The following is a 56744-nucleotide window of genomic DNA, read 5'->3' as shown; positions in this document are numbered from 1 at the left end:
GCCCATGGCGCTGGCGCTTGGCTGATGGTCTGCATGTCCGCGTTGCGCCATGTCCGCCCCTTGCAGACGCTACTGCACCTCAAGGCTTGATGCCCCTGCTCTTACTCCAGCGGCTATCGTCGCGCATGCTTTAGCCGTAGCTACAGGCACACTCGGCCAGCGCTACAGGGAGACCCGGCACGGGGGCATTGGCGCGCGGGAGTACACGTATATCCCCCTACACAAAAATCTGTCGGAAATTCCTGCCAGACCAGCGCGGGCTATTCAGTGTCTGCCAGTCTCGCTTCGATCACCTCAATGCGCTGCCGCAGATCAGCATTCTCTTGCATTATCATCTCATACCGCGATGCGACATCACGTAGGATTGCCAGCGAGACACCCTCCCCGGCAATAGGACTTCCATCAGTACGAGTGGCACTTCCGGCACTCACCTTCCTATCAAGTGAGGACGTGTATGCGGACAGGCGATCAATCGCCTCGGCATGAATGTTCAGACTAGTGACCTGTTCATTGTGAAGGCACAGCAGATAATCAATGCTGGCATTCACGGCGTCTTCAAAACGGGTAATCAGGCGACCATTGGTCTCAGAGCAGTAAGCAGACGCTAGGGTAGGTGATAGCAAAAGCCATATTGCCAGTGTGCAGCCGCTCCACTTCCGCATTCATCGCCCCAACCATTTTTCCAATCAGTCCAGCATAGGCTTAAGCGCGTGAGAGGCAACGGCAATCCAGTGCGAGTTAGGCGAATACAGTTGCACACTGAGACGGCAGGTGCGACACAAGAGGGCGACACAGGACTTCACACCACACTTGATTATCTTTGCGTATCAATGGCTTGAAAATGTGGTGGGGTGCCCGCGTGGCTCCACCAAATAAAACTTTGAATGACAACGAAAACCGCAGATCGCAAGATCGGCGGTTTCGTCGTTTTGCATCTGGGGTGATCGGGGCTTGACTGGAAAGCGGCGCGCGTGCCCCCTGCGGCAGATGTGCAGTTGGGCTGGCGGGGTTCCGGCAACAATGGGCTTGGCGATCCCGGGAGGACTCGAACCCCCGACCCGCTGCTTAGAAGGCAGCTGCTCTATCCGGCTGAGCTACGGGACCGACGCGCCCTTTTTGCGCCAAGCGGGCGCGTTAGACAAGGCTGCGTGTCATGAAAACCGAATTGGGATCGTCGGTATAGCCTTCGAACGGCGGGCAGTCAGTGAAGCCCGCATTTGAATACAGCGCGCGCGCGGGGACAAAGGTGGGCTGCACCCCGGTTTCCAGCGACAGGCGGGTAAATCCCTCAGCCCTCGCGGCGTCGACGAGATGCTCCAGCATCCGGCGCGACAGGCCCCTGCCCCGCACCTCGGCCAGCACATGCATCGACTTGATTTCGGCATGGGTCGCGTCAATCCGCTTGAACGCGCCCATGCCGATCGGCTCGCCTTCTTCGCGCATCACGAAAAACCAGATACCGGGGCCCGCCAGTTGGGCAGCATCCATCATATGAATGCTCTCAGGCGGGGTGTCGGCGTGCATTTCGGCGGTATGACGCTGCATCAGCAGGGCAAGGTCCGGGCCTAGCGGCGATTCCAGCGCGATTGTGGGGATCATATGGGGTACTCGGTTCAAGCTTCGCGCCTACAGAGACCGAATTCCCCAACACAATCAATATATCTTCGGTGCAGTTTTGAACTTTCCCGGAAAAGCCGGCACAGTCAGTCGATTCGCGACAGATCTTCCAGCAAACGCGCCACCGCTTCAGCGCCCGGATCGTTATATCCAGCCAGCTTGTCGGCAGACAAATAGCTGGATCGTCCGGCCTTGGCGCGGGTCATGCTGGCGGTGCCATCGGCGCCCTGCCGGGCCGCTGTGGCGGCGGCGACGACCCCTTGCGGCAAAGCCGCCAGAGCGGGAGCCAGGGCGTCGATCATCGTGCGGTCACCCGGATGGGCGCCGCCGACCTGCTGCACCCGGTCCAGTCCGGCAGTCAGGGCGCCGATCCAGTTCCGGCCACCCGCAGACGCATCGCCAGCTGCGGTGAAAAAGATTGCCAGCAGCACGCCGGATGAGCCGCCCATGGTCTGGCTCAGCTCGGTCCCGATGGCGCGGAACAGCTGGGTGGTATCTGCAAGCGGCATCCGGTCCAACGCGCCCGCCAGCGCCCGCGCAGCCCCCGCAAGAGTCGATCCGGTGTCTCCATCGCCCGATTTGGCATCCAGCGCGTTCAGGTCCGCCTCGGCCGCGATCAGCGCGGCGCAGCACTGCGCGATCAAGGCCGCGCGCTGCGGATGGGCCGAGGGTTCGGGCTGGATCGGGGTCAGCCCGTCGGGCAACGGGTGCAGGCCAACCGGGCCCAGCCGGTGCAACCCCGGCCATGCAGCAGGGGCCACCGGGGCGGCAAGCGCCTGTTCCTGCTCCGCTGTCACCGGCAGCAGCGACACCGAAAACCCGTGCATGTCGAGCGAGGTCATCAACGGTGCCGGGCCGATGATCCATTTCACCCGGTCGGCCAGTGCCGAGCGCCCCAACTCTTCGGCCAGCACGCTCATCTCCAGCGGCGTGGTGCCGCCCAGATTGTTCACAAGCGCGACGTAATCGCCGTGCCCCAGATGCGGCATCAGCCGGTCAACCACCATGGCCATCGCCGATTTCGCGCCGGTAAAGGCCACCTGCTCTGCCCCGGCCTCGCCATGAATGCCCAGCCCAAGCTCCGCTTTGCCCGCGCCGATCCGGTCCTCCTTCGGGCTGCCCGGCACGGTGCAGGTGTCCAGCGACATGCCGATGGAAACCGCCCCCCGGATCACCACCCGTGCCGCCTCGGCGATGGTGTCCAAATCGGCGCCAGCCTCGGCCATCGCTCCGGCAATCTTGTGGACAAACAACGTGCCCGCCACCCCGCGCGCCTGTGGCAGATCGGGCAGCGCCACATCGTCATCAACGATTACCATTTCGACCTTCAGCCCGAACGCCCGCGCCCGTTCGGCGGCAAGGCCAAAGTTCAACCGGTCGCCGGTGTAGTTCTTGACGATCAGCAGACAGCCCGCCGCGCCGGTTACCGCCAGAATCCCCGCCAGCACCGCATCGACCGACGGGCTGGCAAACACATCGCCACACACCGCCGCCGTCAGCATCCCCTGCCCCACAAACCCGGCATGGCTCGGCTCATGCCCCGAGCCGCCACCCGAGACCAGCGCGACCTTTGATCTGTCCCAGTCGCTGCGCAGCACCACTTTGATATGCGGGTAGCCATCCAGCCGCACCAAGGCCCCGCCCGAGGCCCGCACCACGCCGTCAACCGCCTCGGTGATCAGGGTTTCCTTGACATTCATGAACTGTTTCATGCGGTTGCTCCTCAGATTCGGTTGCCGCCCGCGTCAAACCACAGCGGGTTTTGCGGGCAGATGGCGATGGTATCCCCGGTGCCAAGCAGCGTGTGGGGATCGGCAAGGGTGACAATCTCATGCGGGCCAAAGGCCAGATGCAATCGGGTCTGATCCCCCAGCCGCTCCACCCGTCGCACGGTGGCGGGCTGGCCCTCGCCGATCAGGATATGTTCGGGACGCAGCCCCATCTGCACCGCCCCTGCTGGCGCACCATGGCCAAAGCTGCCCGCTGGCAGCAAAGTAATCCGGGGCTGACCCAGTCGGCTGGCGACATAGCTGCTGACCGGGTCTTCATAGATCTGGCGCGGGGTGCCGAACTGCACCAGCCGGCCCTGATCCAGCACGCCGACATGGGTGGCCATGGTCATCGCCTCGATCTGGTCATGGGTGACATACAGGAACGTCGCCCCCAGCTCGGCATGAATGCGTTTCAACTCCACCCGCAGATCGGCGCGGAGCTTGGCATCAAGGCTGCTGAGCGGCTCGTCCATCAGATAGATACGCGGTTGCCGCACCAGCGCGCGCCCGATCGACACCCGCTGCATCTCGCCCCCCGACAGGGCGGTGGCCTTGTTGTCAAGCTTGTGGCCGATGCGCAACGCCTCTGCCACCGCCTGCACCCGCCGGGTGATCTCAGGCTCGGGCATGTTGATCACCGGGCTGCGCAGCGGAAACGCCAGATTGTCGCGCACCGACAGATGCGGATAAAGCGAGTATTGCTGGAACACCATCGCCACATCGCGCTGCGCCGGGGTGTCGTTCACAACCGACTCACCGTCGATCACGATGTCACCGCCGTCGGGCCGCTCCAGCCCGGCAATCAGCCGCAGCGTGGTGGTCTTGCCCGCGCCGGTGGGGCCAAGCAGCACCACGAACGCCCCGTCGGGAATGGTAAGCGTGACATCCAGCAGCGCCTGCGTCGCGCCAAAGCCCTTGGACACATGGGACAGACTGACCTCAGCCATGAAACACCCCCGCATTGGCCGCCGTGCGGAACGCCTGACCCGAGCCTGCATCAAACAGCGCCAACGTGCTGGCGCGGAACGACAGCCCCACCGTGTCACCGGTGCGCACCGCCTGACCCGACGGCGCGCGCGCCTTGACCATGCCATGTGCGCAGTCCAGCGTGATGATCTGCGACGTGCCCAGATATTCGCTGGCCAGAATGCGCCCGCGATAGGCGGCAGCGTCGCTCAGCACCACATGCTCCGGTCGCACCCCCAGCACCAGATCGCGCGGGCTGGCCTCTTGCTGCAGTTCGGGCGTGGCAATCGTCACCCCGCCAAGCTGCACCGAGGCATCGCCCCCCTGCACCGCACCCCGAAACCGCAGGAAATTCATCGACGGGCTGCCGATGAAATCGGCGACAAACAGCGTGGCGGGATGGTCGTAAATCTCTTGCGGGGTGCCAAACTGCTCGACCACGCCATGGTTCATCACCACGATCTTGTCGCCCATCTGCATCGCCTCCAGCTGATCGTGGGTAACATAGACCGTGGTCGCCCCCATCCGGTCATGCAGGGCGCGCAGCTCTTCCGCCATATGCTCGCGGAACTCGGCATCCAGAGCCCCCAGCGGCTCATCCATCATGAACGCCTTGGGATTGCGCACAATGGCGCGTCCCAGCGCCACCCGCTGCCGGTCGCCGCCCGACAGCCCGCCCACCGGCTTGTCGAGAATATCGGTGATGCCCAAGATCCGCGCCACCTCCGCCACCTTGGCCTGCACCTGCGCCCGCGGCACCCCCTGGCTCACCAGCGGATAGCTGATGTTGCGGCGCACGTTCATGTGCGGGTACAGCGCGAACATCTGGAACACCATGGCAATGTCCCGCTGGGACGCCGGGCGCTGCGACACATCCTCGCCATCCATCAGGATCTCGCCGCTGGTCGGCAGCTCCAGCCCGGCGATCATCCGCAGCGTTGTGGTCTTGCCGCAGCCAGACGGCCCCAGCAGCATGAAAAACTCGCCGTCGCGCACGGTGAAAGACGAGCCCTGCACGGCGGTAAATGCCCCGAACTCCTTGCGCAGATTGCGGATCACGATTTCAGCCAAAGCGCACTACTCCGGGAAATGGCTGGTGATGATGAACATCACCGTGCCAACAAGGGTCACGATAAAGCTGTAGGTAAACGCCCACAGAAAGAACGGCTGCATCAGCATCACCACCCCCAGCGCGATCAGAACCGTCGAGAGGTTCTCCCACGGCCCGCGCCGGAACTGCAGAAGTCCGGCTACAAAACTGCTCATACCGCTGCCTCATTTTCTGTCTCTAAATATCCCCGCCGGAGGCTCCCCCGGCAGGCGGCAGGAGCCTCCGGCGGGGATATTTTCCGACAGAAAATGCCATGCGCGCTCATTTGCGCACCGCGCCAAAGGTGATCCCGCGCAAGAGATGCTTGCGCAACAGGATGGTAAAGATCATCACCGGCAACAGGAACAGCGTGGCGCCAGCCGCCACAGCGGGCCAGTCCTGCCCGCCGACACCGATGATGGTCGGGATGAACGGCGGCGCGGTCTGGGCATTGCCCGAGGTCAGCAGCACCGCAAAGGCGTATTCGTTCCAGGCAAAGATCAGGCAAAAGATCGCGGTGCTGGCGATGCCGGTCGCCGCCTGCGGCAGCACCACCTTGCGAAAGGCCTGAAACCGGGTGTAGCCGTCAATCAGCGCCGCCTCTTCATATTCGCGCGGGATCTCGTCGATGAACCCCTTCAGCAGCCAGACCGCGAGGCTGATGTTCACCGCCGTATAAAGCAGGATCATGCCCAGATGCGTGTCCGACAGGCCAAGCTCGCGGTACATCAGGTAAATCGGGATGGCGACGGCGATCGGCGGCATCATCCGGGTCGACAGGATGAAGAACAACAGATCATCCTTGAGCGGCACCTTGAAGCGCGAAAACGCATAAGCCGCCAGGGTGCCCAGAAAGATCGACAGCGCGGTGGAGCCAAAGCCGATGATCACCGAATTCATGAAGCGCTCGCCAAACCGCGACTGCCCGGCAATCACGGTGCCGCTCTGGCGCACAATCTTGTCATACCAGGTCTCCGGCGGCGGCAGGGCCGCGAACTGCTCGGCCCCGATCCGGGTGCGGGTTGTGAACAGGTTCACGTAACCCTCCAGGCTCGGCTCGAACAGCACGCGTGGCGGGTAGCTGATGCTGTCGGGCCCGGATTTGAAGCCGGTGGAGATGATCCACAACAGCGGAAGCAGGGTGATGATGGCATAGACCACGACCAGCACAGCGGCGATGGATTTTGACGCGCGCGAGGGTTCGGTAACGGAATAGGCGCTCATATGCGGCCCCCGGTTCTGCTGGCGGAGTGCAGCCCCCCCACCCCGGCCCTCCCCCACAAGGGGGGAGGGAGGCGTTTGCTGCAGGCGCTGGTCTTTGACGGATCAGTGCAGCGCTGGCCCTGCGCGGCCCCCTCCCCCTTGTGGGGAGGGATGGGGTGGGGGGCGGTTGGCACGGGGGGTGGCGCGGGTCTCATCACCGCTCCTTCACTTTGTTCAGGGCTTTGACATAGATGGAAGCAAGGCCAAAGACGGTGACAAACAGGATGATGGCATAAGCGCTGGAATAGCCCGTACGCCATTTCTCGAACGCCTCGCGCTTGAGGTCGATACTGGCGAGCAACGTCTCATTGCCCGGCCCGCCGCCGGTCAGCAGCACCACCATGTCGAACATCTTGAAATTCTCGATGCCCCGGAACAGCACCGCCAGCATCAGGAACGGCAGCACCATCGGCACGGTGATGGTCCAGAACTGCCGCCATTTGCTGGCGCGGTCCACCTCTGCCGCCTCATAGATGTAATCGGGGATCGAGCGCAGGCCGGCGAGGCAGATCAGCATGACAAACGGCGTCCACATCCAGGTGTCAACGATGATGATCGACCATTTCGCCAGCCCCCCCGCGCCCAGCATCGAAAACGAGCTGGCAGGCGTGCCGGTCAGCAGTTCGACCATATAATTGAACAGCCCGATCTGCGGTTGATAGAGAAAGGTCCAGAAATTGCCGACCACCGCAGGTGACAGCATCATCGGCAGCACGATCAGCGTGGTCAACAGGTCGTTGCCCTTGAACTTGCGGTTGATCAGCCAGGCCAGGGTAAAGCCGATCACCACTTGCAACGTGATGGTCCAGATCAGGAAATGCGCCGTGGTCTGCATGTTCGACCAGATGCCGTCACTGGTCAGGATACGTTCATAATTGCGCAGGCCGACCCATTCCACCTCGCGCCCCGGCCGGTTGGCGGCGAAATTGGTGAACGACAGCCGCACGGTCCAGATCAGCGGAAAGATGTTGATCGCCAGCAACAAAAAGATGGTGGGCGCCACGAACAGCCAGGCGATGGCGCGGTCCGACAATCCGCGCACACGGCGGGCGACAGAGCGCGGCGTGGCGCGTGTCATTCGGTCGATCGGCGTATCTGTCATAGGAACGGTCCTGCAAGGACATGAGGGGGTGGGTGCGCCGATGGACCCGGCGCACCCGCAAAGGCGGCTTACAGCTTGCCTTCGTCTTCGAACACTTCGGTCCAGTCGGCGATCAGACCGTCCAGTGCCTCTTGTGCGGTGCCCTGATCGGCCACCACATAATTGTGCAACCGGTCCTGCATCGCCAGCAGCAAGGACGCATAGGCCGGTTCCTGCCAGAAGTCATAGACGTTATCCATCGCCGCCAGGAAGTCCGCGGCAAAGGGCGCGCTGTCCTTGAAGCCGGGGTCGTTCAGCACCGCGACATGGCAGGAATAGCCGCCCATCGACCACCATTTCTGCTGCACATCGGGCTGGGCGAACCATTTGATGTATTGCAGCGCGCCATCGACATTGTCGGAATAGCTGACCACCGAAATCCCCTGTCCGCCAAGGGTCGAGGCGGGCTGGTTCTGGGCCGGGTTCACGAAAAAGTCGATCTTGTCGCCACCCACGGTCGGATCGGCAGCCAGGCCGGGGAAGAAGGCGAACCAGTTCATCGCCATCGCCACCTGACCGGATTTGAACGCATCCAGCGACTGTTCCATATAAGCGTTGTCATAGCCGGGGGGCGTCGCGGTCTTGTAGAGCTCCTTGTAGAACTCCAACGCCTCCACCGCAGCCGGAGAGTTTACCGCGCCCTCCATGTCATAGGCACCGGGGGTGTTCTCATACTTGAAGCCCCAGGCATAGAGCGCGCCGGTGGCGCCCATGGTGATGCCTTCCGACCCGCGCTCGGTAAAGATTGACGCGCCATAGACGGTCTGGCCATCAATCTCGCGGCCCTGGAAGAATTGCGCGATCTGCAGCAGCTCTTTCTGGCTTTCGGGTTCCCGAAGATCCTGGCCGGTGGCTTCCTTGTATGCGGCCTTGATGTCTTCACGCTCGAACCAGTCCTTGCGGTAGAACCAGCCATTGGCGTCGCCCATGGCGGGCAGAGCGTAATAGTTCGGCTCGCCCTTGGGCCAGGTCGAATAGGCGTAAACGGTGGCCGGGGCGAAATCGTCCATGCTGATCGACTCGGCCGCAAAGAAATCATTCAGCTTGATGTAATGGCCGTTTTCTGCGCCGCCGCCGATCCACTGGCTGTCACCGATCAGCAGGTCGCACAGCTGGCCGCCGGAGTTCAATTCGTTCAGCATCCGGTCGGCAAAATTGGGCCATGGCACGAATTCGAATTTCATTTTGATGCCGGACTGTGCCTCGAAATCCTTGGACAGTTCGACAAGCGCGTTGGCCGGATCCCAGGCCGCCCAGCACAAGGTCAGTTCATTAGATTGGGCCGAGGCGACGTTGGCAGTCAGCACGGCGACGGACAACACAGCGCCGACCGCGGTTGCGGTCAAAAGTCTTGCCTTCATTGATGTTCCTCCCTGAGTGCAAACGCACAAGGACGCCCCTCCTCCGGCCGCCATCGTGATTGCTGTGGTGACGATAGGCAGGGAAATCGGGCCTGTCCATCATTTTTGAGGTACGCACATCATTTGGGCTTGTGCGACAATTCAAACCGCTTTGACCAATGCATCAAAGGCTGGGAGGCAGGTTTTCGCGCAGGATAATTTCCAGCCGCAGGCGTTCTTGTGATTCGTTGATCGGCTGCTGATCGGCCTTTGCCTGCAAGACGCGCAGGGTGCTGCGGGCAATATGGCCGACATTCTGCGCGATCACCGCATCCATCCAACCCGCCTCCAGCGCCGCAATCGTGTGCGGGGTCAGCTCGTGCCCGATGGTCACCACCCGGCCCAGCAATCCCAGTTCGGACAGCACCTGCGCCAAGGCCCGGTGGCCGCTGCCCAACAGGTAAATCCCCCCGACCGGCCCGCTGGCGGCAAGCGACACCGCCATCACCTGCTGCAAGGTTTCGGTCGCGCCGTGGGTTTCCAGCGTCTGACCCACCTCGATGCCGGGAAAATCGCGCTGCATGACGGCATCAAAGCCGCGACGCCGCTCGATACTGTCCCGCAGCAGCATGGATTGGGCAATCACCATCACCCGCGGCGTCTTGCCGCCCAGAAACCGCCCCATTAGCACGCCCGCAGTCCGCCCGGCAGCATGGCTGTCAATGCCGACAAAATGGGTGGCACCAGAGTTCGGCAGATCAGAGACCATTGCCACCACCGGCACACCAGCCGCGTGCAGCGCCCGCAGCGCGTCGCGCACCACCGGCGTTTCCGGCGCCATCAGCGCCACGCCCGAAATGCCGCCTGCCGCCAGATCCGCCAGCATCATGGCAAGGCTGTGCATATCCTTTGCCGGAAAGCGCAACAGCTCCACCTGCATCCGGGCGGAAGAGGCAAGGGTCGCGGCCTGTTGCAGCGCATCCTGCAACGTCTGCAGGAACTGGCTCTCGGTATCGGGCAACAGAATGGCCACACGAAGGATGCGCCCGCGCGCCAGATTGGCCGCCGCCATGTCGCGCACGTAGCCCAGCCGCGCCACCGCTTCATTGACCGCCGCGATGGTTTTGTCGCGCACACCGGGGCGCGCATTCAGCACGCGGTCAACCGTGGCAAGGCTGACCCCGGCTTCGCGCGCTATGTCTGTGACGGTTGGCCTGCCCATAATTCAGGCTTAGCCCCAAAATCTGAGGGGCGTCAATCAGGCTTGATCGAGACTAAGGCGCGATCAGAATGACGCGAAAGTCGTTGACGTTGGTCAGCGTCGGGCCGGTCACCACCTGCCCCCCGATTGCGGCAAAAAAGCTGTGTGCGTCGTTGCGGGTCAGGGCGGCTGCGGGGTCCAGCGCGGCGGCCTTGGCACGCGCGAGGGTGTCGGGCGAGATCAGCGCGCCCGCCACCTCTGCCGCGCCGTCCACGCCATCGGTATCGCAGGCAATGGCATGGATGCCCGGAGCCTCGTCCAGCGCGATGGCCAGCGCCAGTGCATATTCGGCATTCGGCCCGCCGACACCATCCCCGCGCCGGGTGACGGTCAACTCTCCCCCCGACAGCAGCAACACAGGCGCATCGCCGGGGCGCAAGGCGGCCTTGATCCGCAGCGCCTCCTGCGCCTGCGCGGCGGCAACCTCGCGCGCCTCGCCTTCCACCGCGTCACCCAGCAGCCGCACCTCGCAGCCCGCCTCCGCCGCAATCGCGGCGGCAGCGTTCAGCGACTGGACCGGCGCGGCATAGATCCGGTTGGTCACCCGCGACAGGCGCGGATCACCCGGCGGCACCACGCTGGAGCCGTTTTTCAGCGCCGTCTGCACCGATTCCGGCACCGCGATCTGCCACTGGTCAAGAATGGCCATGGCATCGGCAGGCGTTGACGCATCGCCCACCGTCGGGCCAGAGCCGATGAAAGCCGGATCATCCCCCGGCACGTCGGAAATCATCAGCGTCAGCATCTGCGCCGGATAGGCGGCAGCGGCCAGTTGCCCGCCCTTGACCCGGCTCAGATGTTTGCGGACCGTGTTCATCCGGTCAATCGGCGCGCCAGAGGCCAGCAACGCCGCGTTCACAGCCTGCTTTTCGGCCAGCGTCACGCCATCGCTCGACGCCACCAGCAGCGCCGACGCCCCGCCCGAGATCAGCGACAGCACGAAATCACCCTCCCCGAGTCCTTCCAGCAGCTCCAGCATCCGCGCCGTCGCCGCCTGCCCGGCGGCATCGGGCACCGGGTGTGCGGCCTCGACAATCTCGATCCGCTGACAGGGGCGCCCGTAGCCATAGCGGGTCAGCACCAGCCCGTCACACGGCCCCCAGGCCGCCTCGACCGCTTCGGCCATCCGCGCACTGGCCTTGCCCGCGCCCACCACCACCACCCGCCCCGCCGGGCGTGGCGGCAGATGTTGCGCAAGACTGCGCATCGGGTCGGCCACCTCGACCGCGCGGTCGAACAGGCGGCGCAAAAAGGCAGGCGGGTCGGTGATCATCGGGCATCCTCGGGTCAGCGTGCCCGTCTGTATAGGGCGGGCCACGCTGCGCGATCAATGCTTTGCTGTGTCCGGACATCGCAATCGCCCCCGCATCTCGCCACTATCGCCCACCAGACTGGACTCCACCAGCGTACACCCCGTCACCTCAGGGATCAGCGCGATCATGGTGGGGCGGATGCCCTGATGTTCGCCGCGCCGCGCATAGCCCAGACGGATCACCTCCACCGCCTCCCCCTTCTGAAACACCGTATAGCTGCGCCCGTCGCGCGTCACATCGCTACGCTCCGCCCCAAAGAACTGCGGCGCGGGCTGGGCCCCGCAGGCCGCAAGCAACAAAAGAAGGACAAGCATACGCATGCGCCCACACTGGCGCGCAGATCGTTAACGTCAGGTTAAAATTGCAAAAGCCCGTCTGCAAAAAGGAACCAGAACCGCCCCCGCGCGTTTGATCCTGAAATCACCGAGAGGAACCCCGATGAAAAGCCGCCTGACCCTGCTGTCCCTGCTCGCCGCCTTCACCCTCACCGCCTGCGGCACCGTCGCCGGAGCCGGCCGCGACCTGCAAGTCGCCGGCGCCACGATCACGCAAGAGGCGCGTCAAGCCGCGAACTGAGTGAATATAAAAGCCTATGGTAAAGGCGGAGCTGCGGCTGCGCCTTTTTGTTTGGCATGGCCGCCAAGGCAGGGCCATGAAAACTCATCTTCGAATTGAGCGATTGCTCAACTACAAAGATTAGTTCCCCTCACCCATCCATCTTCAGCGCCGAAATAAACGCCTCCTGCGGGATCTCCACCTTGCCGAACTGACGCATCCGCTTCTTCCCGGCCTTTTGCTTATCCAGCAACTTGCGCTTCCGGGTCGCGTCGCCGCCGTAGCATTTCGCCGTCACGTCCTTGCGCATCGCAGACAATGTCTCACGCGCGATCACCCGCGCGCCAATCGCCGCCTGAATCGGGATCTTGAACATGTGCCGGGGGATCAGCTCTTTGAGCTTTTCCACCATCGCCCGGCCCCGCGCTTCGGCGCGGTCGCGGTGGACCATCATCGACAGCGCATCGACGGGTTCCTCGTTCACCAGAATCGACATCTTGACCAGAAAATCTTCACGATATTCGCTGATCACATAGTCAAAGCTGGCATAGCCCTTGGTCACCGATTTCAGCCGGTCGTAAAAGTCGAACACCACCTCGGCCAGCGGCAGGTCATAGACCACCATGGCGCGGCTGCCGGCATAGGACAGGTCCAGCTGAATGCCGCGCCGGTCCTGGCACAGCTTCAGGATATCGCCAAGGTAGTCATCGGGCACCATGATGGTGGCCTTGATGCGCGGCTCGGTGATGTGGTCGATATAGGTCAGGTCGGGCATGTCGGCGGGGTTGTGCAGATCGCGCACCTCACCATCCTTCATGTGCAGCTTGAACACCACGCTTGGCGCGGTGGTGATCAGGTCGAGGTCATATTCGCGCTCAAGCCGGTCGCGGATCACTTCAAGGTGCAGCAGGCCAAGGAAGCCGCAGCGAAAGCCAAAGCCAAGCGCGGCCGAGGTTTCCATCTCGGAACTGAACGAGGCGTCATTCAGCTGCAGCTTTTCAATCGCATCGCGCAGGTCTTCGAAATCGGCGGCATCGACCGGGAAGAGGCCACAGAACACCACGGGCTGCGCGGGTTTGAAGCCCGGCAGCGGCGTCTCGCAGCCCTTTTTCTCCGACGTGATGGTGTCGCCGACGCGGGTGTCGCGCACCTGCTTGATCGACCCGGTCCAGATGCCGATCTCGCCCGGCCCCAGCTCGTCGATATCCACCATCTGCGGCTTCAGCACCGCCAGCTTGTCGACGCCGTAAACGGCATTGGTCTGCATCATCTTGATGCGGTCACCCTTGCGGATCACACCGTCGATAACGCGGATCATGACCACCACACCCAAGTAGCTGTCGTACCACGAATCCACCAGCATCGCCTTCAAGGGCGCATCGCGGTCGCCCTTGGGTGCGGGCAGACGGGTGACAATCGCCTCCAGAACATCGGGAATGCCGAGACCCGATTTGGCGGAGATGTTGATCGCGTTCGACGCATCCAGCCCGATCACATCCTCGATCTGCGCCTTGACCCGTTCGGGCTCTGCGGCAGGCAGGTCGATCTTGTTCAGCACCGGCACGATCTCATGCCCGGCATCCAGCGCCTGATAGACGTTGGCCAGCGTCTGTGCCTCAACCCCCTGCGAGGCGTCAACAACCAGCAGCGACCCCTCGACCGCCCGCATCGAGCGGCTGACCTCATAGGCAAAGTCGACATGGCCGGGGGTGTCGATCAGGTTCAGGATATAGGTCTTGCCATCCTTGGCCGGATACTCGATCCGCACCGTGTTGGCCTTGATCGTGATCCCGCGCTCGCGCTCGATATCCATACTGTCCAGCATCTGCGCCTTCATGTCGCGCGCAGCCACCGTACCGGTCAATTGAATGAGCCGGTCGGCGAGGGTGGATTTTCCGTGGTCGATATGGGCCACGATCGAGAAATTGCGGATGAGGTCAAGCTGGGTCATGCGCGGCATATAGCTTGGAAATATGGGGCCGGGAAGGGGGATGCAGCGTTTGTGGGCCGGTGACGGCACAATGGGCAGCATGAGTCGGTTCCGCGCACCTGATTCCCGCCATCCGCGGGGTGGCGCGGGCCAGACACCCTGACCATCACGGGCCAGACTCAGGCCCCCCCAGCACGCCGAGCCGCTTGATCTTGTGGCGCAGACGGGCCGGAACCCTAGGGCTGGCCGCTTTTGGCAATCCACCGCCGAGCCGCGTTGCGGCATTGAAAAATGCCGGACGAATCGTCATGATGCTGACAGAAAACGACCTGTGGCGGTGGGGTTCCCCGTCCCCGGCAATGAGGCAGATAATGATGATGAAACCTGTTGTTCTGGCAGCCTGCGCTGCCATGCTTCTCTCCCTTTCCACCACAGCCGTACTGGCCGGGCCGATCGAGCGCGCCTGTCTGAGCTCTGACCGCAAGGCCGCCACCCGCCCGGTCTGCGCCTGTGTGCAACAGGTCGCCGACATGACCCTGCGCGGGGGCGATCAGCGCAAGGCGGCAGCCTTCTTCAAAGACCCCGACCGCGCGCAAAAAGTCCGGATGTCAAAAACCGACAACGACAATGACTTCTGGCGTCGGTACAAGGCCTTTGGTGAACAGGCCGAGGCTTACTGCGCGCGCTGACCCACGCAGCCCCATCGGCAGCGACCTGCAGCCTGGGTCGCCACCCCTCTCCTCTTCCACCTGATCGCGCGTGGCGCGCCCGTCAACGCTTGTGCCTGACGCACTGCGACAGAGCGCGCGATGGCCATGGATGCTCTGCCCACCGCAAGACTGCGGCCGTCCGTTCATACTGGCAAAAATACTCAATCCTGACCCAAACACAAAAACCCGCCGCGCATCTCTGCGGGCGGGCGTCTGTGTCGCGACAGGAAAGATCAGGCGGCTGCCTGAGCCTTGGCGATGTCTTTCTTGATCTTCAGTGCTGCACCGGACAGCTCGTCATCCTTGGCCTTGGCCAGAAACGCATCCAGACCACCGCGATGGTCGACCGTGCGCAGCGCAGCGGCAGAAATCCGCAGCTTGAACGACTGGCCCAGAATGTCCGAAATCAGGGTGACTTCGTTCAGGTTCGGCAAGAAACGGCGACGCGACTTGTTGTTCGCGTGGCTGATGGTGTTACCGGTCATCGGGCCCTTGCCCGAGAGTTCGCAGACGCGCGACATCGTCGTAATCCTTCAAGTCAACGCCAGCAGGGCGTAAGGTGCAAAACCAACAAGGCCCGCGCAGGCGCGACCTCGAATTCGATGGCTGCGTTTACGCGCGATTGCCCCCCTCGTCAAGCGATTCACCCGGCCGCCCCAAGAATTGGCGCGCTGCCCCCATGCCACCGATTTTTTGAACGGATGGCATGAGCCAGCGGCATACCCTGAGTATTTGGGAAAGCAGCACATCACAAGACTAGGGCTTTGCCTTTGCAGCTTTCCCAAATACTCCCCGCGCGGAGCGCAGACCCGAGGCGGTTGGCCGCAGGCCAGAGCCGAGACGAAAAGCTTGCGCGCGACAGCGCCCTCCATTTTCTTCACGTCCCGCGCGGTTTGGCACGCAAAGTCGGGTCGGCGGCGGTCGGGTCTTCGGGCCAGGGATGGCGCGGGTATTGGCCGCGCATGTCCTTGCGCACATCGGCGTAGCTGTTGGCCCAGAAACCGGGCAGGTCCAGCGTGACCTGCACCGGACGTTGGCCCGGCGACAAAAGCGTGATGCGCAACGGCAGCCGGGCCGCGCCGACGGTGGGGTGGCGGGTGACGCCGAACAACTCCTGCAGACGGACCTCGATCGACGGATGGTCACCGTCATAATCAATGGGTACCTTGCGCCCGAGCGGGGTCTCAAAGCTGCCCGGCACCTGCGCGTCGGTCTGGGCCATGCGATCCCAGCCGATCAGGGCTTTCAGCGGCTCGGTCAGGTCCAGTGCCCGCAACTCGGTCTCGCTGCGCTTGGCCGCAAGATGCGGCAGCAGCCAGTCTTCGGCGGTGTCGAGCAAGGTGGCGTCGTCCAGCTCCGGCCAGTCGTCGCCGCGCGCCAGCCGCAGACGGGCGCGCAACCGGCGGGCAGCAGCGGTCCACGGCAGGCCAATCTGGCGCATCCCGTCAAGGGCGGCGCGCGCCATGGCCTCGGCCGGGGCGTCGGGCCAGATGCGCTCGGCCAGCACCAGCGCGCCAAAGCGTTCCTGCTTTCGGGCCAGCACCTTGCCGTCGCGGCGCGACCATTCACAGACCTCCACCCAGGCGATCTGCCCGGCGTACAGCGCGCGCAGCTCGGCCTCGGTGATCGTCACCGCCTGTCGCACCTGTGCCTCGCGCGGGTCACCGTCCAGATCGGTGGCCACGATCAGCCGCGCGCCCGACAGCGGCTGGCCCGCCGCCATCGCCGCCCCTTTGCCGCCTGACAGCACCCAACGCGGCGCGTCGCCCGTGCGGCGCAATCCGATGCGGTCAGGATAGGCAAGCGCCGCCATCTGCGCCGGCGACAGGTCCGGCCTCTGCGCGACAGGCACCATCCGCGCCAGACGGCGCGCCTCCACCCGGATCCGCTCGATGGTCGAGCGGTGCGCGCCCTCGGGCGGTTTGTCGATGGCTTTCAGCCGCGCCAGCAGGTCCGCCCCTGCCCCGCGCAACGGGTCACGCTCCGCCAGCAGTGCCGCCAGCGGGGCCGCCTTTGGCCCGGCGATCACCAGCATATGCGCCAGCCTCGGGTGCAGCGGCAGCGCCGCAAGGGCGCGGCCATGGGCGGTGATGCCGCCCTTTGCGTCCAACGCGCCCAGACCGTGCAGCAGCGCCTGCGCCTCGCCCAGCACGCCGGGATGCGGCGGGGTCAGGAACGGCAGATCCACCGCCCCCCACAGCGCCAGCTCCAGTGCCAGCGGGGTCAGGTCGGCGGCTTCGATCTCGGCGGGGGGAAAGGCGGCCATGCCGCCCTCTTCGCCGCGCGTCCACAGCCGGTAACAGACGCCGGGCGCCACGCGCCCGGCCCTGCCGCGCCGCTGCTCGGCCTCGGCCTTTGTCACTCGTTCGGTCACCAGCCGCGACATGCCGGAGCCTGCGTCAAAGCGCGCGCGCCGCGACCGGCCGCCATCGACCACCACCCGCACCCCCGGAATGGTCAGCGAGGTTTCGGCGATCGACGTCGCCAGTACCAGCTTGCGCCCAGTCGCGGGGGCAAGGGCGGCCTGTTGCGCCGCAAACTCCATCGCCCCGAACAACGGGCGGATGGTCAGGCCCGGCGTGCCCTGCATCTGAGCCTCGACCCGGCGGATCTCCCCCTCGCCGGGCAGGAACACCAGCACATCGCCCTCGGGCACCTCGTCAAGCGCTTGCCGGATCAGCCCTGCCACCGCCGCCTCATGCCGCAGCGAGGCATCGGGCGGGCGCGGCAGCCAGCGGGTTTCGACCGGGAACGCGCGCCCTTCGGAGGTAATCAGCGGCGCATCGCCGATCAACGCCGCCACCGGGGCGGCATCCAGGGTAGCAGACATCACCAGAAGCTGCAGATCAGGCCGCAACGCCCCCCGGATCTCCAGCGCCAGCGCAAGGCCCAGATCGGCCTGCAAGGACCGTTCGTGAAATTCGTCAAAGATGATCAGGCCAATGCCGGGCAATTCGGCATCAGACTGGATCATCCGGGTCAGGATGCCTTCGGTCACCACTTCGATCCTTGTGGCGGCACTGGTCTTTGCCTCGCCCCGGATGCGATAGCCGACGGTCTGGCCCAGCGGCTCGCCCAGTGTGTCGGCCATGCGCGCGGCGGCGGCGCGGGTGGCAAGGCGGCGCGGCTCCAGCATCAGGATGCGCCCCGTCACCTGCCCCAGCAGCGCCAGCGGCACCCGCGTGGTCTTGCCCGCACCGGGGGGCGCTTGCAGCACGGCCATCCCCTGCGCCGTCATTGCGGCTTGCAGGGCGGGGATCACCTCGTCAATCGGGAGAGGATCAGGGAAGGAAAGGGGCACGGACATGAGCCGGGGTTAGGGCCCCGCGCCGTACAGATCAAGGGCCAAGCACCGGATCAGTTGTCACGGATCATCCGGGCGAGGCCAAAGGCGCTGTCCACGGATACTTCGGTTACCCGCAAGACTCCACCTTCGACCGGACGATAGGTGACGATAAAGCTGGTTTCAGGCCGTCTGGCCAGTTCCTTGGCCGGATAGCCGTCGATCCGGCGATACAGCCCCCGACAGGTCAGCCCATCGCCATCTGCTTGTGGCGATGACAGCGTGACGCTGTTGACGCGGTGGCCGTCGAACATCTTCAGATCAACCTGACAGGCCGTAGCGGGCGTGGTGTCGCGCAGCACCGAATAAAGCCCGGTCAACGGATCAACCACCCCCTTGTGCCGCGCCGGGTCCACCACCGGAACATCCGGTTCGGGCGGGTCGGCCTTGATCACTGTGGCCAGCCCGCCGTCAAACGCCAGTTCCGCGCCGCGCCCTTGCCGCGCGCCCTTGGCATCCGCCGAATAGCGCTGCGGGATCAGACGCCCGTTGCGTTCCGTGCCCTGTGTTTGCGAGATCAGGGTGAACGAACGGAAAAACCCGGCCAGCCCGGCGGAGGCGGAATTCGAGCTGACCACATAGCGTGCACCCTCATGCTGTGCCGTCAGTGTCACCTTCCCCGCCGTCAGGCCGCTGACAGAAACCGTATAACGCGCCACGTTTGATTCCTGCGCCGAGAGCGCCGTAGACAGAGACAGCGCGGCAAGTCCGGCAACAACACAATGAGGCAACATCAAAGGCTCCTTGGGGGATTGGCCGAACCGACGGCTCAGACTGGCATCACGGCAAACTATAGGGCATGAAAGAACAAAAGTAGGGCCAGTTGATCACCAACCGGCGGGAAAGTGCCGGATGGCACACCAATATCAACCAGTTGTGACAGATGGACATGGCAATGCAGATGACCGAACTGGCCAAAGCCGTGATCGCCGGGGACCGCAGAGCCTTGGCTCGGGCGATCACCCGTGTTGAAAGCGCGCGCGCAGATCACCGGCTGGAGGCGGTGGAGCTGGTCGCAAACGCCCGCGCGGCGGGGCGGCAGGCGCTGCGCATCGGGCTGTCCGGCACGCCGGGGGTAGGCAAATCCACCTTTATCGAGGCGTTCGGCATGATGCTGGTGGCACAGGGCCTGCGGGTGGCTGTTCTTGCCGTGGACCCGTCCTCGGCCCGGTCGGGCGGCTCGATCCTTGGCGACAAGACCCGGATGGAACGTCTGAGCCGCGAGCCTGCGGCGTTCATCCGCCCCTCGCCCAGTCAGGCGCAGATGGGCGGCGTGGCGCGGCGCACGCGCGAAGCCGTGGCGCTGTGCGAGGCGGCGGGCTTCGATGTCGTGCTGGTGGAAACCGTGGGCGTGGGCCAGTCGGAGACCGTGGTGGCCGAGATCTGCGATCTGTTCATCCTCCTCCTTGCCCCTGCGGGGGGCGACGAGTTGCAGGGCGTGAAACGCGGCATCATGGAAATGGCCGACATGATTCTGGTCAACAAGGTGGATGGCGATCTGAAACCAGCCGCCATGCGCACCCGTGCCGATTATGCCGGCGCGTTGCACCTTTTGCGCCGACGCCCGCAAGACCCCGAGGGCTTTCCCAAGGCGGTCTGCGTCTCGGCGGTGGAAAATGACGGGCTGGCCGAGGCATGGGCCGACATGCAGGCACTGGCCGACTGGCGGCGCGCGCAGGGCCATTGGGACAGACGCCGCGCCCATCAGGCCCGGCACTGGTTCGGCGAAGAGGTGCGGCAGGGCCTGCTGTCGGTGCTGGACCGCGAACCGGCCAAGGGGTCGATGGCAGCATTGGGTGCGCGGGTTGAGGCGGGTGAGGTGTCACCCGAGGCTGCGGCGATACAGATGCTGACCCTGCTGGGCCGGGGCTGACACCGCGACCGGATACGGCGCAAATGCGGGGGCCACGCGGAGGGAACGGCCAATTATGGCATGAATATGGCAAAAGCATGAACATCGCGCCACAACAAGCAGTCCAAGCCATGCAGCCTACGCATATCGGCTTTGGTCATTCGGTGGATTGTGCAACTGCAGCATATGCCCCATCTTACACTCAACGGAAAGGGCGGATGGGCCGCTCTGACCAATCCGAAGATGATGAAGAGGATACGATCATGGCTTACACGAACACGCAAACGGTTGCTGGCTTTCAGGTCGGTGGATGGATGGGCGATGTTCTGGCCAAGTGGAATGTGGCCCGCGAACGTCGTGCGGTCTATCTGCAAACCCTGAATGAACTGTCGGCAATGTCCGACCGCGATCTGGCCGACATCAACGTGGCCCGCGTGTCGATCGAAGATATTGCGCACGAAGCCGCCTACGGCAAATAATCCGTCAGAAACCGTGATCCGTCAATGGGTTACGATCTGACACCAGCCTCCTGAAGGCGCTCTCCTCCTCCCTGCGCCAACAGGTTTTGCGGCGAACCGGTCCTCCCCCGGTTCGCCGTTTTCTTTTGGGCGCGGCTTGCGCGCGCCGCACCCTCGTTAGCGCTGACATAATCTGTGAAGCCAAGGGGGGTTTTCCCCTCCCCGCGCCCGGTCTACGCAAGGGCGCACAAAAGGGAGATTGGAAATGACCATGACAGAGGCAAGACGCGCCCGCTGGGCGGTGGCCGCGATGTTCGCCGCTGCAGGCTTTGTCATGGGTGCCTGGGCTCCGCAGATCCCGCTGCTGCTGCCGCGCCATCAGATCACGGAATTCACCCTTGGCATCCTGATTCTGGTGCTCGGCCTCGGCGCCGTGGGGGCCATGCTGTTCACCGGCCATCTGATTGCGCGCTTTGGCTCGGTGACGGTGCTGCGCGCCTTTGCACTGTCCTCGTCAATCGCCCTTCCCATTGTGGTGTTCGCACCATCCCTTGCGCTTCTGGTGCCTGCCATGGCCATCCTTGGTGCTCTGATCGGCTGCATGGATGTGGCGATGAACGCCAATGCCGTCGAGGTCGAGCGACGTCTGGGCCGGGCCATCATGTCCTCCAGCCACGGGTTCTGGAGCCTTGGCGGCTTTGTCGGCGGTTTTGCCGGGGCCTGGATCATCTCGCATTGGGGGGCAGAGGTGCAGGCCGTACTGGTGGCGCTGGGAACGGCGGCGCTGGTGCTGGCGGTGATGCCCTTTCTGCGCGGCGAGGCCCCTGCCCCGGTGATCTCTCCCATGCCGGGCGAGAAAACCGTGCTGCTGCCCCGCGATCTGGGGCTGTGGCTGCTGGGCGCGCTGGCGCTGTTTTCGATGGTGCCCGAAGGCGCGGTGCTGGACTGGGCGGCACTGTACCTGCAAAAAGACATGGGGTCCGATGTATTTCGCTCGGGCCTTGGCTTTGCCTTCTTTGCGGGCGCAATGGCGATGATGCGCTTTGCGGGGGATTCCGTGCGCAACCGCTTTGGCGCGGTGGTCACCTTGCGCGTGTCTGGTCTGCTGGCAGCGGCGGGCATGATGCTGGCAGCGGTTGCGCCCAATGATACGCTGGCCATAGCCGCCTTTTTCATCACCGGCCTTGGCGTCGCCAATATGGTGCCGATCATGTTTTCAGCCGCCGGGAACTATCCCGGTGTTGCCTCGGGCAACGCAATCGCGGCGGTGACCATGGTGGGCTATGCCGGCATTCTGGTGGCCCCGGCCAGCATCGGCTTTGTCGCCGAAGCGATCGGCTTCCGCGTCACCTATGCCGTGCTGTCGCTTCTGCTGATCGTGGTGGCCCTGCTGGCGGGCCGTACCGCAGGCGCGGATGAGGTGCAGGCGGTGCCACTCACCTCCCCACGCCCGGCGGAATGACCGGTCAGCCGCCCATGTAGTCGCCCTTGCCCAAGGCCACCCCGTTGTGACGCAGGATGTTATAGGCGGTGGTCAGGTGAAAGTGGAACTGCGGCAAGGAATAGAGGTTCAGGAAATTCTCCCCCGTCATCGTCACGTCCTGACCGCGCATTTTCAGCGTAATCTTGCGGATTTCCGCCCCGTCATAGCGAGCGGCATCAAACCCGGCCATGTAGCCGCGCGCCGTCTCGATCCGGGCCTGAAGCTCGGCAAAGCTGGTCTCGGTGTCGGGAAAGCTTTTCGGCTCCTCCCCCGCCAGACGGGCGGCGGCGCGGGCGGCAAAATCACAGGCCAGCTGCACCTGACGGACAAAGGGGAACATGTCAGGGAACAGCCGGAAGGTCAGCATCGCCTCGGGCTTGATGGCATGTTCGGTGCAATGCGCCTCGGCCTTGGTCAGGATGCGCGACAGATTGGCCAGGAAGCGGTCATAAACGGCAATCGAGCGGTGATGCATGGGCGTGTCCTTTTGTGCTTGCCCAAGTGATCGGCGCAAGGCGGTGATGCGTCAAGGGTGGTTGAAGCCGCGACCGGATCGGATATGTGGGACAGATGACCGATGATCTCTCAGACCGCGACCGCCTGCCTCCCGATCTTGTCACCCTGCTGGCCGACTGGCCCCGCGCGGGCTGGTCAGATGTGCCTGGGTTCGAAGGGCTGTCTGCGTTCTGGCTCGACCGTCATCTCGGGTTTCGCGACCTGATGTCGGGCCTGCGGCTGGACGCCGAGCATATGAGCGGTGGCCGGATCGACCCGCAACGCTGGCAAGGCCGCCTGCTGCGCGGCGGTGAGCAGCTGGTGCAGGGACTGATCGGCCATCATCAGGTCGAAGATGCCAGCTATTTCCCGGCGATGCTGGAACTGGAGCCACGCCTTGCGCGCGGGTTCGAGCTGCTGGACCGCGACCATCACGCGCTGGACGCCTTGCTCGATGGTTTTGTCGGCTCGGCCAACGATGCGTTGCAGGCGCAAGACCCGCGCGAGGCGGCACTGGCGTTTCACGCCAGCCTTGCCCCGTTCGAGCGTCAGCTGATCAGGCATCTGGAGGATGAGGAGGATCTGATCATCCCTGTCATCCTGAAACACCAGATGGGCTGACGCAAGCGCACCTGTGCACCATCGGTAGGGCGGGGTTCACCCCGCCTCACCTGCAAAAGCCGCTTACTTGCCCAGACACCAGCGCATGATCGCCTTTTGTGCGTGCAGCCGGTTTTCCGCCTCGTCAAAGATCACCGAATGCGGGCCATCCATTACAGCGCTGGTCGCCTCGTCATTGCGATGCGCAGGCAGGCAATGCATGAACAGCGCGTCGGGCTTGGCCCCGGCCATCAGCGTCTCATTCACCTGATAGCCCCGCAGCTGGTTGTGGCGACGCTCTTTCGCCGACTCGGGGTCGTGCATGCTGACCCAGGTATCGGTGACCACCAGATCGGCCCCGATGACAGCGGTATGCGGATCCCGCTCGATCAGCACATCCGACCCTTTGGCGCGGGCGAACTGGACAAATTTCTGCTCGGGGTCCAGCGTCTCTGGCCCGGTGAAGGTGAAATCAAAGCCGAACTGCCCGGCGGCATGCAGGAACGACGCACAGACATTGTTGCCATCCCCGGCCCAGACTACCTTTTTGCCCGCAATCGGGCCGCGATGCTCTTCATAGGTCATCACATCGGCCATGATCTGGCACGGGTGGGTGCGATTGGTCAGACCGTTGATCACCGGCACGGTGGCGTGTTCGGCCATCTCCTGCAGCGTCGCCTCTTCAAAGGTGCGGATCATGATCAGATCGACATAGCGCGACAGCACCCGGGCGGTGTCGGCGATGGTCTCGCCATGGCCCAGCTGCATTTCCTTGCCGGACAGCACCATGGTCTGACCGCCCATCTGACGCACGCCGACGTCAAAGGACACGCGGGTCCGGGTGGAGGGCTTCTCGAAGATCAGCGCGACCATGTGACCGGCCAGCGGCTGGTCATCATCAGGCGCGCCACGCGGGCGGCCCAGCCGGGCGGATTTCATCGCAAGGCCCGAGTCGATCATGCTTCTGAGATCGGCGGCGTCAGTGGTGTGGATATCGAGGAAGTGTTTCATGTCATTTCGTTTTCTTTGGCGGCAAGCGCCGGGGGCTGTCTGCCCCCGGACCCCCGAGAGTATTTATCAAAGGTGCAAGCGGATCAGAGAGCAGCTTCCAGACCGGTGGCGGTTGCGTCGAGGCGGGAGAGCGCCTCGGCGATGTCCGCCTCGGGAATGTTGAGGGCAGGCAGCAGGCGCAGCACATTGTCGGCGGCGGCGACGGTCAGGATATGGCGGTCGTAGCCGGCCTTGACCACATCGGTATTGGGCACCACGCATTTCAGGCCAAGGATCAGGCCCTGACCACGCACCGCCGCGAACACCTTCGGATGGCTGGCAACCAGACCTTCGAGCCCTTGCCGGAACTGCGCGGCTTTCTGGCTGACCGCATCCAGGAACGCGGGCTCGGAGACAATTCCGGTGACCGCAGCCCCGATGGCGCAACCCAGCGGGTTGCCGCCATAGGTGGAGCCATGCGTGCCCGCGACCATGCCGGACGCGGCAGCTTCGGTGGCCAGCACCGCGCCCAGCGGAAAGCCGCCGCCGATGCCTTTGGCGACCATCATGATATCGGGCGTGACCCCGGCCCATTCATGGGCAAAGAGTTTGCCGGTGCGGCCCATGCCACATTGCACCTCGTCAAAGATCAGCAGCGTCCCGGTGCTGTCGCACAGATCACGCAACCCCTTCAGGCATTGATCGGGCACCACACGGATGCCGCCCTCACCTTGGATCGGCTCGATGATCACGGCGCAGGTCTGGTCGGTGATCGCCACGCGGATGGCATCGTGATCGCCCCACTTCAGCTGGGTAAAGCCCGGCATCAGCGGGCCGTAGCCCTTGACCATCTTTTCCGACCCTGCCGCCGCAATCGCGCCGGTAGAGCGGCCATGAAAAGCGCCTTCAAAGGCGATGATCTGCGTGCGCTCGGGGTGCCCCGCGTCATGATGGTGCTTGCGCGCCATCTTGATGGCCAGCTCGGCCGCCTCGGTGCCGGAGTTGGTAAAGAACACCGTGTCGGCAAAGGTCAGGTCCACCAGCATCTCGGCCAGCTGCTCCTGTTCAGGGATGCGGTAGATGTTGGACACATGCCACAGCTTTTGCGCCTGCGCCGTCAGGGTTTCGACCAGCGTCGGATGCGCATGGCCCAGAGCATTGACAGCGATGCCGGCCCCCAGATCGAGATATCGGCTGCCATCCTCGGAGGTGAGCCAGCTGCCTTTGCCCGACACAAAGGCGAGGGGGGCGCGGTTATAGGTGGGCAGAACGGCGGAAATCATGGCACATGCCTTTCGGAAGCTGGCGGGACCGGCGCACGGACTGTCCCTGCTTGCACACAGGAGAAAGCCAAGGCGTAACGGGTGCCCGCGGGGAGTGTCAATGCGGGGCTGTCGATGTCTGGGGATGGCCCTGTGCGCCGGACCATGCGTAACCTGTCGCTCAGAAGCGTCGGGGACGTCGGATAAGGGCGTACCGTTGGGTCATGCTGCTGCCATAGGCGAAGAGTGCCGGTCTGTAAACGGAAATGTGGGTGTAAACGGCAATGTGGGGCATTGAGTCGGCGGGCGGCGCTTGATCTTCGGCCTGCGTGCTTGTATCCCGTGCCGTCGCGGTTAGAATGCGCGGCGAAAGTCCTTACAGCCCAATAGCGGAGATCACCATGTCCTGGACGGATGAGCGGGTTGAAACGCTCAAGAAGATGTGGGCCGAAGGCCAGTCGGCCAGCCAGATCGCTAAGGAACTGGGCGGTGTCACGCGCAATGCGGTGATCGGCAAGGTTCACCGTCTGGGCCTGTCGAACCGTGTCGGCGGCGGCAAGGATGAGCCGGAGGACGAAGCCCCCGTTGTGGCCGCCAAGCCAGAACCTGTAACGCCACGCGCGCCGGAGCCGCGCCCTGAGCCGGTCGCGGCAGCCCCACGCCCGGCCGCGCCCGAGCGGCCCGCCGCTGTGGCCCCTGCAGCCCCGTCGAATGTGACCCCGCTGCCCGTGCGCAAGGCGATCATTCCCGCCGGTCAACCGCTGCCACCGCAGCCCTCGGCCAACGAGATCAGCCCCGAGGCGCTGGCCTCTGTGCGTGAAGTCGAAAAGCACGCCAAGCGCCTGACGCTGATGGAACTGACCGAGCGCACCTGCAAATGGCCGATCGGCGACCCGGCGACCGAAGATTTCTGGTTCTGCGGCCTGCCCAGCCTGCCCGGAAAACCTTATTGCGAAGCACATGTCGGCGTTGCCTTCCAGCCGATGAGCGCACGGCGCGACCGCCGCCGCTGATCAAGGGGCGGGGCAGACCCGCTCCGAAGCAGGATAAACACTCTGGCGCGCGGCGTCCCGCATTGCGACGGCGGTGAACACCGCCGGGCGCGTCACAAAAACCCCCTGTGGCCGTGGCTTTGACCCATGGCAAACTGTGCAAAATCGTGTGGCCGGGGGCGTTTGACCACACCCTGCCGGCGCGTTTTCCACCACCAGACCTCGGGCGGGGCGGGGCAGATACGCATGGCCCGCGCCTTTGACCCATACAGACCGTCTGGCCTGATACCGCGCGGATCCGGGCTCTGGGGGTATCGCGCAGATACAGCGTTCATTTATCCCAAAATACACAATCTGCATGATTGATTTAGAATTGATCCAGATCACGGACCCGTGTCTGGAATCGTTCTAAAGAATCAGGAGCAACCTTATGACATACGGAGATATGCCATGAAACGAACCCTGATCCTTGCCTTGATGACCTCGGCCCTTGCCGGGCCGGTCATGGCAGACGCGCTGCGCGATCGCGCGGCGGCGGAATTCAAGCCGCTCCCCTCGACCATCCCGGCGGTCAAGGACAACCCGGTCACGCCCGAAAAGATCGAGCTTGGCAAAGCGCTGTTCTTTGATCCCCGCCTCTCGGCGTCGGGGGTGTTTTCCTGTGCGTCCTGTCACAACCTTGCGACCGGCGGCGATGACAACATGGAAACCAGCGTTGGCCATGGCTGGCAAAAGGGGCCGCGCAACTCGCCCACCGTGTTGAACGCGGTTCTCAATGAGGCGCAGTTCTGGGACGGTCGCGCAGATGACCTTGCCGCACAGGCAAAGGGCCCGATTCAGGCCGGGGTCGAGATGGCAAATACGCCCGAGCAGGTCGAGGTTACGCTGAAATCCATGCCGCAATATGTGGCCTGGTTTACGGCCGCCTTTCCGGCTGAGCCCGATCCGGTGAACTTTGACAACATGGCCAAGGCGATCGAAGCCTTCGAGGCCACGTTGATCACGCCTGCGCCGTTTGATGCCTGGCTGAACGGCGACGACAACGCGATGAGCGAAGACGCCAAGGCTGGTCTGACCCTGTTCATGGACAAGGGCTGTTCCTCGTGCCACTCCGGCGTCAACGTCGGCGGCCATGGCTACTACCCGTTTGGCCTGATCGAAAAGCCCGGCGCAGAGATCCTGCCCCCCGGTGACAAAGGCCGCTTTGCCGTCACCGAAACGGTGGATGACGAATATGTGTTCCGTGCCTCACCGCTGCGCAACATCGCCCTGACCGCGCCTTATTTCCACTCCGGCAAGGTCTGGGATCTGGCGGTTGCGGTCGAAGTTATGGCTGAAAGCCAGCTGGGCGAGCAGCTCGCGCCAGAGGAAACCGCGCAGTTGGTCGCGTTTCTGGACAGTCTGACCGGCACACTGCCCCCCGTCACGCTGCCGGTGTTGCCCGCCGAGACGGCAGAAACACCGCGCCCGTCGTCAGAAGTAAAGTAAACCCTTTAGGATGACATCGCAGGCGGCCTCCGGGCCGCCTGCTTCAGTTCCCGCCGCCCAACAGGCGCTGCAGCAACCGCGCGGCTTCGGCGTCGATCGCCTCTTGCGCCCTGCGGCGGGCGGCGTCTTCCAGACTTTCGCCCTCCTGCCGCACAATGCCCAGCTCCTGCTCGGCCTTGCGCTCCAGCTCGGCCTTGGCCCGCGCCTCCGCCTCCTTGGCCTGTTCCTCAAACCGCTCCCGCGCCAAGGCCTCCAGATCCAGCCGGAATTTCGGGCTGGCCCAGCTGCCAGTGATCAGCAACGGCACCATCACCCCGCCAGTCCCATCCACCGCCGCCAGAGCCACCGGCCGCAGCCGGTAATCCAGCGTGCGCGCGCCCAGGTTGACCTCGCCATTGCCGGTGGCCGTCACATAGGGCGCCTGAAACGCCAGATCACTGTTGCTCAGCACGCCGCCGTCGATGGTAAAGCCCGCCGTCACCGCCTCGAAGATCGTCTTCTGTCCCTCGCCGACAAAGCCCGCATCCAAGGTGCGCAGCATCCCGGCAATATCCAGCCCGCGCAGCTCGCCCTTGCCGAGCCGCAGACTGCCCGAACCGGAAAAGCTGCGCATGATCGCATCCACCGAATTGCCGACGCCAAGGAATTTCAGCGCCAGATCGCCGGTCCCGATCAGCCGGTCATAGCCGCCCAGATCCATCAGCAAGGACTGCATCGCCAGCCCCGACAGCACCAGATCGCCGCCCACCGACAGGCCAGAACGCCCGTTGACCACAAATTGACCGCTGACCGTGCCCTGATAGGCGGCAATCTGGCGCAGATCGAACACCGCGCGCGCCCGGTCGATGGTGGTCACCACCCGCGTGGTGCCAAACTTCGCCACGCCCAGATCGACACTGTCCGCCGTCAGCGCAATCGAGGCATCCATCAGCCCCAGCGCCGAGACGTCAATCGGAGCGGTCGGCCAGCCATCGGCCTGCGTGCCGCCACGCGCGCCACCACCAATCTCACCGCCCTGCCCACTCATCGCCGCCGCCAGAGACAGCGCCCCAGCCTGCACCTGCGCCGACAGGTTCGGACGTTCGCCCGCCGTGGTCAGGTCAGCATCCAGCGTCAGCCGGTTGTCATCCAGCCTCAGCGTACCCTCGCGCAGATGCACCGACAGCGCGTCGGTCAGGGTCAGCCGCCCCGTCGCCTCGACCCTTTGCGCCCCCAACCCCTGAGGCAGATCAGGCTTTGCCATCCCCTCCAGCGTGGTGATGGCCGACAGATCCGCAAGATTTGCCACCAGATCGCCTTTGGCCGCCAGCGGGTTCCACCCCGCCTGTCCGGCAAAGCGCAGATCGGCCTCGCCCGCCGTCAGCGCCAGATCGACGCCGACAAGCCTGCCCTCCAGAAAAGGTGCGAATTCTGCAAGCTTCACGCTCGCTTCGAACGGCTGATCGTTCATGATTGCGTCAAAAGTGAAATCCGCCGCGCCCAGAAACGCCGGAATGCGGGCCTCCCCATTGACCGAGCGCAGCACAATCCGGCTGCCCGCGCCGTGATCGACAAAGGTAAAGCGCCCGTCTGACACCTCGGCCAGATCCAGCGTAAACGGCGTACCCTCGCCCGCCATCCCGGCCTCGGCGCTGCCGCCCCCCCGCCCGCCGAACACCCAGTTTTCGCGCCCGTCCCGCGCCCGTTCCAGCACCAGCTGCGGGGCTTGCGCCGAAATCCCGGTGATCTTGACCTCGCCGCCCATCAGTGCCGCCAGATCCAGCGATATGCTCAGCTCCTCGGCGCGCAGCATGTCACCTTCGGTGCCCCAATCGGCATTTGACACCGAAACCGGCCCGGTCTGCACGCCCAGCGTCGGAAAGAAACTGGGCCGCACCGAGCCCTCGATCACCAGCTTGCGCCCGGTCACTTCGGCAAAGCGCTCGGCCGCAAGGGCGGCGATCCGCTCCGACGGGATCATGAACACCGCCGCCACCGCCAGAAACACCAGCAAAGACAAGGCCAGAACAGAACGGATCAACCAACGCATGATGACTGCCTTCCTCACGGGTTTTTCCCGATTCTACGCCGCAAAGCGCCCGCGCTGCAACGCATCAGCACAGCCTTGCCGACCGGCACCGCCGCATCGGCGGCACATCGCCGACCGGTTCAGTTCACGCTCACGGGGCGCGAGCGCATCCGCGCCACCGTTTCCCGCTCCGCCCGCTTGCACAGATTGGGCGGCAATCCCTTGTCCAGCAGTCCCATGTCCTGCCAGACCATCTCTCCCATCCGCTGAAACGCCACATCCAGCGCCCCGGCCCGATGCGCCGACAACAAGAACCCCGGCAGGCTGCGCACCGGATGATCCGGCGCAAGCGGTTCGTCGGGATACACATCCGACGCGGCGACGATATGACCCGAGGCCACAGCCGCCATCAGTGCCGGAAAATCCACCACATCCGCCCGGCTCAACAGAATAAACGCCGCCCCCGCCCGCATCGCGGCAAAGGCCTCCGCGCCCAGAAAGCCCCGGTTCTCCGAGGTCACCGCAGCAGTGACAAACACCACATCCGACTGCGTCATCACCGCTTCCAGCGTGGCTGGCTCCGCCCCGGCCTCGACGATCCGCGCCTCTGGCAGCCAGGGGTCATGAATGCGCAGCCGGGGGCGAAAGCCCTGCAACACGCGCGCCATGGCCCGGCCCAGATCGCCAAAGCCGATGATCCCGACCTCGGCCCCGGTCAACAGCCGCGCGCCCCTGTTGCCTTCCCCGCCCCAGGCCTCGCGCCCGGCACGGAAATCGGCATCGGCGCCATGGATATTGCGCAAGAGCGACAGCGCAAATCCCAACCCGATCTCGGCCACCGGCTCGGCAAACACCGCGCCGGTCGTTACCACATGAATGCCGCGCGCAAACACCTGATCATAAGGCATATTGTTGATCAGGTTGGATTCCACATTGAAGATGCAGCGCAATGCGCTCAGCCGCGCCAGCGTCGCATGATCGAGCGGCGGCTGCCCAATGACGTAGCGCGCCTGCGCCAGCACCGCATCGTCCAGCCCCGGCAGAGCCGCGTCCGTGGTCTCCACCAGCCGGTAGCGCGCCCGCAGATCCGCCAGCCGCCCCGGCGTGAAAATCAGCTCCAGCGTGCGCGGCAACGGGCAGCACAGCACCAAAGGCCGTTCGATCTCCTGCATCCTCATCCCTCCCTTTTCCCTCACCCTTCCGCGCCCGGCCACAAACCGCAAGCCCCCTGCCATTGCTGCTTGCCAAATACTCCCGCCGGAGGCATCCATCGCCCGCCCCACACGCCAACTCTACAGATCAAATCCCCAAAGACCCGCCGAGGGCGCCGGGGTGGGCGGGTGGGAGGCGCCTGAGGCGGGTCTTACCCCCTATCCGCCTGAAGCAAACACAGCTATAGACCGCGCCATGTCGCAAAATCCGCCCAACCTCCGCCCCGATCTGGCCCCGCGCGCCACCTTTTCCGAGGCCCCCCGCCCCGGTCAGCCGACCATTGGCATGGTCAGCCTTGGCTGTCCCAAGGCGCTGGTGGATTCCGAACGGATCCTGACCCGCCTGCGGGCCGAAGGCTATGCGATCAGCCCCGATTACAAGGGCGCGGATGCGGTGATCGTCAACACCTGCGGCTTTCTCGACTCTGCCAAGGCCGAGAGCCTTGATGCCATCGGCGAGGCCCTGGCCGAAAACGGCCGGGTGATCGTGACCGGCTGTCTGGGCGCGGAACCCGAATACATTACCGGCGCGCATCCAAAGGTGCTCGCCGTGACCGGCCCGCATCAGTATGAGGCGGTGCTGGATGCCGTGCATGGCGCAGTGCCGCCGTCGCCCGACCCATTCATCGACCTGTTGCCCGCACGCAATGTCAGCCTGACGCCCCGGCATTACAGCTATCTGAAAATCTCCGAAGGCTGCAATCACAAGTGCAAGTTCTGCATCATCCCCGACATGCGCGGTCGTCTGGTCAGCCGACCGGCCCATGCCGTGCTGCGCGAAGCGGAAAAGCTGGTCGAGGCCGGGGTGCGCGAATTGCTGGTGATCTCGCAGGATACCAGTGCCTACGGCGTGGATCGCAAGCATGACGTCGCGCCTTGGAAGGGTGGCGAGGTGCGGGCACATATCACGGATCTGGCGCGCGAAATGGGCAAGCTAGGGGCCTGGGTGCGGCTGCATTACGTCTACCCCTACCCGCATGTGCGCGACCTGATCCCGCTGATGGCCGAGGGGCTGGTGCTGCCCTATCTGGACATCCCGTTCCAGCACGCCCACCCGGACACCCTACGCCGGATGGCGCGCCCGGCTGCGGCGGCAAAGACGCTGGATGAAATCGCCGCCTGGCGCGCCGCATGCCCCGACATCACCCTGCGATCAACCTTTATCGTCGGCTACCCCGGCGAGACCGAGGCCGAATTCCAGACCCTGCTAGACTGGCTGGACGAGGCGCAGCTGGACCGCGTCGGCTGTTTTCAATACGAAAACGTGGCTGGCGCGCGCAGCAATGACCTGCCCGATCATGTGCCCGCCGAGGTCAAGCAGGATCGCTGGGATCGGTTCATGGAAAAGGCGCAAGCCATTTCCGAAGCCAAGCTGGCCGCCAAGGTGGGCCGCACCCTGCAGGTCATCGTCGATGAGGTGGATGGCGACGGCGCCACCTGCCGGACCATGGCCGATGCGCCCGAGATCGACGGCAACCTGTTCATCGACGAGGGGTTCGAGACGCTGGCCCCCGGCGATATCGTCACCGTCAAGGTTGACGAGGCGGGGGAATATGACCTCTGGGGTCGGCTGGTCGGCTGATCTCTGGCCCGGCCTCCCGTTGCGGCTCTGGCGCGCCGCTTGCTGAACAGCCAGCGGGATTGTGCCTTTATGACCATTTCCTGCACCACAGGTGCCGATTGCCGCACTTTCAACCTTTTTTTGCCACGGCATCAGGGATACCACCCCAGAGGGTGACAGTGATCCGCACCGGGGTCAGAACACATGTGATACTGGACAAGCCGGGCATTTTGCCTTGTTCACGGAGGGACATATGAAGGTCGCAATGATTGGAACCGGCTATGTCGGCCTGGTTTCCGGAGTTTGTTTTTCAGATTTTGGTCACGACGTTATTTGCGTCGACAAATCAGCCGAAAAGATCGCCCAGTTGCAGGGCGGGATCATACCGATCTATGAGCCGGGCCTGGATACCCTTTTGCAACGCAATGTCGAGGCCGGGCGATTGCGGTTCACCACCGATCTGCAAGAGGCGGTTGCCGGGGCGGATGCTGTGTTCATCGCTGTCGGAACGCCGACCCGGCGGGGCGACGGCCATGCCGATCTGTCCTATGTGATGGCCGCCGCCGAAGAGATTGCCCATGCCCTGACCGGCTATGCCGTCGTGGTGACCAAATCGACCGTGCCGGTCGGCACCAACCGCAAGGTTGCAGACGTGATCCGGCGCACGCGGCCCGAGGCCGAGTTTGACGTCGCCTCCAACCCCGAGTTCCTGCGCGAAGGTGCCGCGATCGACGATTTCATGCGCCCCGACCGGGTGGTGATCGGGCTGGACAGCGACCGTGCGCGGCAATTGATGTCGGATATGTACCGGCCCTTGTTCCTGCGCGACTTTCCCATCGTCTTCACCGATCTGGAAAGTGCCGAGATGATCAAATACGCCGCCAACGGCTTTCTGGCGGTCAAGATCAGCTTTATCAACGAAATCGCCGCGCTGTGCGAACGGGTGGGCGCGGATGTGAAAGCCGTCGCCAAAGGCATGGGGCTGGACGGGCGCATCGGCAACAAGTTCCTGCACGCAGGCCCCGGCTATGGCGGATCCTGCTTTCCCAAGGACACACAGGCCCTTGCCCGCATCGGTCAGGAACATGGCGTGCCGCAGCGGATCACCGAAACCGTGATCACGGTAAATGCCGAGGTCAAGCGCCGGATGATCGACAAGGCGCAGGACCTGTGCGGCGGTTCGTTCAACGGCAAAACCGTGGCCGTACTGGGCGTGACCTTCAAGCCCAACACCGACGACATGCGCGAGGCACCGTCGCTGACCATCGTGCCCGCCATGATCGGCGCAGGGGCCAAGGTGCATGTGGTTGATCCGCAGGGTCGGCGCGAGGGTGAGCATCTGCTGCCCAGCGTGGACTGGTTTACCGATGCCTATGCCGCCGCCGAAGGCGCGGATCTGGTCATGCTGCTGACCGAATGGAATGAATTCCGCGCCCTTGACCTGAGCCGCCTGTCCGGTGCAATGCGTGTGGCCCGCATGGCGGATTTTCGGAATATCTATGAACGTGCTGCAGTGCTCGATGCCGGGTTTGTGGCCTATGATGCAGTAGGACGGTAACCCGGATGCTTGAGATCAAACCAACCTCACTGCCGGGTGTGATGCTGCTGACACCACGGCGCTTTGGCGATGCCCGCGGCTGGTTCAGCGAAAGCTGGAACGCGGAACGGATGGCCGCTGCCGGTCTGGATTTTGCCTTTGTGCAGGACAACCATTCGTTTTCCGCCGAACCGGGCACCCTGCGCGGCCTGCATTTCCAAAAGCCACCCCGGGCACAGGATAAACTGGTGCGCTGCAGCCGCGGCGCGATCTTTGACGTGGCCGTGGATATCCGCCGGGGGTCTGCGACCTATGGGCATTGGACCGGGGCCGAGCTGACCGCCGAGAATGGCCAGCAGCTTCTGGTGCCAAAGGGCTTTCTGCACGGCTTTGTCACCTTGGTTGCCGATACCGAGGTGCAATATAAATGCACCGATGTTTACGCGCCCGATTGTGACGGCGCGGTGCTGTGGGACAGCTGCGGCATCGACTGGCCCCTGCCGGTCGCGCAGCCGGTCTTGTCCGACAAGGACCGCGCGGCCCAGCCGTTTGCCGCTTTCGACACGCCATTCGATACAGGAACGACACAATGAAGATTCTCGTGACTGGCGGGGCCGGGTTCATCGGCTCTGCTGTGGTCCGTCAGGCGGTGGCAAAGGGTCACCATGTCGTCAATCTGGACGCGCTGACCTATGCTGCCAATCTGGAGAACGTGGCGTCGGTCGCCGACTCGCCGCTTTACGCCTTTGAGCACGCCGATATCCGGGACCGTCAGGCCCTGACTCGCATTTTCAGCACCCATGCTCCGGATGCGGTGATGCATCTGGCGGCAGAAAGCCATGTCGACCGCTCGATCGACGGGCCGGGCGATTTCATCGACACCAATATCACCGGCACCTTCAACCTGCTGGAGGCCGCCCGCGCCTATTGGCAGTCGCAGGGCCGCCCCGATGGCTTCCGCTTTCACCACATCTCCACCGATGAAGTGTTCGGCAGCCTTGGCCCGACCGGCCAGTTCAACGAATCCACCCCTTATGACCCGCGCAGCCCCTATTCCGCGTCAAAGGCCGCCAGCGATCATCTGGTGCGCGCCTGGCACGAAACCTATGGCCTGCCGGTGGTGCTGACCAATTGCTCCAACAATTACGGGCCGTTCCATTTTCCGGAAAAGCTGATCCCGGTTGTGATCCTGAACGCGCTGCATGGCCGCCCGATCCCGATCTACGGCAAGGGCGAGAATGTGCGCGACTGGCTTTATGTCGAAGACCATGCCACAGCCCTGCTGCTCGCGCTGGAAAAGGGCCAGCCGGGGCGCAGCTATGCCATCGGCGGCGAGAATGAGCGGCGCAACATTGATCTGGTGCGCACGATCTGCACCCTGCTCGACGAGATGCGGCCGGATGGCGCGCCGCATGACCGGTTGATCACCTATGTCACCGACCGCCCCGGCCATGATGCGCGCTACGCCATCGACCCGACCCGGATGCGCGAAGAACTGGGCTGGTCCCCTTCGGTCACGGTCGAAGAGGGGCTGCGCCTGACGGTGCGCTGGTATCTCGACAATGAAAGCTGGTGGCGTCCGCTGCTCGACCGTCAGGGCGTGGGCCAGCGGCTGGGAACCAGCTCATGAAACTGCTGGTCTTCGGACAAACCGGGCAGGTTGCGCGCGCACTGGCCCGGCTTGCACCAGACGCGGTGTTTCTGGGCCGGGATCAGGCCGATCTGACCGATCCCGCCGCCTGCGCCCGCGCAATTCTGGCGGCCCGGCCCGACGCGGTGATCAATGCCGCCGCCTATACGGCGGTGGACAAGGCTGAAACGGATGAGGCAACGGCGCATCTGGTCAACGCCCTCGCGCCCGAAGCAATGGCGCGGGCCTGTGCCGAGGTGGGCGTGCCGCTGGTCCATATCTCGACCGATTATGTCTTTGACGGCGCTGGGGACTCTGCATTTCTGCCAACAGACCCCGTGGCCCCGCTCGGTGCTTACGGCCGCACCAAGGCCGAGGGCGAGGCGCGGCTGCGGGGGACGGGGGCGACGCATGGCATCTTGCGCACATCCTGGGTGTTTTCGCCCGATGGCAGCAACTTCGTCAAAACCATGCTGCGCCTGTCCGAAACCCGCGACCGGCTGACCGTAGTGGGCGATCAGGTGGGCGGACCGACGCCGGCGGCGGCGATTGCGCAGGCCTGCATGACCATCGCGGACCGGCTGCGTGAGGGGCCTGCCCTGTCCGGCAGCTACCATTTCTCCGGCGCGCCAGACACCAGCTGGGCCGGGTTTGCCCGCGCGATTTTTGAACTCTCCGGACGCAAGGTCGAGGTTGTGGACATCCCCACCGCCGATTACCCCACCCCTGCCCGGCGCCCGCTGAACTCGCGTCTGGACTGCACCACAACCGAAGCAACCTTCGGACTCGCGCGGCCAGACTGGCGCGCTGGTCTGCGGGACGCTATTAGTGACTTGAAGGTATTGGCATGACACAGCGCAAAGGCATCATTCTGGCAGGCGGCTCCGGCACCCGGCTCTGGCCGATCACCATGGGCGTGTCCAAGCAGCTGCTGCCGATCTATGACAAGCCGATGATCTATTACCCGCTGTCGGCGCTGATGCTGTCGGGCATCCGCGAGATTGCGATTGTCACCACCCCCGACGATCAGCCGCAGTTTCAGCGCCTGATGGGCGATGGCTCGCAATGGGGCGTGCGCTTTGAATGGATCGTGCAGCCCTCGCCGGATGGGCTGGCGCAGGCCTATCTTCTGGCCGAAGATTTCCTGGATGGCGCGCCATCGGCCATGGTGCTGGGCGACAACATCTTTTTTGGCCACGGCCTGCCAGAGTTGCTCAAGGCCGCCGACAGCCGCACCACCGGCGGCACGGTGTTCGGCTACCGCGTCACCGACCCCGAGCGCTATGGCGTGGTCGGCTTTGACAGCACCGGCAGGGTGCAGGAAATCATCGAGAAACCCACTGTGCCGCCGTCAAACTATGCGGTGACGGGGCTGTATTTTCTGGACGGTCGCGCGTCGGAGTTTGCCCGCCAGATCAAACCCTCGGCGCGGGGCGAGTTGGAGATTGTCGACCTTTTGCTGATGTATCTGGCAGAGGGCAGTCTGCAGGTTGAGCAGATGGGCCGGGGCTACGCCTGGCTGGACACCGGCACCCACGAAAGCCTGCTGGACGCGGGCAACTTTGTCCGCACCCTGACCGGGCGTCAGGGGCTTCAGGTCGGGTGCCCGGACGAAATTGCATTTCTGCTGGGCTGGATCACGGCAGACGATCTTTTGCGTCGGGCAGAGGTGTTCCGCAAAAACGACTACGGCAAGTATCTGCTGACTGTCGCGCAGCAAATCTAGCCTGCACAGAGATTGACCACTGACAGCCGGATCGGAAAACATCCGGTTTGTCAGTGATTTGCGGGGCGATGTTAAAGTTCGGCATTCTGCATGCCACCACGCCACCTGTAGTATGCATCAACACGCTGTGGACAACGTATTGATGATGCTGTTCAGTCCACAAGGATCGCTATAGAACGTTTTGACAGAATCGATTGGCATGAGTGAGCGTAAGACAATGGTTGGGCGGTTTCCCAAATTGGCTATGGTATTGCTGGGCCTGTCGGTTCTTGCTGCCTGTTCCACCCCTCGGGGCGCGGCGCTTCAGAGTGAAGTTCTGCGCGGCCAGAAGGATGAGAACGCCGAATTTCAGGTTGTTGAGGTCACCCGCGACACCGTGAGCCAGGTCGCGCACTGGCCCCCGACGGGCTGGCCCGGCTCTTATCTTTGGCTGCCCAACAGCTCGGGCGCAAACAGCCCGCTGATTGCGTCGGGTGACAAGATTTCGCTGGTGATCTGGGATCCGCAGAACAATTCGCTGATCGCGACGCAGGGCGAACGCTCGGTTGCGCTGCCCAACCTGACCGTATCGCCAGAAGGTACGCTGTTTGTGCCCTATGTCGGTGATGTGGCGGTGCGCGGCAAAACCCCTTCACAGGTGCGCCAGGAAATCGAGGCAGCTCTGGCCCCCACAGTGCCTTCGGCTCAGGTCCAGCTGACGGTCGAGGTGGGCCGCCTGAATTCGGTCGACATCGTTACCGGAGTCGGGCGCGCCGGCCCCTACCCCCTGATGGACCGCAACACCACGATCCTGTCGCTGATCGCACAGGCAGGGGGCATTGCCACCAACCTCCGCAACCCGCTGGTGCGTCTGATCCGCGACGGGAAGACTTATGAAATTCGCGCCGAAAGCCTGTTTTCCGAGGGTTCGAAAAACGTCCTGATGAAGGGTGGCGACAAGGTATTCGTTGAAGAAGACCGCCGCTACTTTACCGCCATGGGCGCCACCGGACGCGAAGAGCTGATCTATTTCGACCGCGAAGAGGTCAGCGCGATGGAGGCACTGTCGCTGGTCGGCGGTCTGGTGGATACACGCGCAGACCCAAAGGGCATTCTGATCCTGCGCAATTACACCGCCAAATCGCTGCGCACCGATGACTCGGGTCCACAAAAGACACAAGTGGTCTTTACGATCGACCTGACCAGTGCAGCGGGTTTGTTTGCAGCGCGGTCTTTCAAGATCAATCCGAAAGACACGATCCTTGTGACCGAGTCGCCGATGGTCGCCGCATCCTCGATCATGGGGCTGTTTGGCTCTGTCTTCGGACTGCGCAGACAGCTTAACGGAGACTGACAGCCCGAACATGGCCGTCAAGTCTGCCTTATCCTGGTCCTGATGGTCGTTTTCTGAACGCTCGGCGCAAGACGACCAAAATTTCGCCACTTGGGCTGGCGTCTCACGCAAACCACCGTATAAATTCAGGGTGGATACGGCGTACGCCCTGAGTTGGCCCGGCTTTGCCGAGAGCAGGGGCAGTTTCAGGTCCGCACTTGTTATGCAGTAGAGTCAGGCGTTTGATTTGGCTAAACTGATTGGAATTATCGTCACAAGGAAAGCGACGAATGAAAATTTATATCGCTGGTCACCGCGGCATGGTTGGTGGCGCGATTCTGCGCCGGCTTGAGGCGCGCAAAGCCGCAGGCGAAGACCTGTCTCTCCTTACCCGTACCCATGCCGAGCTTGATCTGACAAGCCAGCAGGCCGTGCAGGATTTCATGCAGGCCGAGCGGCCTGATGTGGTCATTCTGGCGGCGGCCAAGGTGGGGGGCATTCATGCCAACAACACCTATCCGGCAGATTTCATTTATGAAAACCTGATGATTGAATGCAACATCATCCATCAGGCGTTTGCCGCCGGGGTGAAGCGCTTGCTGCAACTTGGCTCGTCGTGCATCTATCCCAAAGCGGTGCCCCAGCCGATGCGCGAAGACGCGCTGCTGACCGGCACGCTGGAACCGACGAATGAGCCCTATGCCATCGCAAAGATTGCCGGGATCAAGCTGTGCGAAAGCTACAATCGCCAGCATGGCGTCGATTACCGTTCGGTGATGCCGACCAACCTGTATGGCCCCGGCGACAACTTCCATCCAGAAAACTCGCATGTGCTGCCCGCCCTGATCCGCCGTTTTCACGAAGCGGCACAAAGCGGTGTGGACGAGGTAACGATCTGGGGGTCCGGCAAACCAATGCGTGAATTCCTGCATGTGGACGACATGGCAGAGGCCTCGCTCTTCGTGCTCGACCTGCCCAAGGCCGAGTATGACGCCAATACCCAGCCGATGCTGAGCCATATCAACGTCGGCTCCGGCACCGATGTCTCGATTCTGGAACTGGCGCAGATGGTTGCCGCAGTGACCGACTTTACCGGGCGCATCACCACGGACCCGACCAAGCCCGATGGCACCATGCGCAAACTGATGGATGTCAGTCGTCTGGCCCGCATGGGCTGGCAGGCGCGCATCACGCTTGAGGCAGGACTTGCCGAAACCTATGATTGGTTTCTGGCCAATCAGACAACATTTCGCAACTGACAGGTTTTTTCATGACAACGATCATTCATCCGGTTCTTTTGTGTGGTGGGTCGGGCACCCGGCTCTGGCCTTTGTCGCGCAAGTCCTTTCCAAAGCAGTTCTCCCGATTGACCGGCGAAGAAAGCCTGTTTCAGGGGGCGGTCCGCCGTCTGATTGGGGCGGGGTTCAGTGAGCCGCTTGTCATCACCGGCAATGATTTCCGATTTATCGTCGTCGAACAGCTCGCCGCAATGGAAACCAGCCCGCAGGGTATCCTGATCGAGCCGGAGGGGCGCAATACCGCCCCGGCCGTTCTGGCCGCTGCCTTGCATCTGCAAACCACCCAGCCGGGGGCGCTGCTGCTTGTCGCCCCGTCCGACCATGTGGTGCCCGATGCCGCCGCCTTCCGTGAGGCGGTTCAGGGCGCTGCGCCGCGCGCGCTGGCGGGTGATATCGTCACCTTTGGCATCACGCCGACCCGGCCTGAAACCGGCTATGGCTATCTGGAACTGGCCCCCGGCTCTGATCCGGCGGCAAAGGTTCCGCAATCGCTGGCCCGGTTTGTCGAAAAGCCAAAGGCAGATCAGGCCGCCAACATGATCGCTGCGGGCAACTTCCTGTGGAACGCGGGGATTTTCCTGTTCACCGCCGACACGCTGGTCAAAGCCTTTGAAATGCACGCGCCAGAGGTGCTCACCCATGTCAAGGCAGCGGTCGCCAATGCGTCGCCCGACCTGTCCTTTGTTCGTCTCGATCCGGTCGCTTGGGCGAACGTTCCCGATATTTCCATTGATTATGCGATCATGGAAAAGGCATCCAATCTTGCCGTGATGCCATTTTCCGCCGGCTGGTCTGATCTGGGCGGCTGGGATGCGGTGTGGCAGGAGGCAGGGCCCGACGCAGATGGCAATGTCTCCTCTGACAACGCCACCGCGATCGGCTGCGAAGATACCCTGCTGCGTTCAGAATCGCCGCGTGTGGAACTGGTCGGGATCGGGCTGAAAGACATCGTCGCCATCGCCACCACCGACGCTGTGCTGGTGGCTCACAAATCGCAGAGCCAGCGCGTCAAAGAGGCCGTCGCCGCCCTTCAGGCCAAGGGCCGCGCACAGGCGACCGCGTTTCCGACCGATCACCGGCCATGGGGCATGTTCGAAAGTCTGGTGATTGGCTCGCGGTTTCAGGTCAAACGCATTGTCGTCAAACCGGGTGCCGCGCTCAGCCTGCAGTCACACCACCACCGCTCTGAACATTGGATCGTGGTCGAAGGCACCGCGCGCGTGACCGTCGGCGATGAGGTCAAATTGCTGACCGAAAACCAGTCGGTCTATATCCCGCTGGGCGCAGTCCACCGGATGGAGAACCCCGGCAAGGTGCCGATGGTGCTGATCGAGGTGCAGACCGGCAGCTATCTGGGCGAAGACGACATCATCCGGTACGAAGATGTCTATGCCCGCGGACAAGGTGCCAAAGGCTGACACGGGCAGAAGCAGCACAGGGCCCGCTGGACCCTGTGCTTGCAAGCGTGCAGACGAAACTGCGGCCCGACGGGGCCGCACCCCTCGGGTTCGCCAAAGGAAAGTGGGCATGACTCATTCCGTTATCGCTGAAACGACCTCGCTCTTGCGGCAGTTGCGCGAGGGCTCGTTCAAATGCCTTGCCGAAGAAAGCAAGCATGTCTCGCACAACGTTTATTTTTGCTGGGACAAGGCGAATGGCAGCGCTGCGATCACCCTGAACTCCGCCGAAGGCCGCTTGCTCGACGCTGATATCGTGGTCACCGGCACACCGGGGTGGTTCACACTTAACTTCGGTCTGGGCTTTGGCCAATTTCAGGCGGGCGACACTCTGGGTCTGGTCTGGTCAGTCCAGAGCAGCCTGCAGACAAACCTTTACCCCTTTGTCCGGTCTGTTGTCGGCGACGACCGCCTTGATACGCAACTGGCCGATCCGATCCGGCTGACTCAGTCGCCAGGGCGGACTGTCCAGCTTCACACGATCCAGCCGCAGGATCCGTTGGCATGGGCCAAGAACTTTCACACGCTGGTCATTCCGCTGCCCAAACAGAGCTTCCGCCTTGATCTCGAAGATATGCGGCTGTTCCACGCTCCCCGCGCCACCGGAACCGTGACACAGACACCGACACTTGCTTCGCTGGCGATCTGATCCCCGGACTCGCGGCCTCGGCTCAGAAGTCGATGCCGCTTTTCTCGACCGGGCGGAACTGCCGTGCCAGACGCTGCGCAACATCGGAGAACGAGCTCCAGTGACTCGCAAGCATCCTCGGGGCAGCGGTCAGCAGCATCAGATCCGCCAGCGCATATTGCAGCTGGCGGGCCGAGCGGTCAAAGCTGGCGCGCGGCAAGAAACGGACCTTTGATCCGAAGTGATCCTGCAACGCGGTATAGGTCGCCGCAAGATCTGCGGCCACAAAGGCGGTCTGCGCCCCATTGGCAAACAAGGTCTCCAACCGCGTGACAAAGCGCGAGACATCGCTTTTCTTGCGCCATTCCACCAGGTCAAGGTGGCGCTCGGGCGGCCAGTTCCGTGCGGACTCGTAGGGCAGATGCTCAAACTCCGGCCCCGTCCCCATTCGGATATGTACGGCAATGTCAGACGGGTGCGGAACCTGGGCAACCAGATCCAGCACAGCCTGTGACGGCACCAGTGATTGCAGAAATGCCTGCTCGCGCACCATCGTCACATAGGGGCTTTTCAGAGAATAGGCCGAACGGATGAACACATCCCCGCCCGCATCCCCCGCACCCAGGATCGGGGCATCGTGGCATGACCCCGGCTCGATCTCCATGTAGTTATAGCTCTGGGCCGCCAGACGCCGGAACACATCCGCCGTATCATCTTCCAGCACAGTCCCCGGATAGCGCAGCAGCTCTGATAACCGCGCTTCGCAATGGGCATCAGGCCGCCAGATCACCACCAACTGCCGCCCCGTCGCCTCGGCAATCGCCGCGGCCGAGGCCATCGCCCGCAACCGGTTGCACAGCCCGTGCTGCACATCGACAAACAGATGCGCACCAGACCCGATCAAAGCCGGGGCAGCGGGTTGCGCGTGTCCGGATATGTGCGGTGGCATCAAGCTCCGGTCCCTCTCGTCATTCAAACTTGGGTGGATCAACCGCGCGACCCGTTTTGCCCCGACGCATCAGGCATTGCCCGCCGTTTCGTGACAAGAACGGGAAGCACAGGCCGCCCTTAGCCCCGGCGCCCGGACCGGACAGCCCGCAGTGGCCGTGTGATGCGCCATGAGCGCGAAGCATAGACGCGGTGCAGCTCATGTTCCAAACCATCGGCGCGGATACGCTCCTGCTCGGTCCGGTCGGCTGCCTGATCAGCCAGAAGAACGCCGCCCAGCACAAACTCGCGTTGGGCTGCCTTGATCTGAATGTCATCCAGCCTGCGCTGAAGCGCCTCCGCCTTTGCCTTTTGCAGATTCCGGTCCGCCACGATCTCTTCGATCTTTGCAAGCTCTGCCGACAGTCTTGTCAGCTCTGCCGCTTCGGCCTGCGCATTTGCATCCGCTGTCTCGCGCAAGGTTGTGGAGGCATGAAGCGCGATATGATCCCGCAGCAAAGCAGTTTCCTGCGCCAGCCCGGCATAGCGCGCCAGCGCGCTTTCACACAGGGGCAGGTCAACCAATGCCGCGCCCGTACCACGTCGCAGGGCGGCAATCTCGCCGGCAAACCGGCCCGCCTCGGCATCGCGGGCCAGCAGCGCCTCGGCAAGGACCAGATAAATCGCATCCGGCAGCGCCGGAACCTCAGCATTGGCCCGCGCGCCACTGCCCGGCGCGATCAGCGCCAGTGTTGCCGCATCACCCGATGCCACAGCCCGCGCATCCACCAGCCAGATTCGCCGACGCAAACGGCGGGCAGCGGTCAGCAGCGGGGCGATGCCGGATTTCCACGCTGCCAGCGCTGCCCCCGCCGACTCTGCCCCTTGCAGACAGCGCGCCAGCGCCTCTACCGGATCGGCCAGCACCAGCAGCAACGGGCGTTCACCCTGAGTCGACGCCGCCTCGGCAAGATTGGACTGCACCACCATCTCCCGTTCCGGTCGTGCGGCCGCCAGCTGTTCCACAATCAGATCTGCCAATGGCTCATCCGGCGGGATGACAATCGCAAAATCCAGATCCATATCTGCTGTGACTGGCATGGGTATTCCTTGATGTACTTTATCAAATTATGAGAGCATTCGAACATGGGTTCTACCCCTATTCTTGCGCTTTCCATGTCAGACTTGCCCTTACAGCGAGTTCGGAGCAAGCGGTTTCAGCCTGCTCCGATTCAGTTCATCCGTCCGGTGAAACAGCTTCGACACAGCGCCAGACGCAGCCGAGACTACAGCCGTGCTTCCAACATCTCCAGAACCTGCGCCAGCTCCTCCGGCGTGCTGCAGGCCGCAAGCGACGCGCTGGCCTGGCGGCGCAGACCGACATAGCGCGTCACTTCAGCCCGATACGCCTCGGCATGCGACAGGATCAAGCCTGCCAGTTGCACCACAGTCTCGCCGCTCTGCGCTGCCTCTGCCTCCAGCAAAGCCTCCTGTATCGGTGAGGCCGTACCGTCCAGAACCGCCTGTGCGGCAGCTTCCTTTGCCGACCAGGTCAGTTGCTCGGCCAGGGGTATCCCCTCTGACAATGCCGCAGTGGCCGCCTCGATCAGCGCGGCCAGCCGCGCGGCAGCCGCGCTCCGTGCGACTGACAAGGCCGCAGCTGCACGCGATTCCGCCGTCACCATCATCGAAAAATCAATCTTGGTCATTTTGCGCATCCTCCGTGATGTCCATGGCATAAGGCGGCAGCGCAACCGGGCCGTCCGATACGCTCTGCGGTTCGGGCCAGCACGTCTCGGGCGGGGCAGATGCCCCGTGCGGCAGAATCAGCGGCACAATCAGCACGCCTGCAGCATCCCGGCTGACATCGCCCGCGATCCACGGGTTGTTGATCGCATCGCGCGGCAGGATCGCACCCTCAGGCAGCGGGCCAAAGTCCAGCGTCTCGCCGTTGAGGGTAATGGTGTCACCCTGCACGCTGGCGGTCAGGGCAGTGTCCATACGGACGGGGGAAAAGGTAAGCTTCATCGCCATCTCCAAATGCAAAATCAGAACCAGCGGCCAATGCCGAAGCTCCAGGCCTGAACCCCGCTGACAGAGGCCGAAGCGAAGAGCCGGGGCACAGCATTGGTTGCCGTGCTGTTGGCGGGCGGCCCGCCCCAAAGCGTAACCGAGGTATCCGCCGATTGGTGAAGGGCAAAGGGCACCGCCGCGAACGCGGCAGGCCAAGGGGTAGCAGTCCCGATTCCGCGAAACACCGAACCAGCGACCGTGGTTACATTCACGGTCTGTGTGCCGGTGGTGCAGATCTGGGTGCCATCAGCAAAACGCACGTATTCGCCATTGGCATTGCTGCCCCGCTCGATTACCGCCCCGGTCGGCACCCCACCTGCCTGACTGACAGTGCCCAGAATATTGCCCCGGCGAAACGCCTGCGCGGGTCCGGCCCCGGTGCGCACCAGGCGGCCAGTGGAGGTATCAGAGTCACTCTGCGTAACCGCCAGCCCCGTCATCGGCACGTCAACCTGACAGGCGCTGTTGCTCAGCAGCCAGCGTATCACCCCGCCGGTTGCAGCCCCGATCTGGTCGGCAGCTGGGCGGAACAGCCCGGTGTCCACATCGCCTGCAAAGCCCAGCGCCGGAGCGACAGCACTGCCCGCCGCCAGCAAGGCTCCGGCTGGCAACGTAATCTGCCCGCTGTCCGGCGCTGCCAGCAAGGCATCAGCCCAGCCCGCTCCATCCGCACTGACCTTGATCGCAAAGGCATCAGACCCGGAAAGTCCCATCTCGGCCCGACCGGACCAGTTGGTCTGAAACAGCAACGATGCGGTATCCCCGATAGCCGCCTTGTTGATCTTCAGCTGATGCCCCGCCCCATCATGCGACAACAGGGTCGCAGGCGATACCACCGCCAGCCGGTTCGTCGCGTCAAAGCCGGTGCCGATGCCCAGCCCATCGACCTGTTGCAGCGGCAGTCCTCCCCAAACCCCGTTGCGATAGATCCGCATCGCCTCCGCCGACCGGTCCCAGGCCCGCCACCCCTCGCGCGGGATGATATACAGCCATCCTCCGCCTGCCCGCATTGCCAACGCGCCGACATGGCCGACCCAAACCCCGGTCGGCGCAGGCCCGATCCCCCAGATCTGGCCATCGGCAAAACTGACAGGCGGATCATTCTGACCAACCGCCTCGACACAAAGCTGAACCACGCCATCCAGAACAAGCAGTGCTTCGTTATGGGTGACATGCTTTTGCGCCTGTGCCTGCAGAATATAAGGCATGACAAGGTTTTGCGTGGTGTCCGGCATTGCCGTGGCTCCTGGGTTCATTCTTTGCGTTGAACAAACCTAGGCGCGAATGGCCTAATATTGCCGCAGCGCACAGATTGCGCCGTTTACATTCCGTTAATCAGGTTGCCCCGCCGGAGCGGTGGCCAGTTGCATCACCCCCGCATGACTCAGCGATCTGTCATCGGTGACCGCATCGCGAATGGCCCGCCACAGCAAACGCCGGAACGCGGGCCGGGTCGCCTCGGGGTACAGCCGCGCCTGTCGCGGCCATTGCACCAGCCACAATGGCAACAGCAGCCAGAACGCCCAGCCAGCGGCCAACCGATACAGCAGCAGCCGGTTGCGGTGATAATAGTAAACCTTCCACAACGGCGTCACCATGCCCCCCTCGCCCAGCGAAGCGGTGTCATGCTCAAAACCGATCTGAGGGGCAAATCCAAGCCGGCCGCCGCGCCGCGTCAGGGTCATCGTGTAGATCGCATCATCGGCATAGATAAACAGTGACGGGTCCGGCAAACCCGCCCGCTCCAGCGCGTGCCGCGACAGGAACAGCCCGACAAAGGACGCGCCATCAATCGGGCGCAGCGCCTGCCCGGCAAAGGCCGCGTCATCCAGATGAAACGCCGCCCGCCCGCCGCCCAGCAGCGTGCGCAGAAACACGCGCCTGTGCCAGAACGGGTTCACCGTCGGGCGGTTCATCCGGCAAATTCTGCCATCCGGGTGCCGCACCGCGGCTGCCACACCCGCCAGCCCGTCAAAAGCGCCCTCTTGGTCCAACGCGTGAAACCGGGCAAAGGCCTGTGGGCCGGGCCGGGCGTCATCGTCCATGACCACAATCCAGTCGGCATCATGGCCTTGCCACGCACAGGCCATGCCATGGGCAAAGCCACCTGCCCCGCCCCGGTTCTCGCCCAGCCGCTCCACCTGAACCCGCGCATCCGGGCAGTCCGCCAGCCAGTCCGGCGTTCCATCCGTGCTGGCATTGTCCACCACGATCACCGCATGAAGCTGGTCCGGCGGATGGCTCAGCAAAGCCGCCAGTGTGCTCTGCAACTGTGCAAGCCGGTTGAATGTCACAACCACAGCGACCAGTTTCGCATTGGTCCGCATCAGAAACTCTGCATCGTCTGTTGTGTGAACCTGTATCGCCCCGGCCAGATCCGGCCCGCTTGGTATGCGGCAGCAACGCCACAGGCTCAACCTCAAATGCCAGCCCCAGACCGCGAACCCCCCGGTTTTCCGGTTGCCGCCCCAATCCGCACATGTCACCAAGACGCAAAGACAGATGCGGAGACGGGTTTTGGATCATGTGCTGGTAACCGGCGGCGCGGGCTTTGTCGGCTCGCATGCCTGCAAGGCGCTCAGAAATGCGGGCTTCATCCCGGTCACGTTTGACAACCTCTCCACCGGCTGGGAACAGGCGGTCCGGTTCGGCCCGCTGGTCAAGGGCGATCTGATGGACCGGGCAGCTCTCGACGCCGCCTTTGCGCAATACCGCCCGGTCGCGGTGATGCACTTTGCCGCCCTGTCGCTGGTCGGCGATAGCATGAAAGACCCCGCGCATTACTGGCGCGTCAATATCGGCGGCGCGCTCAATCTGGCCGAAGCCGCAGTCGCCTCCGGCTGCCTCAACTTCATCTTTTCCTCCACCTGCGCCACCTATGGCGATCAGGATGGCGTGGTGCTGACCGAAGACACGGTTCAACGCCCGATCAACGCCTATGGTGCCTCCAAACGCGCGATCGAGGATGTGCTGGCGAATTTCGGCGCGGCCTTTGGCCTGCAACACGTGATCTTCCGCTATTTCAACGTCGCCGGTGCCGACCCCGAGGGCGAGGTGGGCGAACAGCACCGCCCCGAAACCCACCTTATCCCCCTGATGCTGGAGGCGATTGCCGGTCGCCGCGAGGCGCTGGTGCTGCATGGCACAGACTACCCGACCGCCGACGGCACCTGTGTCCGCGATTACATCCACGTGACCGATCTGGTGCAGGCGCATGTTCTGGGCCTGCGCTGGTTGCTGGAAGGCAAGGGCAGCACGGCGTTCAACCTTGGCACCGGCAACGGCTTTTCGGTGCGCGATGTGATCCGCCATGCCGGGCAGGTCACCAACCGCCCGGTCCCGATCATCGAGGGTCCACGCCGGGCAGGGGACGCCGCCGTGCTGGTTTCAGGCAGCCAGCGTGCCGAAACGGAACTGGGCTGGGTCCGGTCCCATTCGACCATGGACCAGATGATCCGCGACGCCTGGGCCTGGGACCAGAAGCCGGGCTACGATTCCTGACCGCCCCCTGTCCTGAAACCTTCAGCGGTTCAGCAGATCCTTGTGATAGCGCCGCAGCAACATCATGCCAAACACCATCGGCAGCAGCGACCACAGCAGAACATAGGCCACCGAGACGTATTCGGGCCGGTACGTCGGGTAAAACCCCTCACGCATCAGGCCCGAGATGTGAATCCACGGCAGATAATACAGCACTTTCTGCGCCCCTTCCGGCACCCCTTCATACAAAAAGAACACGCCCGAGACGATGAACAGTGGCCGGGTTAGGATGGACCAGGCGATATCCCACACCTCGATCCGCGTGCCGAGGTAACAGTTCAGCGTGCCGAGCCCCAACCCCAGCAGAGCAGACAACCCCATCGCCAATGCAATTAGCGGCAAATCAAGAACAGTCGTCGTGCTGGAGAACGACAAGATAGCCCAAAAGACCACGATCGCGACCAACAGTCCGGTCAGCGTATTCAGCAAGAACCGCGCCAGCAGCGAATCCATCCAGGTGACCGCAGGATACATCAGCAAGGGTTTGGAAAAGGAAATCGACCTCGCCGTCACATTCGCAATCGTCTGATACAGCGAAAACGGCATATATCCTGTCGCGTAGAACAACAGAAAATCATTTCCCAACGCCGGAGAGCGAAACAAAAGCCCGAAGCCGACCGCCATGACGACAATGGCTCCGATCGGTTCCAGCAAGGCCCAGGCATAGCCGCCCGGTGACCGGCCATACCGCGTTGACATCTCGCGCAGCATCAGCGCCGATACCGTGCGGAACGTCGCCCAGCTGCGGCGTGGCTTGGGCCGGTCCATCGGCAAGGGCGGAATATTGATCACTTCCATCGCGCTGCTCTCTGCCACCGTCCGTCAGCTCCCGCAGTCGTGACAACGCACGACATCACTATTCACCCGCGCACCATTCGATGCTCTGGTGAAACCGGCTCTGGTTATGTAGTAATGACGGACAGAGTGCAAATTTTTCAGGACGGGCTTAATTTGAGCGAACCGGCGAAACCGCAAGCGACAGCAGCCTCTCAGGTGCCAGCCCCCTCTGCATCTGCGACAGCGTCATCCGCCCTCAAATCAGTGCCCTCTCCGGCCGGGGCTCCGCCGGCCAGCAAGCCGGTAGCCGTCGTTCCGGCAGCAAAACAGACACCCGGCCCGAACGTGGCCCCCGCCCCAAAGGTCGCGCCCCCGCCCGCCAACCCCGCAGCCAAGATTGCACCCGTCGCGGCTGCTCCGGCCGCTGCAGCCCCTGCGCCAGCCGCTCCGAAACCGGCCCCGGCACAACCGGCAGCCGAAGCCCCAAAGGCACCCGCCAGCCCGACCCCGGCAGCCGCCCCAAAACCGACCCCCGCCCCGGCAGCACAACCAGCCGCACCGTCTGCCGCCCCGGCGCCCAAGCCTGCGGCCGCCCCAAATCTGGCACCTGAAGTTCAGATGCGGCCCGTAGCCGGTCCTGCAATGCTAAAGCGGCGGCATTACGGTCTGATGCTGTCATTCCTCGCACTCGTCATTCTGCCTGGCATTGTCAGCGCGTTTTATCTCTTTGTCCTCGCCAATAACCAATATGCCTCCCGCGCCGGGTTCACGATCCGGCAGGAAGATGGCAACAGCGCCAGCGCCATTTTGGGCGGCCTTTCCTTTCTCACCGGCTCAGGTCAGGGGGTAAATGCGGGTGTGCTGAATGAATTCATGCAAAGCCAGACCATGATGGAAAAGGTCGACGCCCGCATCGACCTGCGCGCGCATTACAAGCAGGGCTGGCCCACCGATGTTGTGTATTCCATATGGGAAGATGCCACCACCGAAGAGCTGTTCCGCTTCTGGAAACGGATTCTGCGCCTGTCCTACGATTCTTCTTCCGGTCTGATCGACCTCACCGTGAAAGCCCTTGATCCCGATACGGCTCAGCAAATCGCGCAGGTGATTCTCGAAGAGAGCCAGATCATGATCAACCAGCTCAACGACACCTCTCGCCGTGATGCCTTGATCAATACCAACCGCGAGCTGGAACAGGCTGTGGCGAACCTGCGGGTGGCACGCGGCGCTTTGACCGTGTTCCGCGCCGAGTCGCGTATCGTCGACCCGATTGCAGATATTCAGGGCCGGCTGGGCGTCGTGTCAAATCTTCAGCAACAGCTGGCACAGGCGCTGATCGAACTCGACCTGCTTGACCCCTCCACCCGCGTTGACGATCCCAGACGCGCGCAGCTGGTCCGCCAGATCGAAGTGATCCGCAACCGGATCGAGCAAGAACGCAATTTCTTTGGCACCACCGGAAATTCGAACTCTGACGACAGCTATCCCGAAATGATGGCCAAATACGAAGGGCTGAGCGTCGATCTTGAATTTGCCGAACGCAACTACACAGCCGCCCTTGCAGCCAAAAGCTCGGCGATTTCCAATGCCAACCGCCAGTCGCTTTATCTGGCCGCCTATATCCCCCCGACAAAGGCGCAGGATGCAGAGTTTCCAAAGCGCTTCACGCTGCTGGCCATGATCATGGGGTTCCTGCTGATGGCTTGGGCCACCCTTGCACTGGTCTACTACAGCCTGAGAGACCGGGGCTAACCACATGCCGGTGGGGCGAATACGGCCATGATGGTTTTTGAAGACCTGTCCAAAGGGTTCTGGGTCAGGGGCGAGTGGTATTCTGTCCTCGACAATCTGAACCTGGTCCTGCCGACCGGGAAATCCCTGGCCCTGCTCGGCCGTAACGGCGCGGGTAAATCCACGCTGCTCAAAATCATCTCGGGCACGATGCAACCAACCACAGGCCGCGTCATTGTGCAGGGCAGCGTGTCATGGCCGGTCGGCTTTTCGGGCAGCTTTCACCGCGATCTGACCGGCGCGCAGAACACCAAGTTTCTGGCGCGGGTTTACGGCGTCGATACCGAAACCCTCACTGATTTCGTCGATGACTTTGCCGAACTCGGCAAACATTTTCACATGCCGATGAGCACCTACTCCTCCGGCATGTACTCACGCCTTGCCTTTGGCATTTCCATGGGCATTTCCTTTGACATCTATCTGGTCGATGAGGTCACCGCCGTCGGCGATACCCGCTTCCGCGAGAAAAGCGCTGCCGTTTTTGCCGAACGGATGAAGCAATCCAGCGCCGTTCTGGTCAGCCACAATCCCGCCGATATCCGCAAATTCTGCGATGCCGCCATTTTGCTGCACCAGGGCAAACTGTCGTACTTCGACGATGTCGAAGCTGCGCTTGCCGCGCATGCTCAGCTGATGAAATAACTCCTGCGGCCAGGCCGGGATTCTCTCATCCCCGTTCAGAAAATCGAAATATGCTGATCCAGCGCGTCAATGTCGGTAAATCCGACCAGAACAATCGTCGTGCCTGCACCACCAAAGGACAGAACGGTATTGCCATTGCCGTCAAGGCTGGCAAACTGGCTTTCAATCTGCTGCGAGGTCAGCGTGCCGAACTGCCATGCCCACAGCGTATGATACAATTCCAATCGGTCACCTTCGGCTGGTGAAAAATCAGTAATACGCGTAACCGCGTTGTTGCGGTAAAACACAAACGTATCCGCCCCCGCCCCGCCGGACACCGTATCATTGTCCAGACCCGGCGCGATCGTGTCATTGCCGTCGCCGCCAAAGATCAGGTCATTGCCGGGACCGCCCCAGATGAAATCATCCCCGGCACCGCCATAGGCCTGATCATTGTCCAGAGCGCCATAGATGATGTCATCGCCATCACCTCCATACAGCGTATCGCGGCCCACGCCCCCGGCGATAACGTCAGCGCCAAGGCCGCCATTCACCAGATCATGGCCATCGCCGCCCCATACCTGATCCGGGCCAGCGCCACCATACAGAAAGTCATTTCCGATGCCGCCGCCGAGCGTGTCGCTGCCATTGCCGCCATAAAGCGTATCATTGCCCTGCGCACCCCAGACCTCATCATTCCCGTCACCGGCGTCAACAAAGTCATTCCCGAACGACGCCCAGACCACGTCATTGCCCGCCCCGGCATAAATCACGTCATTGCCTGCAAGGGGCATGAAAAAGTTATCCGCGTCATTGCCGTAAATCGTATCCGCGCCTGTGCCGCCGACCGCGTTCTCAATCACCGTGCCCAGCGCAACCACCACAGTCCCGACCTGTCCATAGACGTTGGAAATCCCGCCCGGCCGCATGTCGATCAGCTGCGCGGCACTGGTGCGGCTGAAATTCATCGTGTCAACACCACCGCCATCCACGATGGTAAAGCCAAAGGCTTGCCCGCCAACCATCCAGCCGGGCCGCGCCGCACCATCGAACATGACACTCATCGCAACGCCAAGCCGCCCGCCGATATTGGAATACGCTCCCCAGACCGTATCCCCGGCAAAAACCGCAGGCGACACACCGTAAAGCGTCTGCATCGCAAGGATATCCGCCGGCATCGGCGTGAGCGGCAGGAAACTGGTGCCGGTGACATAACTGTTTTCGTCAAGCGCGAAATACGACATGATCGTCATCTGATAGCTGTCGTTCCGGTAGTGATTGTCCCTGCCGTAAACCGCATTACCGTCATAAAATCCGCCGTGGCCCAGACCAAGCGCGTGGCCGATTTCGTGCAGATAGGTCAGATAGGAATAGCTGCCATAGGTCGTACCGAACGTGCCCAGCCATCCGGCGCTGATCGTCACCTGACCACTCGTATAGCTTCCGTCCAGCGAAATGTTGGCCGGCCCGGCAAAAGCATAAAGCCCGGTACCCGCCTGCGGATCATGATCCCGAAAGCTGATCGTCGCGCCCGCACTGGCCGTCTCGACAAAATTGATCCCGGTGTAAGCGGTCCACGTCTCCAGCGCCATGCGGGCCAGTTCACGCCCTTCGGGGGATAGCGCGGTCAGGTTGACCGTCAGCGTCGAACCGGCGCTTACACCAGCCAACCGCAGCGCAGAGCCGGTGATACCCCACCCCATGTCTGTCAGCTGGCTCGCCGCCTGCTCGATCGTAAAGACATCTGTGGCCGTACGCAGGGTATACTGCCCGGTCTGGCCACCGACGCCCCGGACATCCAGATAGTAGACCCCACTGGTCGCGGGCGTAAACCGAACCATCGACATCAGGTTGCCCGCCCCCGGCTCCGCGTCATCATTGAACGCGACCTGTCGTCCGCCCCCATCGCGCACCGTCAGCATCGGATCACGCAGCCCCGCCCCGCCCCCGGTGCCATAGGCGGTAAACACATAAGTATGCCCGGCCACCAATTCCACCCGCACCCAGTCTGCATCCTGCGCCGTGATGGTGCCGCCAAAAGTATCACCCACCGCAACCTGCGCCGTGGTGGCGACAGATCCGGCCGCGTCGCCCACTTCGCGCAAGGCAGCCTGCCGGATGGCAGCTGACCCATCCCCTGCACCGATCCCGACTGCGTAATCTTTTGCCATCAAAGAATATCCTTGTGATCCGGCCCCGACGGGCAAGCTTCAGTTCAATGCAGTGCAGCCGCAATCGGTCATCGCAGCGAAAGGTGCAGCAAAGAGTCGATCAGCTCAGACCGCGCCGCATCATCCAGATCGGCATCCTGCCGGGCAACGCCGCGCAGCTCACCGGGCGGCTGCCCGCGCCAGTCCAGCCGCGCCATAAAGCTGCGCGCGGTGGCCCGGTCTATCGCCAGCACAACATCCGCATCGGGGGCACGTGTCACCTGTAGGGCCGGAAACGCCGCAGCCAGCCGCTGCCCGAACAACGCACATACGGTTTCGACATCCCCGGATTTGACGGTCAGGGCAACACAGTCAAACGTCACAGGGCCTGCCATCCCGACGGGCGGGACGAACCCCATGCCAGCCACCAAAACCATTGCAGTCATCCATTTCACACTGCGACACCATCCATCGCCCATGCCAAACCTTACGCATAATCCTGACCTGCGCAAAGTTGAAACTTGATGATCGTCCGATGAAAAGGTCATCACAACCTCCTGAAAAGCGGCATAAATTACATGGCAATTTCATCGAGCTTTTCATAACTCCGTTTGAAAAGCCCGAATACCGCCCGCTTGCGGTCGCGGCCATTTCCCGGCCCTTGCCCACCCTCGCCTCCGGGTGTCTGCAATCGGGGGCTTTGGTATGTTGCGTGTGGTGGACCGCTTTGGCAGCGGCAATGCGGCTGTTGATCTGGGTATCATTGATCTGTCGGTGATCAACGGTCCCGCAGGTGTGCGGCTGGTGGCCTATTCGGGCACCAATGGCGGGGTCGCCACCTATCAGGTAGGGCCAAACGGGCGCCTGAGCCCGATCGCAGCCAGCGCGATTTCAACCGGACACGGCCTGCTGGCCGAAACCAACATGGCGGTGGCCTATCTTGGCAGCACCACCGCCCTGATGGTCGGCATCGCCGGGGCCAATGGCCTCACCGGATGGGGGTCAAATCTGGCAGGCGCAATCGGGCGGCCCTATGCGCTTGCGCTGCCCGCCGGGTTTGCCGGGCGGATGCTGATCGCTGATCAGCCGGACGCGGGGGCGCGGTTCTATGTCCTGTCTCCGGCAACCGGGCGGATTGCGGTTTTCGATCTGGCCCGCGGTGCGATGACCGAGCTTTCCGGGGCCGGGGCGGCACTGGCGGGCAGCCAGACTTTGGTGCAGGTGGCAGGCGCGGGCGCGCCGCTGCTGCTCAGCGTCGATGCCAGCCGCACGATCCTGACGGTGCACCGCCATGACCCGGCAACAAACAGCCTGACCCGCACCTCTGCACTCTCCGCGTCCGATGGCCTTGCCGTCGCCAGCCTTTCCGATCTCGACGTGGTGCGCATGGGCAGCCAGACCTTTGTGATCGCCGCAGCGGCGGGGTCTTCCAGCCTCACCGTGATGCGGCTGTCCGCGCAGGGGCAGCTCAGCATCACCGATCATCTGCTCGACAGCCGCGACACAAGGTTTGATGCGGTCCGCGCGGTCGATACGATCACTGTCGGGGATCAGGTCTTTGTCGCGGCCGGCGGTGGTGATGATGGCGTGACCCTGTTCCGCCTGTTGCCCGATGGCACCCTGCAAACCCTTGCCACCATCGAAAACAGCATCACCGGCGGCCTGTCCAATGTCACCGCGATCGAGATCGTCCATATCGGCGACCGGCTGTACCTTTATGTCGGGGGCGAAACGGAGCGCGGCCTGACACTGCTAGAATGGTCACTCGGGGACATGGGCGCAGTCGTCGACGGCACCGGAAGGGGTGGCACAGTGACCGGCACCACCGGCGCTGATATCCTCACCAGTGGTGCACCCGGCCAAGCACTGTCCGGCGGTGCGGGCAATGATGTACTGATCGCTGCCACCTCTGGCACCCGGCTGACCGGCGGCACCGGCAATGACACCTTTGTGCTGCGCAGCAGCGCCACGCAAACCACGATCACCGATTTTCAGCGTGGGGCCGACCGGCTTGATCTTACCGGCTGGCCCATGATGCGTGACGCAAGCCAGCTTTCGGTCACCCCGCGCGGCGATGGACTGACCATCAGCTTCAACGGCCGCAGCGTCACCATTCTCTCGGCCGATGGGAGACCGCTGACCCTGGCCGATATCCTGCCTCAGGGCATCGGCCCGTCCCGCATTTCCGTCGAGATCCTGACCGCCAGCGCAACCGGCGGCTCCGCCCATGGCGAAGGCGACGGCGCCCTTAGCCCCGGAGCCCCAATCCCTCCCGGAGTTGGCACGGGCGGCGGCGGCACGGGCGGAGGTGGCACGGGCGGAGGCGGCACGGGCGGAGGTGGCACGGGCGGCGGTGGCACGGGCGGCGGTGGCGCGGGCGGAGGTGGCACGGGCGGAGGTGGCACGGGCGGAGGTGGCACGGGCGGAGGTGGCACGGGCGGCGGTGGCGCGGGCGGAGGTGGCACGGGCGGAGGTGGCACGGGCGGCGGTGGCGCGGGCGGAGGTGGCACGGGCGGAGGTGGCACGGGCGGAGGTGGCACGGGCGGAGGTGGCACGGGCGGCGGTGGCGCGGGCGG

The 56744-nt window shown here is 63.4% G+C and carries 53 protein-coding genes and 1 tRNA gene; 22 read left to right on the top strand and 32 right to left on the bottom strand.

Translation table 11 applies throughout. From position 1 onward, the window contains the following. Positions 1-260: 260 nt before the first annotated feature. From D1012_RS20580 to D1012_RS20520, 13 genes are all read right to left on the bottom strand, one after another. On the bottom strand, positions 261-662 hold the full coding sequence (locus D1012_RS20580; protein ID WP_118156006.1) for a hypothetical protein: 402 nt from the start codon (positions 660-662) through the stop codon (positions 261-263). A 365-nt stretch (positions 663-1027) separates the two neighbouring features. Further along, positions 1028-1104 (bottom strand) — tRNA-Arg (locus D1012_RS20575). Between the two features lie 30 nt (positions 1105-1134). Then, complete coding sequence (locus D1012_RS20570; RefSeq protein WP_233517223.1) at positions 1135-1545, bottom strand: GNAT family N-acetyltransferase; 411 nt, start codon at positions 1543-1545, stop codon at positions 1135-1137. Between the two features lie 158 nt (positions 1546-1703). Continuing rightward, a complete protein-coding gene (locus D1012_RS20565; protein ID WP_118156004.1) occupies positions 1704-3329 on the bottom strand; it encodes a dihydroxyacetone kinase subunit DhaK in 1626 nt (541 codons plus the stop codon). A gap of 11 nt (positions 3330-3340) precedes the next feature. After that, entirely contained in the window at positions 3341-4336 is a 996-nt protein-coding gene (locus D1012_RS20560; protein WP_118156003.1) for an ABC transporter ATP-binding protein, read from the bottom strand. Next, positions 4329-5426, bottom strand: coding sequence for an ABC transporter ATP-binding protein (locus tag D1012_RS20555; protein ID WP_118156002.1), 1098 nt, complete (start codon positions 5424-5426; stop codon positions 4329-4331). The genes D1012_RS20560 and D1012_RS20555 overlap by 8 nt, the downstream gene beginning before the upstream one ends. Positions 5427-5432: 6 nt before the next feature. Continuing rightward, entirely contained in the window at positions 5433-5621 is a 189-nt protein-coding gene (locus tag D1012_RS20550) for a hypothetical protein (RefSeq protein ID WP_118156001.1), read from the bottom strand. A 106-nt stretch (positions 5622-5727) separates the two neighbouring features. Beyond that, positions 5728-6669, bottom strand: coding sequence for a carbohydrate ABC transporter permease (locus D1012_RS20545; protein WP_118156000.1), 942 nt, complete (start codon positions 6667-6669; stop codon positions 5728-5730). 193 nt (positions 6670-6862) lie between these two features. Continuing rightward, complete coding sequence (locus D1012_RS20540; protein ID WP_118155999.1) at positions 6863-7810, bottom strand: carbohydrate ABC transporter permease; 948 nt, start codon at positions 7808-7810, stop codon at positions 6863-6865. A gap of 68 nt (positions 7811-7878) precedes the next feature. Next, a complete protein-coding gene (locus tag D1012_RS20535; protein ID WP_118155998.1) occupies positions 7879-9210 on the bottom strand; it encodes an ABC transporter substrate-binding protein in 1332 nt (443 codons plus the stop codon). A gap of 163 nt (positions 9211-9373) precedes the next feature. Further along, complete coding sequence (locus tag D1012_RS20530) at positions 9374-10411, bottom strand: LacI family DNA-binding transcriptional regulator (RefSeq protein WP_118155997.1); 1038 nt, start codon at positions 10409-10411, stop codon at positions 9374-9376. 52 nt (positions 10412-10463) lie between these two features. Next, positions 10464-11723, bottom strand: a complete 1260-nt coding sequence (locus D1012_RS20525; RefSeq protein ID WP_118155996.1) for a glycerate kinase type-2 family protein — start codon at positions 11721-11723, stop codon at positions 10464-10466. A 54-nt stretch (positions 11724-11777) separates the two neighbouring features. Next, positions 11778-12083 carry a hypothetical protein gene (locus D1012_RS20520; protein ID WP_147335760.1) on the bottom strand — a complete coding sequence of 102 codons (306 nt, stop codon included), beginning with the start codon at positions 12081-12083 and terminating at the stop codon, positions 11778-11780. 118 nt (positions 12084-12201) lie between these two features. Here D1012_RS20520 and D1012_RS20515 point away from each other — a divergent pair, with 118 nt between their 5' ends. Next, complete coding sequence (locus D1012_RS20515) at positions 12202-12339, top strand: entericidin EcnA/B family protein (protein WP_118155994.1); 138 nt, start codon at positions 12202-12204, stop codon at positions 12337-12339. A gap of 130 nt (positions 12340-12469) precedes the next feature. Here D1012_RS20515 and lepA read toward each other — a convergent pair whose 3' ends face one another. Further along, positions 12470-14269 (bottom strand): translation elongation factor 4, encoded by a 1800-nt coding sequence (gene lepA / locus D1012_RS20510; protein WP_199489587.1) that lies wholly within the window; start codon positions 14267-14269, stop codon positions 12470-12472. Between the two features lie 145 nt (positions 14270-14414). Further along, on the bottom strand, positions 14415-14660 hold the full coding sequence (locus tag D1012_RS22890) for a hypothetical protein (RefSeq protein ID WP_199489590.1): 246 nt from the start codon (positions 14658-14660) through the stop codon (positions 14415-14417). Here D1012_RS22890 and D1012_RS20505 point away from each other — a divergent pair. Then, positions 14659-14937 (top strand): hypothetical protein, encoded by a 279-nt coding sequence (locus D1012_RS20505; protein WP_233517221.1) that lies wholly within the window; start codon positions 14659-14661, stop codon positions 14935-14937. The genes D1012_RS22890 and D1012_RS20505 overlap by 2 nt on opposite strands. A 254-nt stretch (positions 14938-15191) precedes the next feature. On the opposite strand, the gene rpmB is transcribed toward D1012_RS20505, so the two are convergent. The 3 genes from rpmB to D1012_RS20490 all read right to left on the bottom strand — a co-directional run bounded on the left by rpmB (position 15192) and on the right by D1012_RS20490 (position 19035). Continuing rightward, positions 15192-15479 carry a 50S ribosomal protein L28 gene (rpmB, locus tag D1012_RS20500; RefSeq protein WP_118155992.1) on the bottom strand — a complete coding sequence of 96 codons (288 nt, stop codon included), beginning with the start codon at positions 15477-15479 and terminating at the stop codon, positions 15192-15194. A gap of 356 nt (positions 15480-15835) precedes the next feature. Further along, positions 15836-18259, bottom strand: a complete 2424-nt coding sequence (gene hrpB / locus D1012_RS20495) for an ATP-dependent helicase HrpB (RefSeq protein ID WP_435530938.1) — start codon at positions 18257-18259, stop codon at positions 15836-15838. 56 nt (positions 18260-18315) lie between these two features. Next, complete coding sequence (locus D1012_RS20490; RefSeq protein WP_118155990.1) at positions 18316-19035, bottom strand: DUF3108 domain-containing protein; 720 nt, start codon at positions 19033-19035, stop codon at positions 18316-18318. Between the two features lie 161 nt (positions 19036-19196). Here D1012_RS20490 and meaB point away from each other — a divergent pair, with 161 nt between their 5' ends. The 3 genes from meaB (at position 19197) to D1012_RS20475 (ending at position 22073) form a co-directional block, all read left to right on the top strand. Continuing rightward, on the top strand, positions 19197-20174 hold the full coding sequence (meaB, locus tag D1012_RS20485) for a methylmalonyl Co-A mutase-associated GTPase MeaB (RefSeq protein ID WP_118156033.1): 978 nt from the start codon (positions 19197-19199) through the stop codon (positions 20172-20174). 197 nt (positions 20175-20371) lie between these two features. Continuing rightward, on the top strand, positions 20372-20632 hold the full coding sequence (locus D1012_RS20480) for a DUF1127 domain-containing protein (protein ID WP_233517220.1): 261 nt from the start codon (positions 20372-20374) through the stop codon (positions 20630-20632). A 244-nt stretch (positions 20633-20876) separates the two neighbouring features. After that, a complete protein-coding gene (locus D1012_RS20475) occupies positions 20877-22073 on the top strand; it encodes an MFS transporter (RefSeq protein WP_199489586.1) in 1197 nt (398 codons plus the stop codon). A gap of 4 nt (positions 22074-22077) precedes the next feature. On the opposite strand, the gene D1012_RS20470 is transcribed toward D1012_RS20475, so the two are convergent. Continuing rightward, the gene (locus D1012_RS20470) at positions 22078-22569 is read right to left on the bottom strand and encodes a DUF1993 domain-containing protein (protein WP_118155989.1); all 492 of its coding nucleotides are present in this window, start codon (positions 22567-22569) and stop codon (positions 22078-22080) included. Between the two features lie 95 nt (positions 22570-22664). On the opposite strand from D1012_RS20470, the gene D1012_RS20465 reads away from it, so the two are divergent. Further along, on the top strand, positions 22665-23210 hold the full coding sequence (locus D1012_RS20465; RefSeq protein ID WP_118155988.1) for a hemerythrin domain-containing protein: 546 nt from the start codon (positions 22665-22667) through the stop codon (positions 23208-23210). Between the two features lie 63 nt (positions 23211-23273). Here D1012_RS20465 and argF read toward each other — a convergent pair whose 3' ends face one another. Both argF and D1012_RS20455 read right to left on the bottom strand, forming a co-directional pair. Further along, positions 23274-24200, bottom strand: a complete 927-nt coding sequence (argF, locus tag D1012_RS20460; RefSeq protein WP_118155987.1) for an ornithine carbamoyltransferase — start codon at positions 24198-24200, stop codon at positions 23274-23276. An 83-nt stretch (positions 24201-24283) separates the two neighbouring features. After that, positions 24284-25462: an aspartate aminotransferase family protein gene (locus tag D1012_RS20455; RefSeq protein ID WP_118155986.1), complete on the bottom strand. Its 1179-nt coding sequence runs from the start codon at positions 25460-25462 to the stop codon at positions 24284-24286. A 380-nt stretch (positions 25463-25842) separates the two neighbouring features. Here D1012_RS20455 and D1012_RS20450 point away from each other — a divergent pair, with 380 nt between their 5' ends. Continuing rightward, complete coding sequence (locus D1012_RS20450; RefSeq protein WP_118155985.1) at positions 25843-26454, top strand: GcrA family cell cycle regulator; 612 nt, start codon at positions 25843-25845, stop codon at positions 26452-26454. A 429-nt stretch (positions 26455-26883) separates the two neighbouring features. After that, the gene (locus D1012_RS20445) at positions 26884-27921 is read left to right on the top strand and encodes a cytochrome-c peroxidase (RefSeq protein WP_118155984.1); all 1038 of its coding nucleotides are present in this window, start codon (positions 26884-26886) and stop codon (positions 27919-27921) included. A gap of 43 nt (positions 27922-27964) precedes the next feature. On the opposite strand, the gene D1012_RS20440 is transcribed toward D1012_RS20445, so the two are convergent. Further along, positions 27965-29950, bottom strand: coding sequence for an AsmA family protein (locus tag D1012_RS20440; RefSeq protein ID WP_118155983.1), 1986 nt, complete (start codon positions 29948-29950; stop codon positions 27965-27967). A gap of 119 nt (positions 29951-30069) precedes the next feature. Further along, positions 30070-31101 carry a hydroxyacid dehydrogenase gene (locus D1012_RS20435; RefSeq protein ID WP_118156030.1) on the bottom strand — a complete coding sequence of 344 codons (1032 nt, stop codon included), beginning with the start codon at positions 31099-31101 and terminating at the stop codon, positions 30070-30072. A gap of 235 nt (positions 31102-31336) precedes the next feature. On the opposite strand from D1012_RS20435, the gene rimO reads away from it, so the two are divergent. From rimO to D1012_RS20385, 10 genes are all read left to right on the top strand, one after another. After that, the gene (rimO, locus tag D1012_RS20430; RefSeq protein WP_118155982.1) at positions 31337-32722 is read left to right on the top strand and encodes a 30S ribosomal protein S12 methylthiotransferase RimO; all 1386 of its coding nucleotides are present in this window, start codon (positions 31337-31339) and stop codon (positions 32720-32722) included. A gap of 232 nt (positions 32723-32954) precedes the next feature. Beyond that, positions 32955-34259, top strand: coding sequence for a UDP-glucose dehydrogenase family protein (locus D1012_RS20425; RefSeq protein ID WP_118155981.1), 1305 nt, complete (start codon positions 32955-32957; stop codon positions 34257-34259). 5 nt (positions 34260-34264) lie between these two features. Then, positions 34265-34831 carry a dTDP-4-dehydrorhamnose 3,5-epimerase gene (gene rfbC, locus D1012_RS20420; RefSeq protein ID WP_118155980.1) on the top strand — a complete coding sequence of 189 codons (567 nt, stop codon included), beginning with the start codon at positions 34265-34267 and terminating at the stop codon, positions 34829-34831. Then, positions 34828-35868, top strand: a complete 1041-nt coding sequence (gene rfbB / locus D1012_RS20415) for a dTDP-glucose 4,6-dehydratase (protein ID WP_118155979.1) — start codon at positions 34828-34830, stop codon at positions 35866-35868. Before rfbC ends, rfbB begins: the two co-directional genes overlap by 4 nt. Continuing rightward, positions 35865-36719 carry a dTDP-4-dehydrorhamnose reductase gene (rfbD, locus tag D1012_RS20410; RefSeq protein ID WP_118155978.1) on the top strand — a complete coding sequence of 285 codons (855 nt, stop codon included), beginning with the start codon at positions 35865-35867 and terminating at the stop codon, positions 36717-36719. The genes rfbB and rfbD overlap by 4 nt, the downstream gene beginning before the upstream one ends. Further along, entirely contained in the window at positions 36716-37594 is an 879-nt protein-coding gene (gene rfbA / locus D1012_RS20405; RefSeq protein WP_118155977.1) for a glucose-1-phosphate thymidylyltransferase RfbA, read from the top strand. Before rfbD ends, rfbA begins: the two co-directional genes overlap by 4 nt. A 199-nt stretch (positions 37595-37793) precedes the next feature. Further along, the gene (locus tag D1012_RS20400) at positions 37794-38927 is read left to right on the top strand and encodes a polysaccharide biosynthesis/export family protein (protein WP_233517219.1); all 1134 of its coding nucleotides are present in this window, start codon (positions 37794-37796) and stop codon (positions 38925-38927) included. A gap of 269 nt (positions 38928-39196) precedes the next feature. Further along, positions 39197-40165 (top strand): GDP-L-fucose synthase, encoded by a 969-nt coding sequence (fcl, locus tag D1012_RS20395; protein WP_118155976.1) that lies wholly within the window; start codon positions 39197-39199, stop codon positions 40163-40165. A gap of 11 nt (positions 40166-40176) precedes the next feature. Further along, on the top strand, positions 40177-41622 hold the full coding sequence (locus tag D1012_RS20390) for a mannose-1-phosphate guanylyltransferase/mannose-6-phosphate isomerase (RefSeq protein ID WP_199489585.1): 1446 nt from the start codon (positions 40177-40179) through the stop codon (positions 41620-41622). A 109-nt stretch (positions 41623-41731) separates the two neighbouring features. After that, positions 41732-42310, top strand: coding sequence for a hypothetical protein (locus D1012_RS20385; protein ID WP_147335759.1), 579 nt, complete (start codon positions 41732-41734; stop codon positions 42308-42310). Positions 42311-42332: 22 nt separating this feature from the next. Here the strand turns inward: D1012_RS20385 and D1012_RS20380 are convergent, their stop codons facing one another. From D1012_RS20380 to D1012_RS20355, 6 genes are all read right to left on the bottom strand, one after another. Next, complete coding sequence (locus D1012_RS20380) at positions 42333-43238, bottom strand: hypothetical protein (RefSeq protein ID WP_147335758.1); 906 nt, start codon at positions 43236-43238, stop codon at positions 42333-42335. 119 nt (positions 43239-43357) lie between these two features. Further along, a complete protein-coding gene (locus tag D1012_RS20375) occupies positions 43358-44317 on the bottom strand; it encodes a hypothetical protein (RefSeq protein ID WP_147335757.1) in 960 nt (319 codons plus the stop codon). A 185-nt stretch (positions 44318-44502) separates the two neighbouring features. Beyond that, entirely contained in the window at positions 44503-44925 is a 423-nt protein-coding gene (locus tag D1012_RS20370; protein WP_118155972.1) for a hypothetical protein, read from the bottom strand. Beyond that, entirely contained in the window at positions 44912-45244 is a 333-nt protein-coding gene (locus D1012_RS20365) for a hypothetical protein (RefSeq protein ID WP_118156027.1), read from the bottom strand. Before D1012_RS20365 ends, D1012_RS20370 begins: the two co-directional genes overlap by 14 nt. A 20-nt stretch (positions 45245-45264) precedes the next feature. Then, positions 45265-46524: a DUF2793 domain-containing protein gene (locus tag D1012_RS20360; protein WP_158569412.1), complete on the bottom strand. Its 1260-nt coding sequence runs from the start codon at positions 46522-46524 to the stop codon at positions 45265-45267. Positions 46525-46620: 96 nt separating this feature from the next. Further along, the gene (locus D1012_RS20355) at positions 46621-47616 is read right to left on the bottom strand and encodes a glycosyltransferase (RefSeq protein WP_118156026.1); all 996 of its coding nucleotides are present in this window, start codon (positions 47614-47616) and stop codon (positions 46621-46623) included. 175 nt (positions 47617-47791) lie between these two features. Between D1012_RS20355 and galE the strand changes: the two genes are divergently transcribed. After that, the gene (galE, locus tag D1012_RS20350; protein ID WP_118155970.1) at positions 47792-48790 is read left to right on the top strand and encodes a UDP-glucose 4-epimerase GalE; all 999 of its coding nucleotides are present in this window, start codon (positions 47792-47794) and stop codon (positions 48788-48790) included. 21 nt (positions 48791-48811) lie between these two features. On the opposite strand, the gene D1012_RS20345 is transcribed toward galE, so the two are convergent. After that, positions 48812-49627: an ABC transporter permease gene (locus tag D1012_RS20345; RefSeq protein ID WP_233517218.1), complete on the bottom strand. Its 816-nt coding sequence runs from the start codon at positions 49625-49627 to the stop codon at positions 48812-48814. Between the two features lie 597 nt (positions 49628-50224). On the opposite strand from D1012_RS20345, the gene D1012_RS20335 reads away from it, so the two are divergent. Together D1012_RS20335 and D1012_RS20330 are read left to right on the top strand one after the other, a co-directional pair. Then, entirely contained in the window at positions 50225-51358 is a 1134-nt protein-coding gene (locus D1012_RS20335) for a KpsE/RkpR family capsule polysaccharide export protein (protein WP_118155968.1), read from the top strand. 27 nt (positions 51359-51385) lie between these two features. Beyond that, a complete protein-coding gene (locus tag D1012_RS20330; protein ID WP_118155967.1) occupies positions 51386-52039 on the top strand; it encodes an ABC transporter ATP-binding protein in 654 nt (217 codons plus the stop codon). 35 nt (positions 52040-52074) lie between these two features. On the opposite strand, the gene D1012_RS20325 is transcribed toward D1012_RS20330, so the two are convergent. After that, complete coding sequence (locus D1012_RS20325) at positions 52075-54189, bottom strand: M10 family metallopeptidase C-terminal domain-containing protein (RefSeq protein WP_118155966.1); 2115 nt, start codon at positions 54187-54189, stop codon at positions 52075-52077. A 68-nt stretch (positions 54190-54257) separates the two neighbouring features. Beyond that, the gene (locus tag D1012_RS20320; protein WP_118155965.1) at positions 54258-54605 is read right to left on the bottom strand and encodes a hypothetical protein; all 348 of its coding nucleotides are present in this window, start codon (positions 54603-54605) and stop codon (positions 54258-54260) included. Between the two features lie 268 nt (positions 54606-54873). On the opposite strand from D1012_RS20320, the gene D1012_RS22740 reads away from it, so the two are divergent. After that, positions 54874-56744: M10 family metallopeptidase C-terminal domain-containing protein (locus tag D1012_RS22740; protein ID WP_158569411.1), on the top strand; the 1871-nt coding region annotated here is incomplete at its 3' end.

The sequence above is a fragment of the Pseudotabrizicola alkalilacus genome (assembly GCF_003443995.1).
Taxonomy (GTDB): Bacteria; Pseudomonadota; Alphaproteobacteria; order Rhodobacterales; family Rhodobacteraceae; genus Pseudotabrizicola; species Pseudotabrizicola alkalilacus.
This window is presented reverse-complemented; position numbering and strand designations above follow the sequence as displayed.

Excerpts from the sequence above, each read along its gene's own strand:
- D1012_RS20530 (WP_118155997.1), bottom strand. The coding sequence starts at position 10,411 with ATGGGCAGGCCAACCGTCACAGACATAGCGCGCGAAGCCGGGGTCAGC.
- D1012_RS20320 (WP_118155965.1), bottom strand. The coding sequence starts at position 54,605 with ATGGTTTTGGTGGCTGGCATGGGGTTCGTCCCGCCCGTCGGGATGGCA.
- D1012_RS20570 (WP_233517223.1), bottom strand. The coding sequence starts at position 1,545 with ATGCAGCGTCATACCGCCGAAATGCACGCCGACACCCCGCCTGAGAGC.
- rfbB (WP_118155979.1), top strand. The coding sequence starts at position 34,828 with ATGAAGATTCTCGTGACTGGCGGGGCCGGGTTCATCGGCTCTGCTGTG.
- D1012_RS20465 (WP_118155988.1), top strand. The coding sequence starts at position 22,665 with ATGACCGATGATCTCTCAGACCGCGACCGCCTGCCTCCCGATCTTGTC.
- D1012_RS20540 (WP_118155999.1), bottom strand. The coding sequence starts at position 7,810 with ATGACAGATACGCCGATCGACCGAATGACACGCGCCACGCCGCGCTCT.
- lepA (WP_199489587.1), bottom strand. The coding sequence starts at position 14,269 with ATGACCCAGCTTGACCTCATCCGCAATTTCTCGATCGTGGCCCATATC.
- D1012_RS20455 (WP_118155986.1), bottom strand. The coding sequence starts at position 25,462 with ATGATTTCCGCCGTTCTGCCCACCTATAACCGCGCCCCCCTCGCCTTT.
- D1012_RS20380 (WP_147335758.1), bottom strand. The coding sequence starts at position 43,238 with ATGCCACCGCACATATCCGGACACGCGCAACCCGCTGCCCCGGCTTTG.
- D1012_RS20390 (WP_199489585.1), top strand. The coding sequence starts at position 40,177 with ATGACAACGATCATTCATCCGGTTCTTTTGTGTGGTGGGTCGGGCACC.
- D1012_RS20470 (WP_118155989.1), bottom strand. The coding sequence starts at position 22,569 with ATGCATCACCGCTCGATTGCCGTTTATGACCGCTTCCTGGCCAATCTG.
- D1012_RS20370 (WP_118155972.1), bottom strand. The coding sequence starts at position 44,925 with ATGACCAAGATTGATTTTTCGATGATGGTGACGGCGGAATCGCGTGCA.
- D1012_RS20535 (WP_118155998.1), bottom strand. The coding sequence starts at position 9,210 with ATGAAGGCAAGACTTTTGACCGCAACCGCGGTCGGCGCTGTGTTGTCC.
- D1012_RS20325 (WP_118155966.1), bottom strand. The coding sequence starts at position 54,189 with ATGGCAAAAGATTACGCAGTCGGGATCGGTGCAGGGGATGGGTCAGCT.
- D1012_RS20580 (WP_118156006.1), bottom strand. The coding sequence starts at position 662 with ATGCGGAAGTGGAGCGGCTGCACACTGGCAATATGGCTTTTGCTATCA.
- argF (WP_118155987.1), bottom strand. The coding sequence starts at position 24,200 with ATGAAACACTTCCTCGATATCCACACCACTGACGCCGCCGATCTCAGA.
- D1012_RS20400 (WP_233517219.1), top strand. The coding sequence starts at position 37,794 with ATGAGTGAGCGTAAGACAATGGTTGGGCGGTTTCCCAAATTGGCTATG.
- D1012_RS20545 (WP_118156000.1), bottom strand. The coding sequence starts at position 6,669 with ATGAGCGCCTATTCCGTTACCGAACCCTCGCGCGCGTCAAAATCCATC.
- D1012_RS20360 (WP_158569412.1), bottom strand. The coding sequence starts at position 46,524 with ATGCCGGACACCACGCAAAACCTTGTCATGCCTTATATTCTGCAGGCA.
- D1012_RS20445 (WP_118155984.1), top strand. The coding sequence starts at position 26,884 with ATGAAACGAACCCTGATCCTTGCCTTGATGACCTCGGCCCTTGCCGGG.
- rpmB (WP_118155992.1), bottom strand. The coding sequence starts at position 15,479 with ATGTCGCGCGTCTGCGAACTCTCGGGCAAGGGCCCGATGACCGGTAAC.
- D1012_RS20505 (WP_233517221.1), top strand. The coding sequence starts at position 14,659 with ATGCTTCTCTCCCTTTCCACCACAGCCGTACTGGCCGGGCCGATCGAG.
- D1012_RS20425 (WP_118155981.1), top strand. The coding sequence starts at position 32,955 with ATGAAGGTCGCAATGATTGGAACCGGCTATGTCGGCCTGGTTTCCGGA.
- galE (WP_118155970.1), top strand. The coding sequence starts at position 47,792 with ATGCGGAGACGGGTTTTGGATCATGTGCTGGTAACCGGCGGCGCGGGC.
- D1012_RS20450 (WP_118155985.1), top strand. The coding sequence starts at position 25,843 with ATGTCCTGGACGGATGAGCGGGTTGAAACGCTCAAGAAGATGTGGGCC.
- D1012_RS20435 (WP_118156030.1), bottom strand. The coding sequence starts at position 31,101 with ATGCAGGAGATCGAACGGCCTTTGGTGCTGTGCTGCCCGTTGCCGCGC.
- D1012_RS20355 (WP_118156026.1), bottom strand. The coding sequence starts at position 47,616 with ATGCGGACCAATGCGAAACTGGTCGCTGTGGTTGTGACATTCAACCGG.
- rfbD (WP_118155978.1), top strand. The coding sequence starts at position 35,865 with ATGAAACTGCTGGTCTTCGGACAAACCGGGCAGGTTGCGCGCGCACTG.
- D1012_RS20515 (WP_118155994.1), top strand. The coding sequence starts at position 12,202 with ATGAAAAGCCGCCTGACCCTGCTGTCCCTGCTCGCCGCCTTCACCCTC.
- D1012_RS20345 (WP_233517218.1), bottom strand. The coding sequence starts at position 49,627 with ATGGAAGTGATCAATATTCCGCCCTTGCCGATGGACCGGCCCAAGCCA.
- D1012_RS20375 (WP_147335757.1), bottom strand. The coding sequence starts at position 44,317 with ATGCCAGTCACAGCAGATATGGATCTGGATTTTGCGATTGTCATCCCG.
- D1012_RS20440 (WP_118155983.1), bottom strand. The coding sequence starts at position 29,950 with ATGCGTTGGTTGATCCGTTCTGTTCTGGCCTTGTCTTTGCTGGTGTTT.
- D1012_RS20550 (WP_118156001.1), bottom strand. The coding sequence starts at position 5,621 with ATGAGCAGTTTTGTAGCCGGACTTCTGCAGTTCCGGCGCGGGCCGTGG.
- meaB (WP_118156033.1), top strand. The coding sequence starts at position 19,197 with ATGCAGATGACCGAACTGGCCAAAGCCGTGATCGCCGGGGACCGCAGA.
- rfbA (WP_118155977.1), top strand. The coding sequence starts at position 36,716 with ATGACACAGCGCAAAGGCATCATTCTGGCAGGCGGCTCCGGCACCCGG.
- D1012_RS22890 (WP_199489590.1), bottom strand. The coding sequence starts at position 14,660 with ATGGCAGCGCAGGCTGCCAGAACAACAGGTTTCATCATCATTATCTGC.
- D1012_RS20335 (WP_118155968.1), top strand. The coding sequence starts at position 50,225 with ATGCGGCCCGTAGCCGGTCCTGCAATGCTAAAGCGGCGGCATTACGGT.
- D1012_RS20330 (WP_118155967.1), top strand. The coding sequence starts at position 51,386 with ATGATGGTTTTTGAAGACCTGTCCAAAGGGTTCTGGGTCAGGGGCGAG.
- D1012_RS20560 (WP_118156003.1), bottom strand. The coding sequence starts at position 4,336 with ATGGCTGAGGTCAGTCTGTCCCATGTGTCCAAGGGCTTTGGCGCGACG.
- D1012_RS20490 (WP_118155990.1), bottom strand. The coding sequence starts at position 19,035 with ATGTTGCCTCATTGTGTTGTTGCCGGACTTGCCGCGCTGTCTCTGTCT.
- D1012_RS20385 (WP_147335759.1), top strand. The coding sequence starts at position 41,732 with ATGACTCATTCCGTTATCGCTGAAACGACCTCGCTCTTGCGGCAGTTG.
- D1012_RS20565 (WP_118156004.1), bottom strand. The coding sequence starts at position 3,329 with ATGAAACAGTTCATGAATGTCAAGGAAACCCTGATCACCGAGGCGGTT.
- rimO (WP_118155982.1), top strand. The coding sequence starts at position 31,337 with ATGTCGCAAAATCCGCCCAACCTCCGCCCCGATCTGGCCCCGCGCGCC.
- D1012_RS20520 (WP_147335760.1), bottom strand. The coding sequence starts at position 12,083 with ATGCGTATGCTTGTCCTTCTTTTGTTGCTTGCGGCCTGCGGGGCCCAG.
- D1012_RS20525 (WP_118155996.1), bottom strand. The coding sequence starts at position 11,723 with ATGATCACCGACCCGCCTGCCTTTTTGCGCCGCCTGTTCGACCGCGCG.
- D1012_RS20475 (WP_199489586.1), top strand. The coding sequence starts at position 20,877 with ATGACCATGACAGAGGCAAGACGCGCCCGCTGGGCGGTGGCCGCGATG.
- fcl (WP_118155976.1), top strand. The coding sequence starts at position 39,197 with ATGAAAATTTATATCGCTGGTCACCGCGGCATGGTTGGTGGCGCGATT.
- D1012_RS20365 (WP_118156027.1), bottom strand. The coding sequence starts at position 45,244 with ATGAAGCTTACCTTTTCCCCCGTCCGTATGGACACTGCCCTGACCGCC.
- D1012_RS20480 (WP_233517220.1), top strand. The coding sequence starts at position 20,372 with ATGGGCCGCTCTGACCAATCCGAAGATGATGAAGAGGATACGATCATG.
- rfbC (WP_118155980.1), top strand. The coding sequence starts at position 34,265 with ATGCTTGAGATCAAACCAACCTCACTGCCGGGTGTGATGCTGCTGACA.